Here is a 56,746-nt window from a genome sequence, read left to right as displayed (position 1 = left end):
GACCTCCGAACTCGCGACGGCGATGCCGAAAAGCGGCGGCGGCTACTACTTCATCTCGCGGGCGCTGGGCACGCTCCCGGGCGCCGTCGTCGGCCTTTCGCTGTGGTTCGGGCTGGTGTTCGCGACGGCCTTTTACCTCGTCGGCTTCGGCTACTACGCCGTCGACACGCTCGCCGAACTCGGCATCGCCGTCGGGGAGGGGCTGGTTATCCCCATCGCCTTGTTGTTCGGCGCGGGGTTTACCGTCCTGAACGTGACGGGGACCGAGAACGCCGCGAAGCTCCAGAACGGGATCGTCGCCCTGCTGCTGTCGATTCTTGTCGCCTTTCTCGGCTACGGCGGCCTCGATGCGGTCGGACTCATCGGCGAGTCGGCGGCGCCCGAGCAGTTTGCCCCATTCGGGACGCTGCCGATCCTGACGACCGCCGCACTCGTCTTCACGTCCTACCTCGGCTTCGCACAGGTGGCGACCGTCGCCGGCGAGATGAAAGATCCCGGCCGGAACCTGCCGCTGGCGATGGTCGGCTCGGTGCTCGCGGTCGGCGTGCTCTACGTCGTGACGATCTTCGTCGCGACGAGCGCGTTCGGCAGCGAGGCCCTCGCCGGCTTCGGTGAAACCGCGATGGTCGAGGTCGGCCGTCACTATCTTGGCGCCGCCGGTGCGTTCGCCATCGTCTTCGGCGGCCTGCTCGCGACGATGTCCAGCGCAAACGCTTCGATCCTCAGCACGTCCCGGGCGATCTACGCCGTCTCGAGGGACGCCCTGCTCCCGAAACGGGCGAGTCGGATCAACCTCCGCTACGGCACGCCACACGTCGCGCTCGGGTTGGCCGGCGGCCCGATCCTCGTTCTCACCGCGACGGGCAGCGTCGAACTCCTCGCCGAAGTCGCCTCGTTCCTGCATCTCATCATGTACGGGCTGATCTGCGTCGCGCTGATCGCCTTGCGGCGGGACGAGCCGGAGTGGTACGACCCCGATTTTCGGGTCCCCGGCTACCCCCTCGTCCCGGCGCTCGGGGCAATCTGCAGTTTCGCGCTCATTGGCTTCATGGAACTCGCGTCACAGATCGTCGGCATCGCCATCATGCTCACCACCGCCGGGTGGTACGTCTATTACGCTCGGGACGTGAACCTACGAGGTGAGTTATGACCCGCGTTCTCGTTCCGCTGGCGATCCTCGAGGGTGAATCGGTCTCCCCCGGGTTGACGACGCTGCTCGAGCCGGTCGACGTGACCGTACTCGGCTATCACGAACTCCCCGAACAGACGCCACCCGACCAGGCCCGCCTGCAGTACGAAGAACGGGCGACCGAGGCCCTCGAGGACCTCGTCGAGATGTTCCGGGTCGGCGGCAGCGAGGCCGACCACCGGCTGGTGTTCACCCACGACCGGGAACAGACGATCGATCGCGTGGCCGCGGAGACGGCGGCCGACGCCTACACGATTCCCGGCGCGAGCGGGCAGATCGAGCGGGTCCTCGTCACGCTGACAGGTGACGTTGCCGTCGACCGAATCTGCTCGTTCGTCGGCGAACTGATCGGGCCGCGCGAGATCGGCGTCACGCTGTTTCTGGCGACCGACGACGAGGCGGGTGGGCGGGAGTTGCTCGAGACGGCCGCCGACACCCTCTCCGCCCGCGAGATCGACGTCAGGACCGAACTCGCGGTCGATACGCTGCCGTTCGAGGCGCTGCTCGAGGCCGGGATCGGCCACGATGCTATCGTGGTCGGCGAACAGGCTCCCTCGCTTCGCTCGCTCGTCCTCGGCGAGGAGGCCGAGCGGATCGCCGTCGAGTCGGTCGCGCCGGTGCTCGTGGTTCGGCGACTCGAGTCACCCGTGGACGACGGTAACCGGGCGGAGTGACGCTGGCGGGTCCCGTGTGCCGGCCGGCTACGGGTTCGTCGAATAGTATAACCAGCCGGCGACGAGTGAGCACAAATAATGAGTACTTCGCCGAAGGGAGACGGGTCGAAGCGAGTCGACGAACTACGGCGGCGACTCGGGCTGGGAATCTTGGGCGTGGTCGCGCTCATCCTCACGTACGCCGTCATCTACTGGTGGGCGATGGCGGCCTTCGAAGGGAGCCCGGTTCCGTTCTACAAGGCGCTACAGGTCGTCATCGAATCGGTCACGACCGCCGGCTTCGGCGGTCACGCCCCCTGGGAGGCGTGGCAGTTGAACGTCTTCGTTCTGCTGATGAACTTGACCGGCGTGATCGTCGTCTTCGTCTCGATTCCGCTCATCGTGGTTCCGCTGTTGCGGGAAGCCCTAGACACGACGCCGCCGACCGAGAGTTCGCTTCGCGACCACGTCGTCATCGCTGGCCACTCGCCGATGGACGACGTGCTGCGGGCGGAACTCGAGGAGACGGGCATCCCGTACCTGTTCGTCGAATCGGACCCCGATGAGGTGACCTGGCTCGTCGAACAGGGAATCGACGCGATACACGGCAACGCAGAGCGGGTAGACACGCTGAGAAACGCCAACCTTGAACACGCGACAGCGCTGGTGGCCGACCTGGACGACGAGACGAATCCCACTGTGATCCTGTCGGCCGACCGCGTCGCTCCGGACGTCCGGATCGTCAGCGTCGTCCAGAACCGCGATTCGGAAGCGCACCATCGGTACGCGGGCGCCGACGACATCGTCGTCTCGAAACAGAGCCTCGGCGAGAGCCTCGCGATGCGGGCGATGGAAACGGTTTCGGAGCGGTTCGAGAAGACCGTCGGGAACCAACCGGATTTCGAGATCCGGGAGTATCTCGTCGAGGGCGAGAGCGAACTGGTCGGGCAGACGATCGCGGAGGCTGACATTTTCGACCGGCCCGAGATCACCATCATCGGCGGCTGGTTCGGTGCCCGCTTCGTCGTCTCGCCGCCACCGGAGACCGAGATTCAGGAGAACTCGATCCTGGTCGTCTCCGGCGGCTACGATCACCTCGAGAACCACGGCGTCCGCCGGCTCCCGTCCCACCGACGCCATCCGGACCGCGTCGTCGTCTGTGGCTACGGTGACGTGGGACAGGCGACGGTCCGGATGCTCGAAAGCGAAGGGATAGACGTCACCGTCGTCGACTTCCGCGAAGCAGAGGGTGTCGACGTCGTCGGCGACGCGACGAGTCGAGACGTTCTCCGTGAGTCTGACGTCGAGAACGCCCGGTCGCTCGTACTGGCGCTGGACAGCGATCCCACCTCGATCAACGCCGCGATTCAGGCCAAACAACTCGCACCGAGCGTCGAGATCATCGCCCGGGCGAACGAACCGGAGAACCGCTGGAAGCTCTACAACGCCGGCGCGGATTACGTCCTCTCGTTACCGAACGTGACCGGCGAGATCCTCGCCTCGAGGCTCGTCGAGGACGAGGCGATCCTCACGTCTCACGACGAGTTTTCGTTCACCAGGACGGCGGCCCCCGCCATCGAGGGGCAGACGCTCGAGGAGGCCGACATCCGGACTCGAACCGGGTGTACGATCGTCGGCGTCGAGCGAAACGGCGACATCCGGACGGACGTCGGTGCCGACTTCCAGATCGGGTCGGGCGATACGCTCATCGCGGTGGGTGCCGACGACGCGATCGAGTCGTTCCACGAGTTGGTACGACGCGCTTGACTCGTGTCTCACTGCCCTGAGCTGCCTGAATCCGTCTCATCGTCCGCCTCGAGATACTCCCCTCGAATCACGAGCACCGGATCGACGGTCCGTTTTGCCAGCCGTTCGGCCCGGTCCCGAAACACGTAATGACGGACCGAGGGGCGACTCTCGCCGACGACCAGCAGGTCGTGATCGTCGGCCGCCTCGAGGATCTCCGTCGTCGGTGAGCCGTCGACGACGACCCTGCTATCGATTCGATCGGCGGCGACCCCTTCGTCGACCAGCGCGGTGCGTGCCGTCTCGAGCAGTTCCGCGCCCGCCTCCCGGCGAGATTCGTCCGCGGCGACGTGAAAGAGCGTCACCTCGAGGCTCGTGCCGTCGAGCACGGTCCGGAGCAGTCGAGCGATGTGGTCGACGTTGACGTCGCTCCTGATCGCGACGAGGACCGACTCGAGCACGGGTGCCGGATTGAGCAACAGGACGGCGTCACAGGATTCGTCCACCGCGACGCGTTCGAACGTCTTCAGGCGGTCGTGGGTGAAGGCGAGTCGCGTCGTCACGTCACAGTTGACGGCCTCGAACACCGTTCGGAGCTCCTCGAGTTCGGCTCGCGCGCGGTCGCCGTACTGATCTCGCGCCTGCTCCGTGGCGGTCTGGTCGGGAACCTTGCGGTAGCCGAGCAGGACGACCGGAATCGAGGCGAACGCGTCGACGATCGTCGACGGAACGGACTCTCCTTCGAGGACGTCGACCGGAACCAGGACGCGATGATCGCGGGGTGAAGACATGACTGACAGGTGGGGCGTGCTACCACGGTGGGCCACATATAGCCCCGCCAGCGGAACGGGGTACCGCTCGAAACGTCTGATCGCCGACCCCGACACCGGGAACCCGCAGGATTTTAGCGGTGGCAGAACACTCACCGCACATGACCGAGGCGACGGGTATCGTCGGGGAGTTCTTCTCGCTCAAGGAGGACACCGACGCCGATGTGCTGGCGATGCAGTGTGGCGACTTCTACGAGTTCTTCGGCGACGACGCCGAACTCGTCAGCGACGAACTCGATCTGAAAGTCTCGCAGAAATCCTCTCACGGCTCGTCCTACCCTATGGCCGGCGTCCCGTTGAAGGATCTCACACCCTATCTCAAGGCCCTCGTCGAACGCGGCTATCGGGTCGCCGTCGCCGACCAGTACGAGACCGAGTCGGGCCACGCCCGCGAGGTCGTCCGCGTCGTGACGCCGGGGACGCTGCTCGAGACCAGCGATGCGGACGCGCAGTATCTCGCGGCTATCGTCGACGGCTCGAGTGCGGCTGGCGACGGCTACGGACTCGCGTTCGCCGACGTAACGACGGGTCGATTCCTCGTGGCCGACGCCGAGGACGCCGACGACGCGCTGACGGAACTGTACCGGTTCGATCCCGTCGAGGTGTTGCCCGGGCCCGATGTGCGGTCGGACGACGAGCTAGTGAACATGGTCCGCGAGCGCGTCGACGCGGCGCTGACGCTCCACGACACGGAGTCGTTCGCGCCCAAGCGGGCGGCCCACGCCGTCCGTGAGCAGTTCGGTGCGGAGACGGTCGACCGGCTTTCGGTTGGCGACCCTACGCTTGCGGCCGCCGGCGCGATCCTCGCCTACGTCGAGGAGACCGGAACCGGCGTGCTCGCTTCGATGACCCGCATTCAGGCCCACCACGGCGACGACCACGTCACGCTGGACGCGACCACCCAGCGAAACCTCGAGCTAACCGAAACCATGCAGGGTGACCGGGACGGGTCGCTGTTCGACACGATCGACCACACCGAGACCAGCGCCGGCGGTCGGCTGCTGAAAGAGTGGCTCCAGCGGCCGCGCCGATCGCTCGAAACGCTCGAGCGTCGCCAGAAGTCGGTCGCGGCGCTGTCCTCGGCTGCGCTGGCCCGCGACGAACTACAGGATGCGCTCGGCGACGCCTACGATCTGGCGCGGCTGGCCTCGAAGGCGAGCCACGGCAGCGCGGACGCCCGAGACCTGCTTGCGGCGGGCGAAACGCTGGCCGTCCTTCCGTCGCTGGCCGACACCATCGATTCCGCGCCCGACCTCGCCGACTCGCCGCTCCCCGAAATCGTGGACCGACCGGACCGCGAGGCTGCCGAAGCACTTCGGGAAACGCTCGAGGAGACCATCGCCGACGATCCGCCGTCGACGGTGACCCAGGGCGGGCTCCTCCAGCGGGGCTACGACGACGAACTCGACGAGGTGATCGACCGCCACGAGGAGGTCGAGGGGTGGCTCGACGGCCTCGCCGATCGCGAGAAGCGCCAGCACGGACTGAGCCACGTCACCGTCGACCGGAACAAGACCGACGGCTACTACATCCAGGTCGGAAAGTCGGCGGCCGACGGCGTCCCGGACCACTACGAGGAGATCAAGACGCTGAAGAACTCGAAACGGTTCACGACCGACGAGTTGGAGGAAAAAGAGCGGGAAATCCTGCGCTTAGAGGAACGGCGCGGCGACCTCGAGTACGAACTCTTCGAGGAACTACGCGAGGACGTGGCCACCCACGCGGAGTTGCTGCAGGACGTCGGTCGGACGCTGGCGACCGTCGATGCGCTCTCGAGTCTGGCGAGCCACGCGGCCGAAAATCGGTGGGTACAGCCCGACTTACACCGCGAGGATCGCCTCGAGATCGAGCAGGGCCGTCACCCGGTCGTCGAGCAGACGACGGAGTTCGTGCCCAACGACGTGCGAATGGATGAGAAACGAGGCTTTCTGGTCGTCACCGGCCCCAACATGTCCGGGAAGTCGACCTACATGCGACAGGTCGCCTGCATCGTCCTGCTCGCACAGGTCGGAAGTTTCGTCCCCGCCAAGAACGCGGAGATCGGACTCGTGGACGGGATCTTCACCCGCGTCGGCGCGCTCGACGAACTCGCACAGGGCCGTTCGACGTTTATGGTCGAGATGAGCGAACTCTCGAACATCCTGCATACGGCGACCGAGGAGTCTCTGGTCATTCTGGACGAAGTGGGCCGCGGGACGGCGACTTACGACGGCATCTCGATTGCCTGGGCCGCCACGGAGTATCTGCACAACGAGGTCAAGGCGAAGACCCTCTTCGCCACCCACTATCACGAACTGACCGGATTGGCCGAGAACCTTCCTCGGGTCGCCAACGTCCACGTCGCGGCCGACGAACGCGACGGCGACGTCACCTTCCTTCGGACGGTACGCGACGGGCCAACCAACCGCTCGTACGGGATTCACGTCGCCGACCTCGCGGGCGTTCCGGATCCCGTCGTCGACCGTTCGCGGGACGTGCTGGACCGACTCCGCGAGGAGAAGGCCATCGAGGCGAAAGGCGGATCCTCGAGCGACCCCGTCCAGACGGTGTTCGACCTCGGCGACGGCGAGTTTCGGGGTCCGGCCAACGCCGACGGTGGGAAACCGGAAGACGGGAGCGAGTCCCTCGACCCCGAAACCGAGCGCGTGCTCGAGGACCTCGAGACTCTCGACGTCAACACGACGCCGCCGATCGAACTGGTGTCGAAAGTCCAGGCGTTGCAGGAGCGACTTGAGGACGACTAGTCGCCAGTGCTCGCGGTGGTTATTGCGATACGAGATCACCCGACTGGAGGGCCACATATCGGTACAACTATGTCTCGATGGGTTACGAGTTACCACGATGCACGAACCGGATTTCGACGTCGCGGGAAAGACCGCGATCGTCACGGGAGCGAGTCAGGGAATCGGCCAGGCGATCGCGGAGACGCTCGCCGCGAGCGGTGCGAACGTGGCGATCTGTTCGCGATCGATGGACCGCGTCGGTCCCGTCGCCGAGGGGATCAACGAGGCTGAAGACGCGGGTGACGCGCTCGCCGTCGAGTGTAACGTCCGCGAGCGCGACCAGGTCCAGAATCTGGTCGACGAAACCGTCGACGAGTTCGGCGATATCGACGTGCTGGTCAACAACGCCGGCGGCGAGTTCGTCGCGAACTTCGAGGATATCTCGGCTAACGGCTGGGAGACCATCATCGACCTCAATCTGAACAGCACCGTCCACTGCACCCAACTCGCCGGCGAGGTCATGCGCGAGGGGTCGGGTGGGGTCATCATCAACCTCTCGAGCGTGAATGGCCAGCACTCGGCGCCCGGCGAGAGCCACTACGGCGCGTCGAAAGCGGCGATCATCCGCCTGACGGAGACGCTGGCGACGGAGTGGGCCGACGACGGCATCCGCGTCAACTGTATCGCCCCGGGCCTGATCCAGACGCCCGGCGTCGCCGAGACGCTCGGCATCGACAGCGAGGCGATGCCACCGCGCGAGAAGACCGACCGACGCATCGGTCACCCCGAGGAAATCGCCGACGTCGCCCAGTTCCTCTCGAGTCCCGCCGCCTCGTTCATGAACGGCGAGACGGTGACGGTGAAGGGCGTCCCACGGGCCGGCAACTCGATGTCGCAGGATCTGGGGCTCGAGTAAGTTGACGGACTGCGATCATCGGGGAACGACGGATATGCCGAGCGTTTCGAAGTCGCCGTCGTAGGCGAGGACGTGGTCGATGTTTCGCTCTCGCATCGTGACGGCGATCATCTGGTCCGTAAACGAGATTTCGTGGTCGTCGTACGTCCGTAACGCATCGCCAACTGCGTCGAACTGCGATTCGCTTTCGTAGATCAGTTCGATCGTCTCCGAGTCGGTGATCCGGCCGTAGGCTTCGCGAGCGAGCGCCGGCGTCGCTTTCGACTGGAGCAACGTCACCAGTTCGTCGACGACGTACGTATGTGTATAGAGCGGTCGATACGGGACGATACCCTCGACGACGTCCTGAAAGAACGCTCGCGTCTGCTCGTGCTCGGCCGCCCCCGGATGAAAGTACGCGAACAGGCCGCTCGTATCGAGAAACAGCGCCGTTGGACCATCGTTGTCCGGCGCGAACCGAGGATCGCCCATCTACTCGTCACCGTAGAGATAGTCGTCGGTTTTCGTCGCCGTCACCGCCTCTCCATCATCTCTAGGCGGATCGTACGAGAAGAACGGATCGTCGGGATCTGGCTGTTCCCGCTCCGTGACGTATTCCGTCGCTGCCGCCCTGAGAGCCTCTTTCAGCGTCTTTCCTTCCCGTTCCGCGATCGATCGAAATCGTTCGTACTCGTCCGCGGAAAGCGCTGTCTGGACGACCGTCTCGTCGTTCGTTCCCATGTCCATGACCACCTTCATGGCCATGTACGAGATCAGGCGTCATAATTTCTGGGCCTCGAGTGAGACGTTCGGTCACGTCGTTCGTTCAGCGGTCATGACCAATCGCATAGCCTCGACGCGTCGGACGACAACAATAGCATCTCCGGTTCCCACAAGACGGACACGGATACTCTTCGATATCGATTACCGAACTGACCGGTCTCGACTCGACCCACTCTCGAGAGCAGGTACGTTTTTGCGCTCACCGAGAAATACTCCCGATATGGATCTTACCGAGGCACTCTCCGGAATCACCACGCCCCTCGTGACGCCGTTCGAGGACGACTCGAGCGACGTCGACGAAGCGGCGTTCACCGACCTGATCGACCACCTCCTCGAGGGCGGTATCGACGGGGTCTTCCCCTGCGGAACGACGGGCGAGTTCGCCAGTCTCTCGCGCGAGGAACACGCCCGCGTCGTCGAACTCGCGGTCGAACGCGTCGACGGCGAGGTGCCGGTGCTCGCGGGTGCAGCAGCGACGAGCGTCCACGACGCGGTCGCCCACGCGGAAACGGCAGCCGAACTCGGCGCCGACGCCGCGGTCATCACGCCGCCGTACTTCCACACGGCGAACGCTCCTGAAGGCAACCAGCGGTTCATCGAGCAGGTGGCCGACCAGTCGCCGCTCCCCCTTTTGCTCTACAACATCCCGGTCTGTACCGGCCAACGGATGGAACCGGAGACGCTCGCGGCCGTCGCGACCCACGAGAACGTGATCGGGCTGAAGGACTCGAGCGGCGACCTCGAGTACTTTCTCTCGGTCCTTCGGAACACCCCCGACGAGTTCCTCATGCTGCAGGGGTACGACGCCCTGCTCGTCCCCGCGCTGCGAATGGGGGCCGACGGCGGCGTGAACGCGCTTTCGAACGTCGCTCCCGAGCAGTACACCGAGTTGCACGCGACGTACGCCGACTCGCGCGGCGAGGAACTGCAGGACGCCATCGTCCCGCTGTTCGACGCGTGTGCGAGCTACGGCTTCGCCCCGGCGACGAAGACCGCACTCGAGTACCGCGGCGTGATCCCCACGGATGCGGTTCGGCCGCCGCTGGTCGAAGTACCCGACGAGGGTCGAGAGGCGATCGGCGAGGCCGTCGACGGGCTGATCGAGTCAGGGAACTAATAGGTCACCGGATCGAACGACGGGATGATGACCGTCATCGAAGGTGATGCGGACGGCGGAATGACCCGCGATTCCGACCCCGCTCGCGCTCCCGATCCTGCCTCCGTCGACAATCTCGAGCCCGAAACCGGCGTCGACTGGCCTGCCGCACTCGCCCTCTACGTCGCGGCCGTCGCGGCTGCGACCGTCGGCGTGATCGGGGTGGCAGCCGGTGGCTCGAGCGACGTGATCCTCGGACTCGTTCCGACCGCGTTCACGGGCGGCGTCCTCTGCGGAGCGATCGTCGCTCGAGCGACCCCGAGACTCGCGCTTCGACTCGGCGCCTGGCGCTGGCGCACCGTCGCGCTCTGTCTTCCGGCGGTGGCCGCCACGAGCTGTGTCGTCGGCCTCGCTGCGTTCGGCCACATCCCTGGGGACTGGCACCTCCCGTTCGCCGCCGCCGCGCTGCTCGGAATCGGACTGACGGGACGACTCCTCGCCTTGGTCGCTCGCGATACGTACATCGGCGCGGCCATCGATCGCGAGCGGGCGGCGACCGCAGGCTGGACGTGGTACCACTCGGGGACCCACGTCGGGATGCTCGGACTCGGACTGGGACTGCTGGCGGTCGCGGCGTTCTTCACCGTTTACCGAGGACAACCCCCGATCCGAACGCTCTTCCTCGCGTTGCTTAGCGTCGCGTTCGGCTGGGATCCGACCGTCTCGATTCCGAAACCCGGCGGTGACGCGATCACGCTCTCCCCGCTTCCGGGCATGAAGTACGAGCGGGGCGAACTCCGCGCCTACGAGGCGGGTCTGGTCTTCGAACCGAAGCTGATCCCGTCCTACCGGCGGTTCGTCCACTGGGACCGAATTACCGATGTCAGGCTGACCGAAAAGAAACTGGTGCTCGAGCGCCGCTTCCGACCCGACATCCGCTGTGATCGGTCGAACATCGACGACCTCGAGGGCGTTCTGCGGGCGCTCGAGGCGCGGGACTGTGCTCCCAGCCAACCCACAGTTTAACCACGCTCGAGCGAGAGCGAACGCCATGAACCGAGTGTGCGGAATCGGTCTCGAGCGAGGACAGCGACTGAGACCGGCCACGGACACCGCCACTCACCCAGCGCTCGAGCCATGACAGAGACACCACCGGACACCGACATCCGCCAGTTAGACGAGAACACCGTCGCCCGCATCGCCGCCGGCGAGGTCGTCGAACGCCCCGCCAGCGCGGTGAAGGAGCTCCTCGAGAACAGCTTAGACGCCGACGCGGACACCGTCGACGTCACCGTCGAGGAGGGCGGCACCGAACTGATCCGGGTCGCCGACGACGGCCACGGAATGCGCGAGGCCGACGTCCGTGCGGCCGTCCGCGAGCACACGACGAGCAAGATCGACGGCCTCGAGGATTTAGAGTCCGGCGTCGCCACCCTTGGCTTCCGGGGCGAGGCGCTGCACACGATCGGTTCGGTCTCGCGAGTGACGATCCAATCACGCCCGCGAGACGGAGACGCGGCCGGCGGCGCCGGCACGAAACTCGTCTACGAGGGCGGCGAGGTGACGGCCGTCGAGCCGACCGGTTGCCCGGCAGGAACGATCGTCGAGGTCACGGACCTCTTCTACAACACCCCCGCACGCCGGAAGTTCCTGAAGACCATGGCGACGGAGTTCGCCCACGTCAACCGTATCGTCACGCGCTACGCCCTCGCCAACCCGGACGTCGCTGTCTCCCTGACCCACGACGGTCGCGAGGTGTTCGCGACGACGGGCCAGGGCGACCTGCAGGCCGCCGTGATGGCCGTCTACGGCCGCGAGGTCGCGAGCGCGATGATTCCCCTCGAGGCCGAGAGTGACGACCTCCCGCCCGGTCCGCTCGAGTCCGTCAGCGGGCTCGTCTCCCATCCCGAAACCAACCGCTCGAGTCGGGAGTATCTCGCCACCTACGTCAACGGCCGGGCGGTCACCGCCGACGCGATCCGCGAGGGGATCATGGGCGCCTACGGCACCCAACTCGGCGGCGACCGCTACCCGTTCGTCACCCTCTTCCTCGAGGTGCCCGGCGACGCCGTCGACGTGAACGTCCACCCGCGAAAGCGGGAGGTCCGCTTCGACGACGACGAAGCGGTCCGCCGGCAGGTCGACGCCGCGGTGGAGTCGGCGCTGCTCGAACACGGACTGCTCCGGTCGCACGCCCCGCGAGGCCGATCCGCCCCCGCGGAGGCTCGAGTCGATCCCGGCTCGGCGGAGACGACCCAGCGGACGGCGAGCGAGACCGGGGCCACTCCGAAGACCGATGGCGAATCCGGGTCGTCCGCGGACGGCGTAGCTGGCGAGGAGGTGTCGACCACTGCTCCAGCAGCCGACGGTTCGGCTGCCGACGGCGCGACGGACGCCACGTCTGCCGAATCGGCGGCCGCTGGCCCTGGATCCTCCGTCTCGTCTTCCGCTGGGGATTCTGCAGGCGCAGGTTCGATGTCTCCGTCGAGTTCGTCGCCCGCTGCTGGCGACTCGAGTGCCGAATCGACCTCCCGCTCGTCGACGTCCGATGTGAGCAGTGCACCATCAGAACCCGACTCGGTAGAGAGCGAGCCGGGTGCAACGGAGAGTGGGCCGGGTGCAACGGAGAGCGGGTCCGAAGCGGCGGTCGATTCGACCGATGCCGTGTCCACCGAGACGTCAACGACAACCCCTACCTCGAGTCCGGACCCCGATCCTTCGCGCAAGTTCGCCGCCGCGACCGAACAGCGCACGCTCACGGGCGAGCCCGCGACCGGCGACGAAACCGCGTTCGACTCGCTGCCCGCGCTGCGCGTCCTCGGCCAGCTCGACGACACCTATCTCGTCTGCGAGACGGGAGACGGACTCGCCCTGATCGACCAGCACGCCGCCGACGAGCGGGTGAACTACGAACGCCTGCAGCGGGCGTTCGCGGACGACCCCGCGGCGCAGGCGCTCGCGTCGCCCGTCGAACTCGAGTTGACCGCCGTCGAGGCCGAGGCATTCGAGAACTACCGCGAGGCCCTCTCGCGGCTGGGGTTCTACGCGGATCGGACCGACGACCGGACGGTGGCCGTGACGACCGTTCCGGCGGTGTTAGAGGAGACGCTCGAGCCCGAGCGCATCCGGGACGTGCTGGCGTCGTTCCTCGAGGGCGACCGCGAGTCGGGCGCGGAGACGGTCGACGCGCTGGCCGACGAGTTCCTCGGCGATCTGGCCTGCTATCCGTCGATCACGGGGAACACCTCGTTGACGGAGGGCTCGGTGGTCGACTTGCTCGCGGCGTTAGACGATTGCGAGAATCCGTACGCCTGCCCGCACGGACGGCCGGTGATCGTGCAGTTCGACGCCCGCGAGATCGAGGACCGGTTCGAGCGGGATTATCCGGGCCATCAGGGGTGAGACGCCTTCGATCGGCGTCGGTGTCGACCTCGAGCGACCGACAGTGCGGTTCGGTCAGTTCGGTCGGTCCTGATTCTGCTCTCGATCGCGGTCGATCAGACTGAACTCCATCCAGAACCCGATCAGGACGAGTATCAACAGGAGAAAAAGCCCGCCCATCAGGGCGAACTCCCATCCGATCGGTGCTTCCGCTTCGACGAGGCCACCAGCCCAGCCGGCGATGAGCACGGCGAACCCGGTGGCAGCGATGAGGAGGATGAGGAGTCGGTCGCCGAGTTGGCTCATAAACGCCCGTTGGCACCCACTCAGCCTAACGTGCCAGCCTGCAACAGACGACAACGACTCCCGGTAGCGGTTTTACGGTCATCCGCGGAGTGGTTCGAGTCCGATGGCACGTCCCTCGACGGCCGGTAGGGACGGTTCGTAAGCGCTCCGCAGGATCTTGCCGACGGCGCTGCGAACGCCCCCGAACAGCGCACCGATCGGCATCGCCACCGGTAGGAGACTCGAGGACGAACCCTCACCCATGCCCACTGTACGCGAACTCGACGGCGCGAACGCGGGCGGACAGTTCGTCCGGACCGCGCTCACGCTGTCCGTGCTCGCGAACGAGCCCGTTCGCATCGACAACGTTCGCGGCGACCGATCGACGCCCGGCCTCCGCCACCAGCATCTGGCAGTTCTCGAGACGATGGCCGAACTCTGCGAGGCCGACGTGTCGGGCGCCGAACTCGGCGCGGAGACGGTCGCGTTCGATCCCGGTCTCGAGTCGACCGACGGAGCGACCGACTGGCACGGTCGAGGGCCGGGCCGTCTCTCGGGCGGCGAGTACGAGGTCGATATCGGTACGGCGGGGAGCGCAACGCTGCTGTTCGACAGTTTGCTGCCGCTCGCGACGGTGCTCGACTCCCAGCTCTCGGTGACGGTCACGGGCGGCACCGACGTGCCGTTCTCGCCGCCGCTGGACTACTCGCGTTACGTCAAACTCCCGCTTCTCCGCCGACTCGGACTCACCGCAGCCTACGAGGTCGACCGTCGCGGGTTTTATCCCGACGGCGGCGGGCGGGTGACCCTACAGCTCGCCCCTTCGAGCCTCGATCCGGTCGACCTCACCGAACGCGGGGACCTCGAGGGCGTTCGGCTCTACTCCACCGAGTCGGCGTCGCTCGCCGATCGCGACGTGGCGTTTCGGCAGGCCGAAGGCGCCCTCGAGCGGCTGTCGCTCGACGAATTCGGACTCGAGGTCCTCGAGCGCCGGGAAACGACGGTCGCGAGCCCGTCTCCCGGCACGGCAATCGTGCTCCGACTCGATCACGGGAGCGGCGTCGCCGGCTTTGCCGCCCTCGGTGAACGAGGGAAGCCAGCCGAGCGAGTTGGCGAGGACGCTGCAGATTGTTTGAACCGGTTCCTCGGGGAATCAGGTCCTCGGACGGCCCCAGTCGACCGCCACCTGGCCGACCAGCTGCTCGTCTCCCTCGCGCTCGAGGGCGGCCGCGTTCGGGTGCCCGCGGTGACCGACCACGTCGCTTCGAGTTGCGAGTTGCTCGCCGCGTTCGGCGCGACGGTCGATATCGTGTGCGATGACGACGAACGCGCAGAGACCGACGGATCGGCCCTCATCTCCGTCGACTCGACGACCGATCTATAACGCTCGGCGACGGCCCGCCGCCGGCGTAACAGGCGTCCAACAGAACGCCACAACTTATGACAGCGCCGTTCGTTGGTCCGCGCATGGTCGACGAACACAGACGTGGTCCGGTCTGGGGGGCCGAGCCGTGAGCGATATCGTTACGTTCGGTGAGACGATGCTCCGACTGTCGCCGCCCGACGGCGAGCGACTCGAGAGCGCGACCGAGTTCGAGGTTCACGCGGGCGGTGCGGAGAGCAACGTCGCCATCGCGGCGGACCGACTGGGCGCGACGGCGACCTGGCTGTCGAAGGTCCCGGAGACGCCGCTCGGACGGCGCGTCGTCGGGGAGATCCGGCGACACGGGATCGAGACCGACGTCGTCTGGAGTCACCGCGGCCGGCAGGGAACGTACTACCTCGAGCAGGCTGGTGACCCCCGCGGGACGAACGTAATCTACGACCGCGAGAACACCGCCATCTCGACGGCGGAGGCTCGAGAGTTCGACATCGAGCAGATCCAGAACGCTCGCGTCTTCTTTACGACGGGAATCACGCCTGCGCTCTCCTCGACGCTGCGCGAGACGACGGCGAACATGCTCAAGGCGGCTCGACAGGGTGGGACGACGACCGCCTTCGACTTCAACTACCGGAACAAGCTCTGGTCGCCCGACGAGGCTCGCGAGACGCTGACGCGATTGTTCCCGGGAATCGACGTTCTCGTGATCGCCGCTCGCGACGCCCGGACCGTCCTCGGCTTCGAGGGCGATCCGCGCCAACTCGCGCACAAACTCGGCTCGCAGTACGACTTCACCACCGTCATCGTCACTCGCGGCTCGGAAGGGGCGATCGGCTGGCATGACAGCGTGGTCCACGATCAGGAGGCCTACGAGACCGACACCGTCTCCCCCATCGGCACCGGCGACGCCTTCACCGGCGCGTTCATCGCCCGCCGCCTCCACGGCGAGGACGTCCCCACGGCCCTCGAGTACGCCGCGGCGACGGCAGCGATCAAGCGCACGATCCCCGGCGACGTGGCGCTGCTCTCCAAGGACGAGGTCGACGCCGTCGTCAAGGACGGCGGAACGGCGCTGTCGCGGTAACGGCCGGCTCGGTCGGCCGTCGTCGACGCGTCGCTCGTCGCCGTGTTCGCTGCTTTCGCGACTCGAATAGCCCGATAACGTCATCTGGGTCCTCGACGTGCCGTTTCACGCGGCTCGCACGCCGGTTGTAGCCGTGTTGTAAAGCTGTATCATCTCACCGTACGATCTCTGGAACCAACACTCGGATCGGGCGATACCGGTGCTGAGACACGTGCTATCTTCTATCCAGGAATCTTTATTATTAAACGTGACCTATACTGTGTCGATCATTCATGAGATCCTTCGACGATATGAACCGCCTGTTCCGCGAGATGGACCGCAGCTTCGACCAACTTCGCTCGACGTGGATGCGTGAGTTTCAGGCACCCGGATTCGGTCCCGAACTCGACACCGCCGAACGGCCCACACTCGAGTCCGCCGACGAGCCCGTAGTCGACGGCGAGTGGGGTGTCGAATCGACCTTCGGGACCGACGCCGCGGCGACGCTCGAGGAAACGGACGAGGGCTACGTCTACGTGATGGACCTCCCGGGCTTCGAAAAGGACGACATCGACCTGACCTTCGACGACGGTGTGCTGTCGATTCAGGCCCACACCGACGTCGAAGCGGGCTCCGACGCCTATCGATCCGTTCGCTCTCGCCGTGTCGGCCGGCGGGTCCCTATTCCCAAGACGATCATCGCCGACGAGATCACTGCGAGCTACCACAACGGTGTCCTCGAGGTGGCTCTCCCCGTCGAAGGCGACCACGAAGACGACGGACACCACATCGAGATCGAGTGATTCGCGAGGGGATCCCGATACTCACCTGACCGAATCATCTCGTTCCGGGCCTTTGTCATGCTTTGTGGCCCGTATCCCGTTTTTGAGTACGAGTAGTCAGCTATCGTCGACCACGACTTCCGTTCGACGCTCAACCGAACGTTTCAGTTACCAGACCTACGCTATCGAGAACTATTTCGGCTTTGACACGGTCTTCGTCCGTTTAGCGTCACTGTTTCGAGGATGACTCGAGATACGTATCAGAACCCGTACAACCAATCACCGGCTGGCCGCGTACTTTTCCCTATCGGCGTGGTAGCAGTACACGTGACTCGAGTCGTTCGGCAGGCGACCGTCGACGACGTCTGGGCCGTCCACGAGACGGCCCGCGAGAGCTGGCACGCCGCCTACGACGAGATCATCGGCTCGGAGACGGTCGACGACGTCGTCGACGACTGGTACGCGATCGGCGACCTCGAGTCGTCGATTACCGACGCGACCGACCGCGACGACGCCGCCTTCATCGTCGTCGAACCGACGCCAGCCGACTGCGAGTCGGAGACCGACTCCGACTTCGAGCGCGACTGCCTGGGCTTTGCCCACGTCGTCCCGTGGCCGGAGAACGCCGACGTCGGCTATCTGGTCCGGCTCTACGTCCGTCCCGAGCGCTGGGGCTCCGGTGCGGGAACCCGACTCCTCGAGCGACTCGAGGCCGACCTCGAGTCGTCGTTCGACCGAATTCGCCTTTCCGTGCTCGCGGACAACGATGTCGGCGTCTCGTTCTGCGAGTCTCGAGGGTTCGAGCGGGTCGGGACCCGCGAGACCGGTCTGGCGGCGGGGTTAGAGGAGTACGTCTACGAGAAGGGGATCTGAAACTGTCAACTCGAGAGGAGAGCCACTTGTGTTTTTGTTCGATCACTCGTAGTTCGGTGTATGGACTGGACCGTCCGCCAGGCGACGCCGGATGCGACACCGATCGTCCACGAAATCGCTCGCGAGAGCTGGCACGCGGCGTACGACGACTTCCTCGGTCCGGAGACGGCCGACGAGATCGTCGACGACTGGTACGCGGTCGACGACCTCGAGGCGTCGATCGCCGCGGCTACCGAGCGCGACGACGTGACGTTCCTGCTCGCCGTCGAAGGGGCGTCCGAGCGGTCGACTCCGGACGAGATCGGCGGCTTCGCCCACGCAGGGGTTCGTCCGGACGACGGTGCGGTCGCCACCCTGATCCGACTGTACGCGCGGCCGGACGTGTGGGGCAGCGGGGCCGGATCAGCACTGCTCGAGCGGGTCGAAGCCGACCTGCGGCCGTCGTGTGCCCGACTCCGGCTGACCGTCTTCGCGGCGAACGAGGTCGGCGTCTCGTTCTACGAGTCGACCGGCTTCGACAGGATCGAAACGCGGCCGACGGATCTCGGGGACGGACTCGAGGAGTGCGTCTACGAAAAATCGCTTTGAAGTGGTGGTCTCTCGGTCAGTGTTCTAGCGTCTTCTCCGCTTCGTCGTCGTCGACGACTTCGATCCCGCGGTTGTTGACCGCCGTCGGGTCGAGACCGACCTCCTGCAGGAAGGTCTTGTACTCGCGTTCGGCCTGCTCGGCGTCTTTCTGCTTGTCGCTGGCGCGGTCGCAGAGTTCGATCAGGTTCTCCGGCACGTCGTTCTGGTAGACGATCCAGTGGTTGATCAGGTCCGAGAGACGGCGGATCGGACTGGTGAAGTGGCCGTAGATCTCGAAGTTCAGGGCGTGGTGGCCGCCGAACGGATCGTTCATGTACTTCGCGCGGGGCATCACCTTCATCACGGCCCACTGGATCTTGTCGAGTTGGCGACCCGGGGCGTCCTCGAGCGTCGCGTTGACCGCCTTTCGTGGATCGTCCCAGGTGCTGCCCGGGATCGAGACGCCGTCCAAGTCCTGAATCTCCTGCAGGGCCTTCGACCACTCGTCGGGACTGGGCTGTGGGTGGACGCGGTACATCGCTTCGACGCCGCGATTCCACATCAGTTCGTGCGTGACGGCCTTGTTGGCCTTCAGCATGCACTCTTCGATGATGGTGTGGGCGCGGTCGCGGGCGGGATTGAGGACGAGCGAGCCGTCCTCCTTGCGGATCTCGTGCATCCGATCGGCGACCTCGTGGACCAGTTTGTTCTCCTCGTGGAGGGGGGCGTCGGGATCCTCGAGTCGGTTCTCGGCCTGCGAGTAGGTCAGCCGTTCGTCGGACTCGATGACGGACTTGTAGATCTCGATATTGTCGTAGGAGAGGGTCTCCTTGTCGAGGTGCATCTCGACGGTGTGGGCCAGTCGGTCCTCGTTGGGGACCAGCGAGCAGACGGTCTCGGCGAGGACGGGCGGCAGCATGTGGATCGTGTAGCCCGGCAGGTAGACCGTGTTCCCGCGCTCGACGGCCTCGTCCCACATCGCCGTCTCGGGGTTGACGTAGTGGGTCACGTCGGCGATGTGGACCCAGAGGACGTACTCGTCGTCTCGCTCCTCGATCGAGATGGCGTCGTCGAAGTCCTGGGCGTCGATGGGGTCCGTCGTCCACGTCGTCAGCTCTCGGAGGTCTTTACGTTCCTCGACCTCGTCGGCGATTTCGGAGTGGACGTCAACGGTTCGCTCCTCGGCTTCCTCGAGCACCGCCGAGGGAAACTCGTCGCGGATCTCGAGTTTCTCGAAGAGTTCCTCGCGTTTGTTCTCCAGATGGCGTGCCAGGTCGTCGCTAATCTCGATGGGGCCCTGCCCTTCGGCCGTGCCGGCTTCGGCCTGTGCGTCGTCACTCATACGGTGGGGTACGGACGAAAGGGTGAAAGTCGTGTCGGGATGGGAACGGTCTTGCGTGACCGACTCGACCGGCGTTCGTGGCCGAGAAACGCCGAAGAGGCGATCGTTCGGTCGCCCTGACGAACGATTGTCGCCCTGACGAACGACTGCGACCGGCCGCGAGTCAGCCAGAACGGGTATGGGGATTCGGGCGAAAGACGGGGACGAATCCGACGACATGTCCTGGCAGTATCCTCCCCATCTCCTCCCGTATATCGGCGTGCTGTTTCTGGCGATGGCCATCTCCGGTGCGTTGGCCGTCTACACCGTGGTGGCACGGTCGGACACGATGGACGAACCGAGCGTCCGGGCGTTCGTCGGTCTGAACGCCGGCTGTGCGCTCTGGTCCGGAGCGTACGCGCTGCAGTTGCTGAGCGTCGAGCTGTCGACGAAACGGCTCTGGTTGAGCGTCGCCTTCGTTAGCTCTATTCTCGTGGTGGTCTCGGTGTTCGCCTTTGCCGTCGCGTACTCGGATCACGAACGGTGGCTCACCCGGCGGACCCTTCTCGCGATAACGTTCGTCCCCGCAGTGGGGTTCGTCCTGCACGCGACTCAGTACCGAAACCTGTACGAACGTCCAATCGGCACCACCGTCGTCGACGGCTTTGTTGTTCTGGATCGAACGCTGGAACCGGCGGCGATCGTCACCCTGCTGTTCATGTACGGACTCGTCATCGTCGCCGCGGGGTTCTTGCTCAAAACGGTGTACGAATCACAACGCGTCTACCGCCTGCAGTCCGTCGCCGTCCTGATCGCGATTCTCGTTCCGTTCGGTCCCAATATCGCGTGGGCGCTCGGTCTGGGTCCGGCAGGGAACCTCGATCTGACGCCCGTCGCGTTCACCGTCTCCGGAGTCGTGTTGGCCGTCGCGATCTATCGCCACCACCTGCTGGATATCGCTCCCGTCGCCCGCACCGCCGTCGTCGAAGACATGCGCGACGGCTTTCTCGTGATCGACGAGGCCGGCCGTATTCGAGACGCCAACGCAGCCGCTCGACGGAGCGTTGCCGGCGACGCACCACCCTCCATCGTCGGCCGGGACGTGACTGTGCTCGTCCCCGATATCGCACCGGTCGTCCGCGACGGGGCGTCGACGGACCAGGTCGAAATCGTCGTCGACGGCGACGACGGCCGCCGATTCTTCGACGTCCAGGTCCAGCGACTCTCGAGCGCGGACGAGATTCGGTTAGTCCTCCTCCGCGATGTCACCCGACAACACGCCGTCGAACAGCGGTATCAGTCCTTCATCGAGAACGCCTCCGACCTCATCACGATGGTCGACGACCGCGGGATCATCCGCTACCAGAGTCCCTCCTGTACGACCGTGCTGGGGTTCGAACCCTCGGAACTGGTCGGCCGGTCGGCGTTCGAGTTGGTGCATCCGGACGACCGAGCGCAACTCGTCGAGCAGTTTCGGAACGGACTCGATGCGAATATCTCCGTTGATCGGGCGGAGTATCGGCTCCGAACCGCCGACGGCAACTGGCGAGACGTCGAGACGATCGGGAGCAACCTGCTCGAGGATCCGTTCGTGGAGGGGGTCGTGTTGAACACGCGGGATATCACTGACCGCAAGCAACGCGAACGCGAGATCCGTCGCTCGAACGAGCAACTCGAGCGGTTCGCGGACGTCGTCAGCCACGACCTGCGTAATCCGCTGAACGTCGCTCAGGGCTACCTCGAACTGGCCAGCGACGACGTCGATTGCGCGCATCACGACGATATCGCACTCGCTCACGACCGAATGGAATCGATTATCGAGGACGTCCTTCGTCTGGCTCGAGAGGGGCGACCGATCGACGACACCGAGCCGGTCGACCTCGTCCGCGTCGTCGACCGCGCGTGGGCGACCGTCGACACCGGCGAAGCGACCCGTTCGGTCGCGAGCGAGCGGCCGATCGTCGCCGACGAAGACCGACTGGTTCGGCTGCTCGAGAACCTGTTTCGGAATAGCGTGGAGCACAGCTCCACGAGCCCTGCTTCAAGGGTTCAACAGGACAGTGTGGAGCACAGCTCCACGAGCCCTGCTTCAAGGGTTCAACAGGACAGTGTGGAGCACAGCTCCACGAGCCCTGCTTCAAGGGTTCAGCAGGACAGTGTGGAGCATAGCTCCACAAGCTCTGACTCGCAGGCTCGTCAGAACAGTGTAGAGCACAGCCCCACGACCAGTCGGTCGCAGGCCGACGACAGCGCAGAGCACGGTTCCGAGACCGTCCACGTGCGGATCGGAACCACTCCTGACGGGTTCTTCGTCGAAGACGACGGGCCGGGCATTCCGGCCGACGACCGCGAGCGCGTCCTCGAGTACGGCGAGACGTCGTCGCCGTCCGGAACCGGGTTCGGGCTCGCGATCGTCGACGAGATCGTCGACGGCCACGGCTGGACGCTTCGGATTACGGAGAGCGTTGACGGGGGCGCTCGGTTCGAGTTCGACACTGCGGACACGTCTCGAACAGCTACAGGGACTCGGGATCCGTCCGCCGTCGATGACGCGTGAGGAGCGTCTCCTCGAGAGCCGTCGACCTGCTCGACTGCGGGCGGGATAGCGGAGTCGCTTCGCTGGAAGTGTCCGTCCCGGAGCGATTCAATACCCCTCCTCGAGCGTTCCGTATCGCTCCTCGACGGTCTCGAGATAGCTCGAGAGAAAGCGCTCCCGTGTCGTTTCGCCCGCTTCGAGTTCGATCAGCAACGCCTCGAGTTCGTCCCGCGGATAGTGACAGAGGTCGTCGTGACAGGATTTACAGAGGTGTTCGAACGACTTGTCGTCGCGGTCCCAGCGATCGCCGTGTTTGTCGTATTCGCGCGCCTTCGACCGGGGGACCTGTTCGCCACAGGCGAGACACGTCACCGCCTCCGTGTGGGTCCGGGAGGGCCACATATGTCTCCCAATATCGTGCTATTACTTAGCAATTCTCACACGACCTCCACGAGCGGACTGTCCGGGTGGTCGATCAATCTCCCGAAGCGGAAGTTCTCCAGCGGTCGGTTCTCGATCGATTTGGTAAGTCGTTCTCGTCGCACGTTTCGGCCGGTCGGGTACGGTAGGTTGGGTACAGTGAATCACGGTCGGCCCGTACCGTTCGGCCGATCGCCGTCGGTCGTGCGAGCGTCGCCGTCGCCACCGTCGGACGCCGGTTTCCGCTCGGGTCCTTCCTCGAGCGCGGCGTCCGTGTCGGGCATCTCGAACGGTCCGTCCGGATCGATCACCGTTCGTGCCGGAATCGGTTCTTTCGGCGGCGGACGACGCGCGATCAGTCGCTGAAAGCGGGTGAGGTCCCGCGGTTGGTCAGTCTCAACCTCCTCGTACTCGATGACGACCCGATCCCCGTCGGCGAAGATCCGGACGTAGTTTAGCCGGAACGAGGGGACGTAGATCCCTGGCAGCCGCGAGAATCGCGTCTCGACGTGCTGGAGTTTCTTCAGCCAGGTGCCCGTGTTGACGACGACCCGGTCGCCCCACTGCGTGAGCGATGCCCGATGCGTGTGGCCGTAGACGTAGACGCAGACGTCGGGGTTCGCCTCGAGCGTTTCCCGGGCCGCGTGCAGGAACGGCTCGTCGCCCTGTCCGACTTGAACGCCCGAGAGCGCGACGCCGAAGCGCTCGAGCGTGTGTTCGAGATCGCGTCTGAAAAACCACAGCGGGACCGCGAGCAACAGGAGGACGGCGATGATGACGAGGTTGATCGTGACGATGATCTCGAGAACGGTGCCGGCGATGCCGAGCGCGTGGACGAGAGGATTGTCGGTGAACAGCCGTGCCGGGAGGATTCCCGTGACCTCGAGGATGGTTCCGAACAGGTAGAGCAGCGTGATGTTGAAGAACAACAGCAGCGGGACGACGATCGCCCGCAGGTACGGGCTCATCTCCCGGTAGAAGTAGTTCGAGAGGAGCCAGCGCGGGATCTCCTCCATTGGGGTGACCGACTGGATGTCGCGCAGCCAGTCGCCGCTGGCTCGGTTCGAGTACCGACCGGCCGTATCGACGATCCGCTGGACGACGAAGTAGCCGACCGGAAGCGCGTCGGGGTTGCCCCAGTCGGGCAGCCGGTTGTTCGCGTCGTGTTGTTGGCCGTGTTCGATCCAGATTTTCGGGGTCTCGTCGACCCCATCGACGTCGACCTCGCGAGTGATCGCGATTTCGGGCTCGAGCGCGACGTTGAACGCCGCGAGTCGCTCGGCGTGTTCGGGGTAGCAGGCCAGATCGTAGTCGTGGTTGCCCGGAATGAGCGTGATATCGATCACCTCGCCGGTCGCCCGAAGTTGGTCGAACACCCGCGGATGGTCCTCGATCACGCGCTCGAGTTTCGCCGGCCCCGTCACTTCGGCGTACTCCCACAGCCCGAAGGCGTCGCCGTTGATGATCAGTTCGACGTCGCCGCCGCGAGCTTCGAGATCCGCGAGAAACTCGAGGAGTTCGGCCTCGAAATCGAGCGTCGTGAGCTGCTCGTCGCCGCCCATATGGAGGTCGCTGATAAAGACGTACTCGGTGGCCATCGATCGTGCTCTGGCGAGCTACCAGCCGCGGAGGGATAGTGGTTTGCCCGCTCCCACCGATCGACAGAAATCGCTCGATCGTCGGGAGCCGTCTCGCCCGCTCCGATTCCGTCTACTCCCCGTCCGAGTCGCCGATCTCCCCTTGATAGTACCGAGTCCAGACCATCTGGGCCGGAATAATCAGTATCGGGACGAAGTACGCCGCCGAGAGGTTTACGGTGGCGACGACGATCGAGAGAACGAAGACGGCCGGCGAGATCAGCCCTCGAATCGTGATCAGGCGGGCGGCGGCGTCGCTAATTTCGCCGGCCGTAAAGTCGGCTCGAGCAGCGTACGTCCAGACCGCGGTGAGGAGCACGCCGACGAGGACGAAGTTGAGCGCGTACAGTGTCCAGGCGAACTGCGTCCCGTAGACGCCCATCAGCTCCGTCGGATACGGGAGAAACGAGATCGAGAGCAGAAACAGCAGGTTCAGCCACAGCAGGATCCGATCGTGGGCCTCGATGTACCGAAAGAGGTTGTGGTGGATGATCCAGTAGAGGCCGACGACGACGAAACTCAGGAGGTAGCTGACCAACAGCGTCTCCTGGTCGGCCACCGCGGCCGGTAGCTCCGAGGCGGAGACGTCCGGCACTTCGAACTGTAACACCAGCAACGTGAGCACGATGGCAAACACGCCGTCGCTCAGCGCCTCCATTCGATCCGTGTCCGGGCCCCCGAGCGTCCGTACCATACGTGGATGTCTACTCGAGGCGACGAATATGCTGTCCCGCTTCGCTCGTAGTGAGGGGTCGATCGCGGCGGAGTCTCAGACGCGAGGGCTCGGGTTCGCTGCCGATCGACAGTCGGTTGGCGGTTGACAGCCGGTCGGTGGTCGCAGCCCGCTCGAAATCACTCAAATCTTCATTCGGCACGTGACCCAGAAGTTGGGGCGCGTGACGCAGAATCTAACCTATTAAATGCACACGGGCGGAAGGGCGAGTATGCAGGTTAAGTCCCGACACCACCTCCGGAGTGACGCCGTCTCGGACGTAGAGACCACGCTCGAGGAGCAACTCGGCGTCTCGCCCGACGGTGACGCCTACGAACGCGTCGAGTTCGAGGAGACCGACTGGGAGGTCGTCCTCATCGACGGCGAACCGCAGGTCGCCTACTTCGACGACGAGCCGTTTCTGACGGTTCGAGGGGCCAACGCTTACGAGCCCGCGAAGCAGCTGGTGACGGTCGATTCCGGCGCCATCTCGTTCGTCAGCGACGGCGCGGACGTAATGCGGCCGGGGATTACGGAGGCCACGGACGACATCGAACCCGACGATCTGGTCGTCATCGCCGAGGAGTCCCACGGGAAGGTACTGGCCGTCGGTCGGGCTCGAGTCGCGGGCTCGGATATGGTCGGCAGCGAGGGGAAGGTCATCGACTCGCTGCACCACGTCGGCGACGATCTCTACGAGTTCAGCGGCTAGCCATCGGTCACGGATTTCTTCGCGGAGTCGTCGGTTCATCGACGCTCGAAGCCGCGTCAGGTACGACGTATTCTGACTTCGAACGTGTTAATTCTGTTTCTATACCGAGTTCAGTGCTGAACAGTCTGCTCACGCTGGCGGCAGTGATCTCCACGTCCTCCCCAGCCGATTCACTCGTTCGCTGGCTCACGGTCGTCGACCGTTCGCCTTTCCGCGGCGCAAAGCGCCGCACCCCGCTCACTCGCTCATCCCTCGCACGAATTGTGTGTCACGTCTCGCTCGCCGCTCGCCGCGACACAGCGCGCGCCGCCGCACGTGGCGAAGTCGGCAGGTCACGAACCGTTCGGTAATACGGGATCGATACCCCGACTCAAGCAATCGTTCACTCCTCGGCTTCGGCCAGCGAATCCGCCTCGAAGACATCGCTGTAGCGCTCGAGGGTGTCCTCGTAGCCGGTCATCGCGAGGTCGTAGGTCTCGCGCAGGTCCGCGATCGGGGTCTCGGTTGCGTCGACTCGCAGGTCGTTGTACGGCGGCTCCCACTCGTGGGATTCCGTCGAATCGACGACCACAGCGGCGCTCTGAACCGCCAGCCCCTCGCGTTTGTCGCCGCCCTCGAGGTCGCCCGCGGCGAGCGCGTCGATCAACCGCTTCGCGAGCGGCTCGGTTTCGGCGTCCGCCACGACGGCACCGGGTCCGGTCGACCGATCCGTCGTCTCGTAGACGGCGTTGGCTTCGTAGCTCGCCGCCGTCGCCTCGAGGACGTCCTCCCCGGTCAGCATGTTCCCAGCGACCGTGAAGTGATCGCGCTCTTCGTGGCCGAACCAGTCGACGCACTCTTCGCCGGAGAAGGCGAAGGTGCCCTCGCTATCGACGCCGTGGAGCTGGCGCTGTGGCGCGCCGTCGTCGGCGTTGAGTAGGGCCTCGAGCGCATCGTCGACCGCGAGGCCGTCCTCGAGGTACTCGAGTCCGCGTTCGCCCAGCTCGACGTTGACGAGGCTCTGGGTCGCGATCGCGCCGTGTTCGCTGACGAACGGACAGAGGGTGCCGACGCCGGGCAACCGCGTCGTGACGGCGACGCCAAATCGCTGGTGTGAGTCGCCGTCGTCGGTCTCGTACGTCTCGCGGACGCAGATGCTGAAGGTCATCGGTCGACGGTTGGTCTCAACGGACGAAAAATCTCCCGTCCGTTGAGCAGTGCACGACCGACTGCTACGAACCCGTGTCTGCCGGTCGCTTCGGTCCGGCACTCGCTGATTTGCCGTTCACTCGAGACCACGTCTGACGTAAGAACTATACTGGCGGCGGCGGTGGGTTACGCCAATGGGACTTATGAGCAAAATTCTCGGCGGCGGCGGTTCCCGAGCGGCCGAGGATTACGTCGAACTGAATCTCGACGATGTATCGGCGGACTCGGCCGACGCAGCGATGCAGGTACACATCGCCGAAGTCAGCGGCCAGGCCGACGCCATCGACATCAAGGATACCGTCTACGACGGCGACATCGTTATCGCGGACATCACGCGTCTGCGAACCAACGACAGCACGGTCGAACACATCGTCGACGAACTCCGGCAGGTCGCCCAGGAGGTCGACGGCGACATCGTCCGGAAGGGTGACGATCAGATGATCATCACGCCGACCGGCGTCCGAATCAGCCGCGAAAAGCTGGGCCAGCGGGCCTGAACGGCGGCCGTTCGATTCTACGGACGCCTCGACTCGAGCGCTGCGGCAGGGTCTGCCAGCACGTGTCGCAGAAAATCTTCTCCCTGAGCGGTCGGAACGACCCCTTCGAGTCTCACCGCTGGCGATACGAGATCAGCACTCGTGACACGAGGCTGAGATGGGGCAAAAACACCCGGATTATGTTGCTGGATACGGTGACGAACGACAAAAACCGTGATTCCTGAGCTCGGATACCGCACCGGCTGATATCGCCTCGAGCGGCGGATAAAGGCCGTGCATACAACGGGTACTGAAACTGTCACGAGTGGCTGGGGGTCGCTGCCGTCGTCACGGAGTCGCGGTACGGTTTACCCGGAGGCGTAGTTGAAAGGGGATAACGCGTTTACTGCCCGGTACAGCATGAGTAACCGACCATCTCACGGCGCATCTGCTGGCTACAAACACCGCTCGATTCGGGCCACTCAGCGGCCCTCGACCACCGTTCGAAACCATTCTGTCTTTACTGATATGAATTCGGTCGATCGAGGCTGGAGGCGCGATCGGTCGTGAGCGAATCACCGCGCGTCGTTTCGCCGTCGTGGCTCGAGGCCCACCGCGAGTCGGTGACGGTCGTCGACGTCCGCGAGGAACGCGATTACGAGGAGCTGGGCCACGTCCCAGGGGCGGTCAACGTTCCGGCCGACGCGTTCCGCGACCCGAGCAGCGTCGCGGCGGGAATGCTCCCCGGTGCGGAAACCGTTGCCGAACTGATGAGCGAGGCTGGAATCAGTCCGACCGACCCCATCGTGGCTCTCGACGACGAGCGCGGCGTAAACGCGGCTCGGCTCCTGCTCACTGTCAGCGTCTACGGCCACGAGGGACGGTGCTACCTGCTCGAGGGCGGCCTCGGGTCGTGGCTCGCCGAGACCGACACCGAACTGGAGTCGGCCGTTCCCGTCTGCGAGCCCGCGACGTACGACGCCGAACTGCAGGACAGCGCTCCGCTCGTCGACCGCGCTGGCGTCGAGACGGCGGTCGAAGGAGACGCGGTCGTCCTCGACACCCGAACCCCCGCGGAGTACGACCAGTCACACATCCCGGGTGCCGTCCAACTGGGGTGGGAGGATCTGCTCGAGGACGACTCCGGTCGGCTGAAGCCCGAGGCGGAACTCGAGACACTGCTCGCCGACCGGGGAATCGAGCCGGACGATCGGGTCATCCTCTACTGCAACACTGCGCGACGGCTCAGTCACACCTACGTCGTGCTCCGCCACCTCGGCTACGAGGACGTCGCGTTCTACGAGGGGAGCCTGACCGACTGGGTGCGCGCGGAAGCGCCCGAGTGGGATCCCGTCGCGCTCAAGGCGCAGGTCCGCGCGTACGCCGACGCGGGCGGGTTCGACGCGATGGTCGAAGAATTGGGCGAGGAGGTGCTCAATCGCCTGAAACTGATCGGCCTCTACCACCAGAAGCAGGCGGGGTACTTCATGCTCCGGACGCGGGCTCCTGGCGGGATCCTTTCGGCCGAGCAGGCTCGCGTGATCGGCGAGGTGGCCGACGAGTTCGCTCGCGCCCCCGAGGAGTACGGCGGTCCCGATCAGAACCCCGTCTTCGGCGACGGCTATCTCGACGTGACGACCCGGCAAGATATCCAGATGCACTGGATTCGGATATCGGATGTCGACGAGATCTGGCGTCGCTACGAGGCCGTCGGCCTCGAGACGATGCAGGCCTGTGGCAACTCGGTGCGGAACGTCGTCGGCTGTCCCGCGGCGGGCATCGACCCGAACGAAACCGTCGACATCCGCCCGACCGTCGAACGGGTCAGCGAGCGGTTCCTCGGGGATCACCGCTACGCCAACCTCCCGCGAAAGTTCAAGATCAGCGTCGCCGGCTGCCACGAGAACTGCGCCCGCGCCCAGATTCAGGACCTCGGTTTCACCCCGGCAGTCAAGGACGGCCGCGACGGATTCGCCGTCCGGGCGGGCGGCGGCCTCTCGGACGGCCCCCGCGTCGCCACCGACCTCGAGTGCTTCGTCGAACCCGATCAGGTCGGCGACCTCGTCGAGGCGCTCGCGGATCTCTACATGGACCACGGCAGCTACCTCGACACCGCGGTCAACCGCCTGCGGTACCTCGTCGAGGAGTGGGGAACGGAGCGGTTCCGCGCGGAACTCGAGTCGTACGCCGACTTCGCGTTCGAACCCGCGGACGAGTCGCTGACGACGGAGTACCGGGGCGACCACGTCGGCGTCCACGACCAGGACGACGGCCGGAACTACGTCGGGCTGAACGTGCCGACGGGCCGGATGGGCGGTGACGAGTTCCACACCCTCGCACGACTGGCCGACGACCTCGCTGACGGCGAACTTCGCCTCACGCCGAATCAGAACGTCCTCGTGCCCCACCTCGCGGACGACGTACTCGAGACGTTCCTCGAGCACCCCGTCGTCGAACGGTACAGTCCCGACCCCGGCCCGTTCACCCGCGGTATCGTGACCTGTACGGGCCGGGAGTTCTGTACGTACGGCATCGTCGAGACGAAGAACCGGGCGATTCGCTGGGCGCGCGAACTCGACGACTGGGCCGAGAAGAGCGACGTTGCGGACGACCACGACGTGATCCGGGTTCACATCTCCGGCTGTTCGGCCTCGTGTGCCCAGCCGCAGGTCGCCGACTTCGGGCTTCGCGGCGAGGTGTACCGCGACGATTTCGACTCCGGACGCGCGGCCGATCTGGGACTCGGCGGCGATCTGGGCGAGGACGAGTTCGTCGACTGGCTCGTCGGCAAGCTCCCGATCGACGAGGTGCCGGCCGTGATCGAGCGGACGATGCTCGCCTACGATGCCGACCGCGACGGCGACGAGTCGTTCGCGGCATGGACGCGGCGCACGTCGAACGCGGATCTGCGCGAACTCGTCGCGGATCGACCGGCGAGAGACGCCCGCGAAATCGGGACGGAGGTGCGCTAAATGTCCGGATCGAACCAACCACGAATTCCCGCACGCAAGGGCGTCGGCGGCGACCCGCGCGAACGGAACGACGACGTCGCGGAAGCCCCCGGCAAGATCTGGTTCCGCGACTTAGACGAGGCCGTCATCGAGGCCGAGCGCTGTATCCAGTGTGCCTCGTGTGTCGCGGCCTGTCCCTCCGACTCGATCGGCATCGACGAGGAAGAACGGCGACCCACACTGGTCCGGATGTGCACAGGCTGTTCACGCTGCTGGGACTTCTGTCCTCGTAGCGGCCTACGGTACGAACGGCTCCTCGGACTGCAGGAAGACGAACGCACGCTCGAGGAGCCCCGAACCTACGCCGCTCGAGGCACCGACGAGACCGCCCGGGCCGGACAGGACGGCGGCGCCGTGACGGCGCTGCTGGCCGAGTTGCTCGAAGCCGGTGATCTCGATGGGGCTATCGTGGCCCGCGAGAGCAACGAGGACCCGCTACGCGGCGAGGCATTCCTCGCGACCTCGCGCGAGGACCTGCTCGAGGCGGGCGGCAGCATCTACAACCAGACGATGGGGCTGGGTCAGATCGATGACCTGCTCGCCGACGCCGAGCTTGCGGTTGACGATCCCGACCTCGCGCTGGTCGGCACGCCCTGTACGATTCAGGGGGCGACCGCGCTCGATCGTTACGGTCACGAGCCCGCAGCGCCGATCGCGCTCACGATCGCGCTGATGTGTACGCGCAGCTTCGAATACGAGCGGCTGGTCTCCCGGCTCGAGTCGTTCGACGTCGACCCAGCCGCCGTCGACAAACTCGACGTTACCGACGGCGTGTGCTACGCCTACGACGATACGGGTAAGATTCTGCTCGAGACCGACGTCGATGCCTTCGACGCCGCGGGGCTGCGCGGCTGCGACGAGTGTGCGGACTTCGTCGGCGGTGCGGCCGACATCAGCGCCGGGAACGTCGGCTCCGAGGTTGGTGAGACGAGCGAAGCGAGTCGATCCTCGTCGGACCGACGGTCCGACGTCGATGAGACGACGGTCGTCGTTCGAACCGAGACCGGGCGGGACGCCTGGGAACGGGCCGTCGACGGCCTCGAGTTCGCCGAAATCGACCGTCCGGAGGCGCTCGAGAACCTGGCCGGCTGGAACCGCCGTCGCGCGGAGGGGATCTTGCCGCGAGCGTACGATCCGGACGGCGCGATCGGGATCACGTACGAGCAACACCGCGAGGCGTACGACGGCACGGATCGCGAGCCGAAACCGCTGAATCCGGCTCGAGTTCACCAGTACGAGGAGTGGTGCTGACCCGGTGCGCGGCCGAAATTCGGTATCGACCGCCGGTTAGCTCCCCTGTCCGGACGTTGTTTTCACCCGGCGGGAATTCCGGTGTCGGGTTATTACGTGCGGAGTGTAACTCGTTCGCATGACTGGATTCCGAGCAACGGTCGTCGTCCAGGAGCCCGCGGACTGTCCGATCGCGGACGTTTCAGCGACCACCGACGATCCGATCACGAGCGTCACGCGCTCCCGAGCCGCGACCGACGGGTCGGTCGTCGAGGAGTTCGGCGTTGCGGCCGGCTCGTCCGTCGAGACGACAGAGGCGAGTTCGCGGACCGAACTGACGCCCGTCCAGGCCAACGACCGAGAGGAGATCTACCGATTCGAACGCGAGTCGACCGCCGACTGCGCGTGTGAGGTCATCGAACGCACCGGCACGCCGCTCTCGTCGGTCCGGGCCCAGAACGGGGCACTGCTGTTGACGTTCCGAACCCTCGAACTCGAGGAGATCGCCGACATCGTCGACAGCCTCCGCGCCCGGTTCGACGGCGTCCTCGTCGAGGAACTCACGCAGGACCACGAGGACGACTCCTCGGACCGGGTGATCGTCGATCGAGACCTGCTCACGACGCGCCAGCGAGAGATCCTCGAGACGGCCCACGAACTCGGCTATTTCGAGTACCCGAAGGGGGCGAACGCGACGGACGTCGCCGAGGAACTCGGTATCGCTCGGTCGACGTTTACCGAGCATCTGGCGGCCGCACAGACGAAGCTTCTCGACGCGCTCCTCGAGGAGTGACCGACGCTGATTTCCGGGACCGATTGGCTGGGGTCTACCGATCACGAGCCGTCTTGGTCTTGCGATTGGTGAGTCTTCGAGAGGGGCAGGTGTGTGGTCCCGAGAATCGGGTTCAACGGTTTCGGTACCTATTCCGAAGGAATAATCAACAAAAATAACGGTATCGGTTACGAACGTCGACTTTTCGATCGTCGACCCGCTACTGGCAATCTTCCGAACACTAATTAACGCACAAACAGTCGTCGAACGAGCCCGACAGCAGACAAACGACAATACTTTTCCATCAGGGTGCGGAATCTCCACTATGGCTGACGATCTCAAGAAAGGGCTGGAGGGAGTCCTTGTTGCAGAGTCCGGACTCAGCTCGATTGACGGTGACGAAGGTCGACTGATCTATCGAGGGTACCCGATCGAGGATCTCGCCCGCGGAGCGAGTTACGAGGAAGTCGTCTATCTCCTCTGGCACGGTCACCTCCCGAACGCGGACGAACTCGAGGAGTTCACCGCGGCGCTCGACGAGGAGCGCGACGTCTCCGAGGACGTCCTCGAGACGATGAAGCGACTCGCCGCCGCCGACGAGCAGCCGATGGCCGCACTCCGGACTGCGGTCTCGATGTTCTCGGCGTCCGAGCCCGAAGACGACGCCGAACCAGAGGATCTCGAGGCGACGCTCCGAAAGGGTCGTCGCATCACGGCCAAGATCCCGACCGCGCTCGCGGCGTTCGAGCGCTATCGGCTGGACGAGGAGCCGGTCGATCCCCACCCTGACCTGGGACTCGCCGCGAACTTCCTCTACATGTTGACCGGCGAGGAGCCGAGCGACACCCACGCCGAAACGTTCGATCAGGCGCTCATCTTGCACGCAGACCACGGCCTGAACGCCTCCACGTTCACGTCGATGGTGATCGGTTCGACGATGGCCGACATCTACAGCGCGGTGACCGGCGGTGTGAGCGCACTCTCCGGCCCGCTCCACGGCGGTGCGAATCAGGACGTCATGGAAGTCCTCTTCGAGATCGACGAGAGCGACCTCGACCACCGCGCGTGGGTCGAGCAAGCGAACGAGGAGGGGCGACGCATCCCCGGCTTCGGCCACCGCGTCTACAACGTCAAGGACCCGCGTGCCAAGATCCTCCAGGAGCGCAGCGAGGAACTCGCGGCCGAGGGCGACGACAAGTGGTACAACTACACCACGACCATCGAGCAGTACCTCTCCGAGGAACAGGGGCTCGCCGAGAAGGGGATCGCCCCGAACGTCGACTTCTACTCCGGCTCCGTCTACTACCAGCTCGGCATCCCGATCGACATGTACACGCCCATCTTCGCCATGAGCCGCGCCGGTGGCTGGGTCGGCCACGTCCTCGAGTACCAGGAGGATAACCGACTCATCCGCCCCCTCTCGCGGTACACCGGGCCGGAGGATCAGGAGTTCGTCCCGCTCGAGGACCGATAACGACGCGTCGCCGTTCGATTCGATTTTTGACGCTTGGTGTTCCGGTCACCAGCCGTCGTATCGCTCGTTGCTCGTCGACGGAGCGGTTAGCGCTCGGAGAGCTCCGAGACCAACAGCGAGACGCCGATCAGCGAAGCCAGCAGGACGACGAGGTTGAACGCGGCGCGCATTAGCGGCTGGTACTTCGGATCGACCCAGAGATCGATCGCGTCAGTGGCGCTGCCGTAGAACTGGATCAACGCGAAGACGGCGAGCAGCGAACAGACGCCGAGTGCACCCCAGGCGAGATATCGTTTGATTCGCTCTGAATCCGGATCGAGCACCGCATCGGTATCGGCTGTTGATTCGGGGCCCGGCGTGCGTGCAGCCGTCTGCTGGTCGGGCTGGTCGGTCACCTGTTCGGCGTCCGTCTCGAGCGGCGTCTCTGCGTTCGTTGATGTCTCAGTCATTGGAACCTCCGTGCGAGTGCAATCGTCGCGAGCAGCGCGGCGACGGCGATTGCCGCGCCGAAGCCGGGCGTTCCGTCGTTGTCCTGGTCGCGATCGTCGTTGTCCCGGTCGTCGTGACCGTCGTCTGCGACGTCCGCGTCGTCCGCTCCGACGCCGGAGCCGCCGGTGAACTCGCTCACCTCGAGTCCGCCGTCGCCGTCCGTCTCGTCGACCGAGAGCGATCCGTCGCCGAGGTTGGCGACGGCGCGGTCCGTCTCGACGATAGTGCCGTCTCGCCAGAGCACCGCGTCGAGGTAGTAGTCGTACTCCGTTGGGACCTCGAGATCGACCGTGGGCGATGCGGTCTCGCCGGGGCCGACCGTCGATAGATCGACGGTCGCCGAGTCGGCAACGACCTCGGAACCGGACTGGCGGGCTTTCACCTCGAGTTCGAGGTCGTCCTCGGCGTCGTCACCGGTGTTGGTGAGGTAGCTCGCGACCTCGAGCGTGGCCCGATCGTCGGTCGTCGACTCGATGGCGTACTCGATCGCGGGCACGTCCGCGAAGCTCCCGCCGCCGAAGCGGTGGAACTCGACGTCGGTGTCGGCGTAGGCGGGCGTCAACGCGTCGACGCCCTCGATCGAGTGGCTGGCCGACTCGAGTCGCGCGCCGTCGCGGTAGACGAACGTCTCGATCTCGTAGCTACTCTCCCGCGGGACGGCGACCGAATCCGTGACGACGGTTTCTGCCCTGTCACTCGAGTCCCCGCCGAGCGTATCCACCTCGCGTTCGGTCGTGTTCTCGACGAGTCCGCTGTTCGTGTCGGTCACGCGATGAACCACGGTGACGTTCTCGACCGGATCACCCCGGTGCTCGAGGTGGCTGTCGACGGCGAGCGTGGCGGTTCCGCCGGTCACGTGCTCGGAACTGATCGTGATCTCAGTTAGCGATACGTCACCGTCGGTTTCCACGTCGGTAGCCGTCTCGGAGCCGTCCGGATCGGACACCGCGCCGGTAAGCGCGAGCGTCGAGAGCGCTCCGATCACGACCACGAGCGCGGCGATAGCCAACACGTACTCGCGGTTCATGACAGCAGCTTTCGATCAATTGTATAAGTGCTTTGTGTGGTCAGTGAGCGAACAATATCGGATTCGATGAACGTGGTACTCCATTCGTTCGGACGACAGTTCCGGGTTCGGCGATAGCTTTCGAGCGCGGAGCCGAGCGGCACGAACAAGGGCAAAGAGCCCGTACGTCCGGTCGTGCAGGTCTTCGTCTACGGAACGCTGACCGAACCGGCGCGGGTCGAGTCGCTCCTCGGCGACGGCCACGGGACGTACGAGAGCCTCGGCCCGGCTACTCTCGAGGGGTTCCACCGTGTCGACGGCGCGTACCCGACGCTGTTCCCGGGTGGCACCGTCGACGGGGAGTTGCTCGCGGTCGACGACCGCGCGCTCGAGCGACTCGATCGGTACGAGGGCGTCGACCGCGGGTTGTACGTTCGGGTTACGGTACCCAGAGCGGACGGCGGGTCGACCCAACTCTACGTCGGCGACCCGGACAAACTCGGCGTCGCGGCCGACGCCGTGTGGACTGACGACCGTCCGTTCGGCGATGCCGTTCGACGCTATATTGTGCGAGAAGATACCGTGGTACTAAATCACGAATGACGGTCGGCAGACGAACGTCTGACACTGTCGCTTTCACCGCTCTGTCTGGCGATTTCACTTTCACTGCGGAGCCATGAGCTTTATATGCACTGCGTTCTCTTCTTTACTCGCACGTCACACGCCGTGCATTCCCTGTATTCCCTGTCGTGTTGCCAGTACGGCAACACATTCGTGTCGGGATCGACGCGAGGCTGGTTCGACCGGCCGACCGATCCCCGACAGTCTTACAACACACGCCGAGTAGTCGAGCGTATGCTCGAACTTTCCGATATTCTCGACGCACACGAGCGGGTCCGCGAAACGTCCAGACACACGCCGCTCGAGCACTCACACACCTATTCGTCGATGACTGGTGCCGACGTTCGGCTGAAATTGGAGAACTTCCAGCGGACCGGCGCGTTCAAGATCCGCGGAGCGACCAACCGGATCGCGACGCTCTCGGAAGAACAGAAAGACGCCGGCGTCGTCACCGCGAGCGCGGGCAACCACGCACAGGGGGTTGCGCTCGCGGCCACGCGGTCGGGCGTCGACGCGAAGATCGTCATGCCCGAACACGCGCCGATCTCGAAGGTTAAGGCGACGAAGAACTACGGCGCGGAGATCGTCCTCTCGGGTCGAGACTACAACGAGGCCGCCGAGCGCGCACACGAGATCGAACGCGAGGAAGGTCGTACCTACGTCCACGCCTTCGACGACGAGGACATCATGGCCGGACAGGGCACCATCGGGCTCGAGATCTTAGAGGATTGCCCCGACGTCGAGACCGTCGTCGTCCCCATCGGCGGCGGCGGCCTCATCAGCGGCATCGCGACCGCGATCAAGGAACAGAAACCCGACACGCGCGTGATCGGCGTCCAGGCCGACGGGGCCTCGAGCGCCGCCGCCTCGCTCGAGAAGGGCGAACGAATCGCGCTCGACGGCGTCGACACCATCGCGGACGGGATCGCGACCCGCAGCGTCGGCGAGCGGACGTTCCCGCACATTCAGCAGTACGTCGACGAGGTCGTCACCGTCTCGGACCCCGAGATCGCCGTGGCGCTGGTCTACCTGCTCGAGCGCTCGAAGACCCTCGTCGAGGGCGCGGGTGCGGTGCCGCTGGCTGCCGTCCTTTTCGAGGCGTTCGACTACGACGAGGACGAGATCATCGTCCCCGCGCTCTGTGGGGGGAACATCGACCTCAACACGCTGACCAACGTCGTCGTCCGCGGGCTCGTCGAGACCGGCCGCTACCTGAAGATCCGAACCGTGCTAAAGGATCGCCCCGGCGCGCTCGAGGACCTCCTCGAGATCTTCACCGCCCACCGCGCGAACATCTACGCGATCCACCACGACCGCACCTCCCGGGACGTCGAAATGAGCGATACGGAAGTCGAGATCGAACTCGAGATGCGCGGTCCCGACCACGTCGACGCTTTCCTCGCCGCGCTGCGAGACGCGGGGTACGAGGTCGACATTTTGGCTTAGATCGTGTCACTCGAAGGGAACCAGCGCAGCCTCCAGTATCACGCGGTCGGAAGCGTAAACGAGAACGTCGTTCCGTCCTCGGGCGTCGACTCCACCCAAATCTCGCCGCCGTGGCGTTCGACGATGCGCCGGCAGAGCGCGAGACCGATACCTGTCCCGTTGTGTTCCTCGTAGCTGTGCAGCCGCTGGAACACCTCGAAAATCCGATCGGTATCGTCCGGATCGATCCCGACGCCCTCGTCACGAACGGAGACGATCCAGTCACACCCAGATCGATCCGCGGCGATTTCGACCCGCGGCGGCTCGTCACCGCTGTACTCGATGGCGTTTTGCAGGAGGTTCTGGAAGAGTTGACGCAACTGGCTCGCGTCGCCGTCGACACGCGGGAGTTCGTCGGTCGCGATCTCGGCGTCGGTCTCCTCGATCCGCATCTGTAGGTCCTCGCGGACGTCTTCGAGCACGGCGTCCAACTCGACTGGCTCGAACGGATCGCCCTGCGTGTCGACCCGCGAGTACTCGAGGAGCGCGTCGATCATCTCGCGCATCCGCTCGGCTCCGTCGATCGCGAACTCGAGGAACTCTTCGCCGTCGTCGTCGAAGGCGTCGCCGTATCGCTGCTCGAGCAACTGGAGATAGCTCGTGACCATCCGTAGCGGCTCCTGCAAATCGTGGGAGGCCGCGTACGCGAACTGCTCGAGTCGGTCGTTCGACTCCTCGAGCTGTCGCTGATACGCTCGGCGGTCGGTGATGTCGGTCAGCGTCACCACCGCCCGACTCACGTTCCCGCGCTCGTCTCGGACCGGTTTGCCGTGCTCCATGATGATTCGCTGTTCGCCGTCGAATGCCTCGATCTCGTAGACGTTTGGTTCCCTGACCTCCTCGCCCTGAAGCACTTGATACATCGTCCAGTCTTCGGGGCCGACGGGCTCACCCGAGTCAGCCCACGTCCCCGAGAACTTGTCGTACTCCTCAACGGACTCCGAATCGAAGACATCACCGCCCCAGATCTTCTTCGCCGTTTCGTTCGCCCTGCGCAGCGAGCCGTCCGCGTTCGCAACCACGGCACCGACGGGTAAGACCTGAAACAGCGTCTCGAGCTGTCGGGATTGCTTCTCGAGTTCGAGTTCCGCTCGTTTTCGTTCGGTGATATCGGTGAGTGCACCCGGGAATCTGACGGCGTTTCCAGTCTCGTCACACTCGACGTGGCCCCTGGCAACGACCCACCGGAGTTCGTTCTCTGCGTTCCAGACGCGATACTCCGCCTCGTATTCGCCGCAGGTTTCGACGGCCTCCTCGACCGCTGTCATGACGCGCTCTCGGTCGGCTTCGTGGATCGACGAGGCGAACTCCTCGAGCGGAATGCCGTCGCGAGCGCGCTCCGGATCGACGTCGAACGTTCGAGCGAAGGACGCACCGGTGACGAACTGATCCTCGACGATATCCCACTCCCAGGTACCGACCGTGCCGGCCTCGGTCGCCGCCTCGAGCTGTGTCTTCGCATCCGTCAGGTACTGCTCGCGCGCTTTTTGCTCGGTGATGTCTTGGGCCATCGTCATCCCGGCGAAGATGTCGCCCTGTTCGTCGGCGATCGGCACCGCGTGGATAACCCACTCCCGGCCGGCGTACTCGAGTTCCACCGAGGCTTCCTCGCCCGCAAGTGCCGACTGAAACACCGGCTCGAGATCGGCGACGGCGTCGTCGGGCCAGACCTCCTGAAACCGCTTCCCGTCGAGGTCCTCGGGGTCGACGGGGATCCGATCGAATCCCTTCCCGGCCGCCAGCGTGTACTCGAGATCGTGATCGAACAACGTGACGAGCCCGTTCGGGAAGTACTCCGCGAGCGTCCGGTACCGTCGCTCGGACTCCTCGAGCGCCTGTTCGCGCTCCTTGCGATCGGTGATATCTCGAACGATCCCCACTGCTCGAACCGGTGTTCCCCCGTCGTCGAACGAGAACTCACCCTGGGCTGTGATCCACCGTTTTTCGTCGTCGGCTCGAACGATTCGACACTCGAACTCCCACGTTCCGGTCTCCGTTGCGGCCTCGAACCGTTCTCTCACCTGCTCACGGTCGTCCGGATGGACGTGGTCGAGGAAGCGTTCCAATCCCCAGTCTTCGACCGGGGGCTCGTACCCGAAGACCCGGTCGTGCTGTGGCGACCTGATCGGCGACTGTTCGGACTGCAGATCGAGTTCCCACGTGCCCATGCCGCCGGCCTCGAGGGCGAGCCGGAGTCGCTCCTCGCTCTCCTGTAAGTCCCGCAGCAATTCGGTGCGGTCGGACTCGCGCTCTTTGCGCTCGGTCACATCCTGAAAGTAGACCGACACGCCGGTTTCGGAAGGGTAGATATTCGCCTCAACCCAGAAATCGAGCGTGTTGTAGTAGAGTTCGTAGCTGGTCGCCTCCTGTTCGTCCATCGCCGTCTGGAACGCCTCCCAGACCTCGTCGATCTCCGCGGCGGACGGAAACACGTCCCAGAGACAGTTGCCGAGCAGCTCCGGTTCGGCGCGTTGGAGGAGTTCTTCGGCGCGTTCGTTGACGTGCGTGAAGCGAAACTCCTCGTCGAGCGCGTAGAAGGCGTCGCTCACCCGACCGAGGATCTCCTCGAGTTCGCGTTCGGCCTGCTGTCGCTCGGTCACGTCTTCGAACACGAAAACGCCGCCGTCGATATCGTCGGTTTCGTCCCGCTGTGGCGCGCCGTCGACCGACAGCCACACGCGCTCACCGGAGGGACGGCGAAGCCCGATAATCCGGTCGGTAATTTCCTCACCCCGATCGATAACGCAATCGAACGGCGTCTCGTCCGTCTCGAGCGGGTCTCCGGCGTCGTCGACGAGGTCCCAAGACGAGCCATCGGCAGAGCGTCCGGCGAGGTCGTCGAGCGGCCGTCCGAGAAGTTCCGCGGCACGTTCGTTTGCAAACGTCAGTTCACCCTCGGCGTTTACGACCACAATCCCGTCGCCAACCGCGGTTATCAGTGCCCGACACCGCCGGTGGGTCTCGGTATCGTCCCCCTCCCAGAACGTCCAGTTGCGTTCCCCGACTCGCTCACTCATACAGCCGAAAAAGCCATCGAGTCGCATAAGCCCCGCGCCGGTTGTCGGCGTCACTGCGAATCGCTGCACACCTGACTGGACGACTGCGGTGTGGTCTGTGTGTCATTCGTTTCTACTGTCACTATCGCCTCTATCTGGCACCGATTTCGCCGTCCTTTAAGCCTCCCCGCCCAGAGTAGTAGCGTATGAAACGTATCATCAAAACCGACGACGCACCCGCTGCGGTCGGCGCGTACAGTCAGGCGACCAGCAACGGCTCGCTGCTGTTCACTGCCGGCCAGATCCCGCTGACGACCGAGGGGGAACTGCTCGCGGACGAGTCCATCGAGGCCCAGACCGAGCAGGCCCTCTACAACCTCGACGGCGTCCTCGACGAAGCCGGGGCGACGTCGGCGGACGTCCTCAAGGTCACCGTCTTCCTCGACGATATCGACGACTTCGAGGCGATGAACGAGACCTACGCCGACTACTTCGACGACGAGCCACCGGCCCGCAGCGCTGTCGAAGTCGCCGCGCTGCCCAAGGGCGTCGGCGTCGAAATCGAAGCCGTGGCGAGCCTCGAGTAGGTGACTCGAGGCGTGTTCGGACTCGATCGCCGCGTCGTCTCCGCCCTGCTCTGGGGTGCCGTCGGCTTCATGACCTTCCTGGTGCTCGTGCAGGGCTACGCCCTGTTCGTCGAGCCGCTGGTCTCGATCGCGCAGGCCGCGTTCGTGGCCGCGATCGTCGGGACCGGGACAGCGATCGGTGCGTACCTGCTCGAGCACCGTGTCGCCGCGTGGTCGGCTCGTCGCGTGACGGGTGCAACCGAGCCACACGGCGGCGACGGTAAAAGTAAGAGTTAAACGACGGACCCCGTTAGGTTGACTCGAGCCAGGATGGCCGAACGGTAAGGCGCACGCCTGGAAAGCGTGTTCCCTTTGGGATTCAGGGTTCAAATCCCTGTCCTGGCGTTTTTCGCGTTTCACACCGGCGAGCGGCGCGTAGCGACGCGAGCTAATCGAACGCGAAAAACGTCAACGGCGGGATTTGAATCAGGCCGAGGTTCTGCGAGCAACGCGAGCAGGTTCTCGGACGTGGTTCAAATCCCAGTCCTGGCGTTTTTCTGAAGATAACACTACAAGTGTTGCGTAAACACACCACTACCTTCTAAACACAAAACGTTTCAGCGTCGGTGCTACCGAACACTGTTTCCGCCGTGGTACTGCGGAGCCGAACCGACTACCGCCTGAGTTCTGCCGGCGAGTCGGTCGTGATCCACCGGTCCTCGTTCTCCGGGTTTCGAATCTCTAACAGGCCGTCTTTGCAGAGCAGCATCTCGTATCGATCGGTCATCGTACTCTCGTCGAGAACTCCGACGGAACCGAGTATGGTAACACGCCACCTACCGCTTCGTCCGTCGCAGGTATGCCCTCGATACCGCTCGAGTAGCCGTCGAATACCGATCGACCGACTACCGGACAATCATATATCCACTGCGGACGACTACGCTAGTATGTGCGGTCGCTACACACTGATGATCGAGCGGGCGGCTCTCGAGGACCGATTCGACGCCCGATTCGCGGACTCGAGCGAGGAGTTTACGCCGCGGTACAACATGTCCCCGGGCCAGCGGCTTCCGGTGATCACGAACGACGCGCCCGAGACGATCCAGACTTTCGAGTGGGGGCTGGTGCCGTCGTGGGCCGACGACGATAAAAACGGACTCATCAACGCGCGTGCGGAGACGGTCGACGAGAAGCCGAGTTTTCGGGCGGCGTACGAACGACGCCGGTGCATCGTTCCCGCGGACGGCTTCTACGAGTGGGTTGACACCGAGAACGGAAAACAGCCATACAGAGTCGCCTTCGATGACGACCGCGTTTTCGCGATGGCCGGGCTCTGGGAGCGCTGGGAGCCCGACGACGCGACGACGCAAGCGGGTCTCGACGCCTTCGGCGGCGGCGTCGCGGACGACGGGAGCGAGGACGGCCCGCTCGAGACGTTCACCGTCGTCACGACGGAGCCGAACGACCTCGTCTCGGAGCTTCACCATCGAATGGCGGTCATCCTCGAGCCCGGTCGCGAACGCGAGTGGCTGACGAGTGACGATCCGAAATCGCTTCTCGAGCCCTATTCGGCCGAGGAACTCCGCGCGTATCCGGTCTCGCGTGCGGTCAACGATCCGTCGACGGACGAGGCGTCGCTGGTCGAACCGGTTGAGTCCTAGGTATCGAGTTCTCGAGCGGAAGCAGCGCCTCTTCGATTCGCGACCGATGCTCAACAGTGTATAAATGTGGCAGAGACGGTCGTCGTCTCGAGCGACAAGCTGATTGGTAACGCATGTCAAATGCGGGCGCACGACCCGTCGCTATCCGGTGGTTTCTCCGCCTCACGTTCGGCGGTCGCTGACCATCACGAATGGCGAAAAACACCACTCTTATATAGAAGGACAAACAATGAATCAGCTGACTATGAGCCAGCGAATGCAGCAAGGGCAGCCGATGATCGTGATGAGCGAGGATTCCCAGCGCGTAAAGGACAAGGACGCGCAGGATTACAACATCAGCGCGGCCCGTGCGGTCGCCGAGGCCGTTCGCTCGACGCTCGGTCCGAAAGGGATGGACAAGATGCTCGTCGACTCGATGGGATCGGTAACGATCACCAACGACGGCGTCACCATCCTCCAGGAGATGGACATCGACAACCCGACGGCCGAGATGATCATCGAGGTCGCCGAGACGCAGGAAGACGAGGCTGGCGACGGCACCACGACGGCCGTCGCGATCGCGGGCGAACTCCTCAAGAACGCCGAGGATCTTCTCGAGCAGGACATTCACCCGACGGCCATCATCAAGGGCTTCCACATGGCCGCAGAGCAGGCTCGTGACGAGATCGACGACATCGCGACCGAGATCGACACGAACGACGAGGAACTCCTCCGGAAGACCGCCGAAACCTCGATGACCGGCAAGGGCACCGAGGTCAACAAGGAGCACCTCGCGCAGCTGATCGTCGACGCCGTCCGTCAGGTCACCGTCGAAACCGAAGAGGGCGACAACGTCGTCGACCTCGAGTTCCTCAACATCGAGACCCAGACCGGCCGCGCAGTCGGCGAATCGGACCTCCTCGTCGGTGGCATCATCGACAAGGACCCCGTCCACGACAACATGCCCACCGAGGCGACGGACGCCAACATCCTACTGCTGAACGAGCCGATCGAGGTCGAGGAGACCGACGTCGACACCGAGGTCTCCGTCACCGACCCCGACCAGCTCCAGAAGTTCCTCGACCGCGAGGAGAAACAGCTCAAGGACAAGGTCCAGCGCATCGTCGACACCGGCGCCGACGTCGTCTTCTGCCAGAAGGGCATCGACGACCTCGCCCAGCACTACCTCGCCAAGGAAGGCATCCTCGCTGTCCGCCGCGCCAAGAAGTCCGACCTCGAGTTCCTCTCGGAGGTCGTCAACGCGAACGTCGTCTCCGACCTCGAGAGCGTCACCGAGGACGATCTCGGCTTCGGCGACGTCACCCGCGACGACGATGACGAGCTGTTCTACGTCACCGGCGACGACGCACACGGCGTCACGCTCCTGCTTCGCGGCTCGACCGACCACGTCGTCGACGAACTCGAGCGCGGCGTCAACGACGCGCTCGACGTCGTCGCACAGACCGTCTCCGACGGCCGCGTGCTCGCCGGCGGCGGTGCAACCGAAGTCGAACTCGCCTCGCGACTGCGCGACTACGCTGACTCCGTCTCCGGCCGCGAACAGCTCGCCGTCGAGGCCTTCGCCGACTCGCTCGAGCTCGTTCCACGCGTGCTCGCCGAGAACGCGGGTCTCGACTCCATCGACACGCTCGTCGACCTGCGTGCGGCTCACGACGATGGCGACGTCACGGCCGGACTGAACGTCTTCTCGGGAGACGTCGAGGACACCTTCGAGGCAGGTGTCGTCGAACCGGCCCACGCCAAGGAGCAGGCCGTCACCTCCGCTTCCGAAGCAGCCAACCTCGTGCTCAAAATCGACGACATCATCTCCGCTGGTGACCTGTCGACCGACAAGGGCGGCGACGAGGAAGGCGCACCCGGCGGCGGCATGGGCGGCATGGGCGGCGGTATGGGCGGCATGATGTAGAACTAAATTTTGCTCTGCGGGCCGGCGAAGCCGGCCCTCGGCAAAATTTAGTGCAAAAGCACTCCTCGCTCCCGATGGTCGCTCGTCGGCCCGAGCGCTCCGCGCTCGGTGAACGGCGTCACTCGGGTTCTTCGAACCGCTCGCTTGCCGATAACAGGATAGGGTGTTTAGCCATCAGTCGTCTGCCTTACTTGCGGTACCGTAGTATGTGATTTTCGGGCGACTGTTCACCCACAGTTCACCTGCCACACAGTACTTTCTCTTGGCAACCCGGCGACCTATTGCGCTGGATCGTGTACGGGGCGTATGAGCTCACAAACGACTCTCGGCTGGTCGCTGTTCTCCTCCGGCGTCGTCACGTTGTTTCTGATCGTTCTCCCCGGCGATTCGCTGTGGTGGGGGCTGTTGCTCCTCGTGCTCGGGCTCGCGTTGCTGTACTATCGGTAGCCGATTCGGCGCACGCCTCGGACTCGAGGCTCGCCGATCACCTCCTCACTATCCGGAACCGAGACGAGTTTATATTTCGAACCGAAACACGTCCACCAGTGAGTTCCCACGACGACGAGACCCCATTCGACGTCTACCGCGAGGACGTCGACCGCCCGCTCTCGAGGCTCTTCCGCGAGTACGCACCCGGCCGATTAGGCTGGTTTTCGGCCGGCATGCTCGCGAACTTCGTCGCTCGAATGGCGAGTCTCGTGCCGCCGCTGTTGCTCGGTGTGGCGATCGACGCGATCTTCACGCAGGAGGCTGGTGCGTTCGAACTCCCGCTGGTGCCCAACGCGTGGCTGCCGACCGAACCGATGGCGCAGTTCTGGTTTACCATCACCGCGATCGCCGTCTCGTTTCTCGTCGTCGCCCTCTTTACCTGGATCTACGGCGTCACCGCCAACCTGTTCGCCCACGACGTGATGCACGCGGTGCGCGTCGACTGTTTCCAGAAGATGCAACGGCTGGACACGGCCTTCTTCGACGAGAAACAGACCGGCGAGGTCATGGCCGTTCTCAACAACGACACGCAGAACCTCGAGATGTTCCTCGACAACGCGCTGATGAACTCGGCGCGGCTGCTCGTGATGGTCGGGGGAATTACGGCCGTGCTCTTCTATCTCAACTGGCAACTGGCGTTCGTGACGCTCTTTGCCGTACCGGCGATGGTCCTCTTTACCCTCTGGTTCATGCGCGTCGTCGAACCGCGGTACGTCCGGCAGCGCTCGGCCGTCGGTCGGATGAACACCCGCCTCGAGAACGCCATCTCGGGTGTCGGGCTCACCAAGACGACCTCGAGCGAGTCCTACGAGACCGAACGCGTCCGCGATTCCTCGCGGAACCTCTTCGAGCGGACGATGGCCGTCCTGAAACTGAGCTACCTCTACCGGCCGGGGATGGAACTGCTCGCGGGTCTCGCCTTCGCTGCCACCTTCCTCGTCGGCGGACTCTGGCTCGCGACCGACACCGCCCCGGGGCCGCTCACCGGTACCCTCTCGGTCGGCGACTTCGTCGTCTTCCTGATGCTCACCCAGCGGATCGTCGACCCGCTCGCGGAGGTCTCGAACATCGTCGACCAGTACCAGAACGCCAAGGCCTCGAGCGAGCGCGTCTTCGGACTGATGGACATCCCCGTCCACGTCGACGATCCGAAGGATCCCGTCGACATCGTGCCGGTCGAGGGTCGCGTCACCTACGACGACGTAACGTTTAGCTACGACGACACCGCGGCCCGCCGAAACTCGGCGGCCACCGAGACGGCGTTCGAGGAGACCGTCCTCGAGAACATCTCCTTCGAGGCCGCCCCGGGCGAGACGGTCGCGTTCGTCGGACCGACCGGCGCCGGAAAATCGACGGTTCTCAAGTTACTGCTCCGACTGTACGACGCCCAGGAGGGAACGGTCCGAATCGACGGCCACGACGTCCGAGAGGTCGCGCTCGCGGATCTCCGATCGGCCGTCGGCTACGTTAGCCAGGACACGTTCCTCTTCGACGGCACTATCGCGGACAACATCCGCTACGGACACTTCGAGGCCGACGACGAAACGGTCCGCGAGGCCGCCGAAGCGGCCCAGGCTCACGAGTTCATCGTCGACTTGCCCGAGGGGTACGACACCCGCGTCGGCGAACGCGGCGTCAAGCTCTCGGGCGGCCAGCGCCAGCGGATCGCGCTCGCTCGAGCGGTGCTCGCGGACCCGGAGATCCTCATTCTGGACGAGGCGACCAGCGCCGTCGACACGAAGACGGAGCTCCAGATCCAGCGGTCGATCGATCGCCTCACCGAGGATCGCACGACGCTGACGATCGCCCACCGACTCTCGACGGTCAAAGACGCGGAGACGATCCTCGTCCTCGAGGACGGCGAAATCGTCGAGCGAGGCACGCACGAGGACCTCCTGGCGGCACAGGATCGGTACGCAACGCTGTGGGCGGCACAGGCCGGCGATCGAGAGACGGCGGCCGAGACGCTCATCGACGGCGACGACTGATCGTCGCCCTCGTCAGCTCGTCAGGTGTATCTTCTCACAGCGATCGTTATTGCCGGCACGACACCGCAGAAAACAGCCCGTTACCGGATGCGAACGCGCTCAGGTATCGTCGATGTCGAGTTCGAACTGCTCGTTCTCGGAGACGGCGTTCAGGACGACGCTCGTGTTCGAGGCCTTGATATCGGGGTCGGTGAGCAGCGCCTTGATCTGGTCGTTCATGCCGTCGGTGTCTTTGAACTTGCCGATGGCGATCACATCGTAGTCGCCGGTAACCTCGTAGACGCTGGTCATCTGGCGGTGATCTCGCAGGGTGTCGGTGACGTCGGGCAGCGCGTTTCCTTCGACCTGAAGCTGGATGACGGCCGTAACGTCGTAGCCGACCGCATCGTAGTCGACCCGCGGCGTGTAGCCTTCGATAACTCCCTCTTCCTCGAGATCAGAGAGGTGGTTCGAAACGGTAGTGACGGAGACGTCGAGCTCCTCGGCGAGACTTCGGAGACTCGCCCGGCCGTCGCCGAGAAGTGCATTCACTAGTTTTGCATCGAGATTTTCGTACGTCATCACATCCACCCTCTCACTGTAGCCTTTAGAACTTTACGAATATGCAGTTTCCTGCGAAGGAGAGAAGATTTGCTTGGAGCAGTAGGGTTTTAGTAGCAGAGTTACTTGGGTAGAACGACCAGAAGATGACAAGCGGAAACATCACTGAAACCGAACAGGCCGTATTAGACGAGATCGAAGCGGAAGGCGTCGACTTCCTCCGTCTCCAATTTACTGACATTCTCGGCACCGTGAAGAACGTCTCCGTCCCGGCACGCCAGGCAGAGAAGGCGTTTGCCGACGGCATCTACTTCGACGGCTCCTCGATCGAGGGCTTCGTTCGTATCCAGGAATCGGACATGCGTCTGGTTCCGGACCCCGATACGTTCGCCATCCTCCCATGGCGCCAGAAGGAAGAGAGCGCCGCGGCCCGAATGATCTGTGACGTGTACAACACGTCGACTGGCGAACCGTTCGAGGGCGACCCACGGCGCGTGCTCAAGAACGCGCTGGACCGCGCCGACGAGATGGGCTACGAGGTCAACGCCGCGCCGGAACCGGAGTTCTTCCTCTTCGAGGAGGACGAGGACGGCCGCGCAACGACCAAAACCGGCGATCAGGGCGGCTATTTCGACCTCGCCCCGAAAGACCTCGCCAGCGACGTTCGCCGCGACATCATCTACGGCCTCGAGAGCATGGGCTTCGAGATCGAAGCCAGCCACCACGAGGTCGCGCAGGGACAACACGAGATCAACTTCGAGTACGACGACGCGCTGACGACGGCGGACAACGTCGGTACCTTCCGCACCGTCGTCCGTGCAATCGCCGCACAGCACGACCAGCACGCGACGTTCATGCCGAAGCCGATCCCGCGAATCAACGGCTCGGGAATGCACACACACCTCTCGCTGTTCACCGAGGACGGCGAGAACGCCTTCCACGACGAGGACGACGAGTTCAATCTCAGCGACACCGCTCACTCGTTCCTCGCCGGCGTCCTCGAGCACGCGCCCGCAATTACGGCTATCGCGAACCCCACGGTCAACAGCTACAAACGACTCGTCCCCGGCTACGAAGCCCCCGTCTACGTCGCCTGGTCCGACCGCAACCGCTCGGCCCTGATCCGCAAACCGGCGGCCCGCGTCCCGGCCGCTTCGCGTGTCGAACTGCGCTCGCCGGACCCATCGTGTAACCCCTACCTCGCAATCGCCGTCATGATCCACGCCGGTCTCGACGGCATCGAACAAGGTCTCGAAGCGCCCGACCCGGTTCGAGAGAACATCTACGAGTTCGACGAAGAGAAGCGTGAGGAGTACGGCATCGATACCCTCCCAGCGAACCTCGGCGAGGCAGTCGACGCACTCGAGGAAGACGAAGCGATCTACAACGCACTGGGCGAACACATCGCATCGAAGTTCGTCGAAGCCAAGCGTCAGGAGTTCGAAGAGTACCTCGTCGACGTCTCCGACTGGGAACTCGACCGCTACCTCGAGACGTTCTAAGCGTACGGCCGACGGCGTTCGACGCCGTTGTACACTCACTGGTGGTCTCTCTTTCCGCTTTTCCGTTCGGTGTTCTGGAGCAGCTGCGGTCGTCTCGATTGTCGTCTGATTCTATCGCTCGACTCTGTTGTACATCTCGTATCCGAACTCGAGATCATCGATCGACCGTCAACTGGTGAGCTCCGTCTGTATCCTCGAGACGGTAGTTCGGCTGGACAGCCGTGGCAGCCCGACGACGAGCAGGCCGCCCGCGAGACCGACGGCCAGCCAGACGAGAAGGCTCTCGACGACGAGCAACACGAGTGCAACGAGTGCGAGTGCGGCGATGCCGACCGTCGCGTGAATCCCGACCTGCAGCGTCAGCGGCCACGGCTCTCGCGACGGCGTCGCGTACTGCCAGGCGAGCAGACACCCGAGACAGCCGCCGAACAGCGCCATCGTATCCGGTCGGCCGCTGGTCCAGAAGGCCGCGAGCACCGCGGCGATCGTCACCGTCGCACTCGCTGCCGCGTGGTCGCCATGTCGGGCGCGCACTCGATGCCGAACTGTCAGCACGAACAGTAGGTAGCAGATGCCAGCGACCGTCCCGACGAGGACGTCGATCGGAAAGTGGACGCCGGCTCCGACTCGAGCGAATCCGACGAGGACGACCATCGCGGCGGCCCCGAAAAGTCGCTGTCGTTGCGTTCCGACGTCGGACTCGAGGGCGAACATCGTCCAGATAACCGTGGCAGCGACCGCATGGCCGCTCGGAAAACTCGTCGTGGAGACCTCGACGGCTGGGGCGTAGAGCAGTGCGATCACCGTCGGCAAGGATTCGGGGGCGATGGCGGGACCGACGTCCGGTCGCGGCGTCTCGAAGATTCCCTTCAGTCCGAGCATGACAGCGTAACCGCCGATGACGATTCCCAGCCACGAGGCGAACCGATGCCGATCCCGAAACCGACGTCCGGTCGCGGCGTCTCGAAGATTCCCTTCAGTCCGAGCATGACAGCGTAACCGCCGATGACGATTCCCAGCCACGAGGCGAACCGATGCCGATCCCGAAACCAGTAGGCCAGCACGACCGCCGGCGCGACGAACCAGGCGCTCCCGAGATGAGAGAGGAAGGCGAACAGAAACGCCGTCCACTCAGGGAACGTATCTCGAACGAATTCGACCTGCGCCGACTCGAACCACATCGGTACTGTCATTTCACAAACTGGATGTTATACGTGTCGATTTGTAATGTAGCCAACAAGTTCGACAGCGGAAAACGGGAGATCGCCGATCGACGGACAACGGTCAACGGTCGACGTGGCTTGATCTATCGAAGAAGGAACCGGTATCCGTCGATCTGGTCGCGTTAGGCTTCCGCCTGTTCGATCCACTCCTCGGCGTCGCTGGTCGAGACCTCGGCAGCCTCGGAAACGGATTCAGCGTCGGCGCGCACGAGGTCGTCGATCGTCGCGATACCGGCATCCGAGAGCTGTTCGCGGGTTTCGGCGTCGATACCTTCGATGGACTCGAGCGTGTGCGTCGCATCGGTGCCGATCTTCGTCTGGGACTCGACCTGCTGGCTCCGGAGCTGCTGGGTGACGTCCTCGGCCTGCTCCTCGAGTTGCTGCTGGAACTGCTCGACCTGTTCGGCCTGCCGCTCGAGCAGGTCCGCGACGTCGCCGGTCTGGCGCTCGAGCTGGTCCTCGAGTTCGTCCTGGAGCTGCTGGGTCTGCTCGAGTTGCTCGTGGAGCTGTCCCGAAAGTTCGCTTACGTTCTCGACGGTCTGGTCTTCGATCGAATGGGACATCTCGAGGAGCTGTTCGGTTTGTTCGTCGAGCGCCTCGACGAACTCGCTGGAGAGCTCAGTGGCGGAATCGACGTCACGTTCGAGTTCCTGCTCGATGGCGTCGTAGAACTCGGCGTGGGTCGTTTTCAGCTGTGCGAACGTCTCGTCGATGGTTCGGTGGGCGTCCGAGGGCTCGTCGCTGGGGAACAGTGCAGCCGTCGTGTTGACGTAGCCGTGGGTGGCCGCTTGAGCGAGCTCGAGCTGCTGGCGCTGGAGCGACTTCTGGCCCTTGAGGCCGGTGAGCGCCATTGTGTCGACGGTGCGTTGGGTTGCCAGTCCCTGCTTGAACAGCTGCTGGCTCTGTTTGACTGCGGTTCGCTGCACGTCGAACATCGCTCGAATCGGGGATTGTGATTGACTCATGTTCTCGAGTGGAGATGAGGTCCGATCGGGGATAAGTGGCGGGCTTGCATACCCTCGAATGTATCTGAATGGTATTAGATGGGTACCGGGCTGTCGTGGACTCCGCTCTCTGTTGACGCGAGTTACTTGATACTGACTGCCAGGACGACCCTAATCCGGTTTGTGAGCAGAATCGTGGATTGATCGCCTATCGCTGATAGCCGAACCGACGAGTTCGAAGGGTGCTGACCGACGATTGACGACGGCGCGCCGATGAGCCGAGAGGTGACAGTGGTCGATGACGCCCGAATCGAAAGCGAGGCGAGCGTCTGGCCAGGCATTGTCCTCCAGGGAGACATCGACTCCGTTCGCGTCGAACGGAATACCTAGAAGTGAACCACGATCCAGTCGCCTCGTGGACCAACCAGTCAACGGATGAAAAACCAGCGCGCTCGCTACTCGCCGACCGGAATGCGGGCGCTATCATTGGCGTCGATTCGGATCGGGTCATCTTGCCAGTCGATATCGAGCCGGCGACGTGAGAGGTACGGTGAGAGCGTCGACATCGAGACGAGCCCGCAGTAGGTCTCTCCTTCGACGACGGGCAGGTGTTTCACGCCGTCCGCTCGCATCGTTTCGGCGGCGGTCGTGATCGATTCGCTCGGTGAGATAGTGGTCACCGGTGCGGACATAACCGCCTCGACTGGGTGCGGCTCGAGCGTTTCGGCCACGAACGCGACGATATCCGATTCGGTGACGATGCCTGCGACGGCTTCGTCCTCGAGAACGATCAGTGCCGAGACGTCGGGATCACGCAATTGCTGTGCGGCCTCGCTCAGGGGCGTCTCCGGCCGGAGCGTTCGAGCGGAACGAGTCAGGACGCGTTCGACTAGTATTTCGATCATTGCTTGACTACTGGTACCGAATCACACTATATAGTCGCTGTGGATATATGCACCATATATCCTAATATGGGCCACAAACGGCCTATTAACTCATAGACTATATATCGAACGTCCAGTTATTGTACCGAGTATAACGTGCGTGCGTATCCTGAGGGACGTGCTGACGAACAGACTGGGAGTACTGCCATGCTGACCCGTGGGACCGTCGCGGACTGAAACTCGTGAGGTTGAGTTGGGGCCTCAGCTACCAGATCGGCCGCTGTACCGCCTCGCCGTCGAACGCAGCGACCCACCGCAGTCGGGACAGTTCGCGCGATAGGAAATCGGGTGGACTTCGGTTGAACAATCCCTGCACTCGTAGTGGTTTTTGTATCGTCTCATTCGCTATTCGCCAGAAAATACGACGCTGTAGTGTGTATTAAATATTTCTCTGGACAAAAGACGACCCTGGCGTTTCGGTAACCGATCGACGCACGATACGATGTGGGGTTGTACGTCACCGAACGGCGCCGGACTCGAGTAGCGCTTCGATTTTCTCCTCGTCGTACCCCGCCTCGGCGAGATACTCGCGAGTATGTTCACCCTGCCTCGGAACGGTCTCGTCGGTTGCTCCGGAGCTAGTGGCGTGGCGTGCGGGGTAGCCGATCCGGGGCGGCGCGCCGTCCGACCGCTCCAGAAGCCCCCGATTCTGAAACTGGGGATGATCGACCATCTCGGCGGGCGAGTAAACGCCCGCGAACGCCGCGTCGACGTCCTCGAGCCGGGTCTCCCACTCGTCTCGCGTGCGTTCGCGAAAGAGGTCGCGGAGTTCGTCCTCGAGCGCGGCCAGCACGTCCGGATCCTCGGATCCGTGTTCGTCGACGAGATCGGTCCGGTCGACGGCGTCGCAGAAGGCGTTCCAGAACTGCGGCTCGAGGGCGGCCAGCGTCACCCATTTCCCGTCTGCGGTCTCGTAGCTATCGTACCACGGGACGCCGCCAGTCAGCGACGTCTCGCCGGGTCGCGGCTCGGCGGGGTCACCCGTGAGAGCCTGGTAGGCGACCGGTTGGGCAAGCGACGCCACGACGTCGGCCATCGCGATGTCGATGTGCTCACCGTCGCTGTTTCCGAGTTCGCGGGCGAGCACCGCCTCGACGACGGCGAACGCGGTGAACAGACCGCCGGCCATGTCGCCGATGGGGTAGCCGGGCATCTGCGGTTTTTCGTCCGGCGACTCTCGAGTCATGTCGAGTAAGCCGGCCAGCGCGACGTAGTTGAGGTCGTGGCCGGCGCGGTCCGCCCAGGGACCCTCCTGTCCGTACCCCGTGAGCGAGCAGTAGATCAGTTCGTCGTTGTACTCGGTGAGCGTCTCGTAGTCGACCCCCAGTCGGTCGACGACGCCGGGGCGAAAGCCCTCGAGGACGACGTCGGCGTCCTCGACGAGCCGGTAGAACGCGTTTCGGCCGTCCTCGCTTTTCAGGTCGATCGCGACGCTACGCTTGCCCCGGTTGACCATATCGAAGATCGCGCCGAAGCCGCGAGCCGTCTCCGGACCCATGAATCGGGCGTAGTCGCCCGCGCCAGTATCCTCTATCTTCACGACTTCGGCACCCGAGTCGGCCAGGAGCTGCGTCGCGTACGGACCGGGCAACAGCCGCGAGAGATCGAGCACGCGAACGCCGTCGAGTCTCATAGCCGAGTTCTCGATGTACCGATACTTTACCGTATGGGCTGGGTTCGGTCACCGACTGGCGGTGTGCGTGTCGCTCTCTCCCAAAGAATTACCTCCGTCGGCGGAATACGCAGCGATCTATGGACTTCGGACTGCAGGAGAAAACCGCCGTCGTCACCGGCGGCGCCGGACGGATCGGGAGCGCCGACTGCCGACTGCTCGCGAACGAAGGGGCGGACGTCGTCGTCCTCGACGTCGACGCCGACGGTGCGAGCGAGGTCGCCGCCGAGATCGACGAGACGGCCGATGCAGGCGAGGCGATGGCCCTCGAGTGCGATCTGACCGATACGGACGACGTCCGGGACTCAATGGCCGAGGTGCGCGACGAGTTCGGCGGAGTCGACGTGCTGGTCAACAACGCCGCGATGGTCGATGCCCGCTCGCGCGTCGGCGACTACGACGACGACATCTGGAACCGCGACGTCGAGATTAACCTGACCGGCACGTACAATATCAGCAAGGAAGTCTTCCCGGAGATGTGCGAACGCGGCTGGGGCCGCGTCGTCAACATGTCCTCGATGGCCGGCTGGTACGGCGGCTTCGGACAACTCTCCTACTCGGCGACGAAGGCCGCGATGATCGGGCTGGGGCGGACGATGGCGCTCGAGGGCGCCCAGTCGGGCGTCACGTCGAACGTCATCGCGCCGAACATCGTTGTCGGCGCGTGGGCCGATATGGATCCCGACGAACTCCGCGAGAACGTCGACGAGTACTACGCGCGAATCGCTGAAGCAACCCCGATGCGCCACCTCGGGACCGAGGAGGACGTCGCCAACATGGTCACCTATCTCTGCTCGGAGCAGGCGTCCTACGTGACCGGGCAGGTGATCGGCGTCACGGGCGGTGTCGATCTCTTTAGCTTCTGAGCGGAGTATCTGAACCGGACTCCCCACCTCGGGGAGAGCGAAACTGTTTCATCGTTGTGAAAAGTGTCCGTTGACGATGAACGAGGTTCTGTCCAGGCTCAAACGCCCGTTGCTTTATGTAATGGGGCCGGCGTACATCGTCGCGGGCATTTTGCACTTCGTCGTGCCGGAGTTGTATGTCCAGATTGTCCCTCCGCTCGTTCCGGCAGCACTCGCGCTCGTCTATCTGACGGGACTCGCCGAAATAGCCGTCGGCATCGGGCTATTGATTCCTCAAACCCGGCAGTACGCAGCGTGGGCGACGGTTGCGCTACTCATTGCAATCTTTCCGGCAAACGTCTACATGGCGACCCACGGGGTCGTCATCGAGGGGATGCCAGGCGGTGGCGACCCCTCCAGCTTTGTCCGGTGGGGACGACTCCCGCTTCAAGGCGTGTTGATCCTCTGGGCACTCTGGTATACCCGACCACTGACTGGAACAAATTCCCGTTAACACTGCCGAACAGAGTTCCCGGTATTGGAGCGTTGCCACACTGATCTCCCGTTCCGTTTGAACAACCGCCGGTTTCGACTCGTCAGTACGAACGCAATGAACGCCCACGAGACTCCTACAACCGCCGACCAGCCGATCAGTCCATGACTCCCATCGACTTCGCGATCGTGTTGAGCTGAATCTCGTCGGTTCCTTCGACGATCCGCAGGATCCGCGCCTGGTGGAGCAGATCCATGTAGGGGTTCTCCTCGGCCAACCCGTTTGCGCCGTTTACCTGCACCGCGGCGTCGGCGATCTCCCACATGACGTTCGTCGCGAACCACTTCAGCACGGAGGAGTCCATCACCGTCCGCTCGTCCTGGGCCATCTTCCAGGCCAGTTTCAGCCCCGCCGCGTCCGCGGCGTACGTCTTCGCCTTCCCGCGCGCGAGTTTCGCCGAGACCTGCTGGAAATCCCCGATCGACCGACCGAACGCCTCGCGCTCGGTGACGTACTCGGTGGCCTCCTCGAGCAGAAACTCGCTGTAGCCGACGGCCTCAGCGCCCAACTCGAGCCGTCCAAGCGAGAGAAAGTCCATCGCGGCGTAAAACGCGCCGTCGACCTCACCGAGCACACGACTTTCAGGAATCCGCACGTCGTCCAGTACGATCTCGGCCTGCGAGCCGACGGAGCCGACGGCGTTGTTGAACGAGCCGAGTTCGTACTCGTCGCGTTCCACGATGAAACAGGTGATCCCGCCGTAGCGACCCACCTCCTCCTGCGGTGTGGTTCGCGCGAAGAGTTGGACGAAGTCCGCGTACGGGGCGTTGGTGATCCACTGTTTTTGACCGTTCAACACCCACTCGTCTCCGTCTTTTCGGGCCCTCGTTTCCATGTTCGGCGAGTCCGATCCCGCGCCGGGTTCGGTCTGGGCGAACGCGGTCGACTGCTCCGCCCGGACGGTGGGCTCGAGGTATCGCTCCACTTGCTCGCCCTCGGCCTGCAACAGGAGGGGTTTCGGCCCCTCTGGCCCGGCGAGGACGTAACGAACTATCCCCGGGCCGTGGGAGGCGAGGTGCTTTTTCGCCCGGTACCAGGTGACCGGCGAGACGTCCTCGCCGCCGACGTCCTCGGGCAGGTTCATCACGTAGAACCCGGCCCCCGCGGAGCGACGGCGGATCTCGTCGCGGGCCTCGAGCAACTCGTCGGTCCACCGACCGTCCTCGCGATGGCCCTTTCGCGGGTTCGTATAGACGTCCCCCAACTCGTCGACGATCGGCTCGACTTCCTGAGCGACGAACTCGTCGAGGCTGTCGAGGATCAGTCCCGTCTCGTCGTCGACGGCGAAGCTCACACCACTACTGCCGTTCGTTGACATACCACAACGACCGCGCGATCGGACTTAATGTTCAGCCTCTTCCCCGTCGTCTGCCTCGAGCACGATATCGAACCGATCCCGCAGCCGTTTCTTGTCGAACTTACCCGTCGAAGTCTTCGGAATCTCCTCGATCAACTCGTAGGCGTCGGGGAGCCACCAGTCCGGGAAGGTTTCCGCGAGGTGGCCCTCGAGGTCGTCCGCGGCGAGGTCGGTCCCCGACGTCGGAACGACGATGGCGAGGGGCCGTTCCTGCCAGCGTTCG

53 protein-coding genes and 1 tRNA gene (2 of these 54 running past the window's edge) are annotated in these 56,746 nt (G+C 64.4%); 32 read left to right on the top strand and 22 right to left on the bottom strand.

What is annotated here, in order from left to right; translation table 11 throughout:
- From ACSFDB_RS08275 to ACSFDB_RS08265, 3 genes are all read left to right on the top strand, one after another.
- Positions 1 to 1,150, top strand: the 3' portion of a protein-coding gene (locus tag ACSFDB_RS08275) for an APC family permease (RefSeq protein ID WP_440770528.1). 272 nt of this gene lie to the left of the window's left edge; 1,150 of the gene's 1,422 nt are visible here — the last part of the coding sequence; its start codon lies beyond the left edge, outside the window; its stop codon occupies positions 1,148 to 1,150.
- Positions 1,147 to 1,863 carry a universal stress protein gene (locus ACSFDB_RS08270; protein ID WP_440770527.1) on the top strand — a complete coding sequence of 239 codons (717 nt, stop codon included), beginning with the start codon at positions 1,147 to 1,149 and terminating at the stop codon, positions 1,861 to 1,863. Before ACSFDB_RS08275 ends, ACSFDB_RS08270 begins: the two co-directional genes overlap by 4 nt.
- A gap of 78 nt (positions 1,864 to 1,941) precedes the next feature.
- Positions 1,942 to 3,609 (top strand): potassium channel family protein, encoded by a 1,668-nt coding sequence (locus ACSFDB_RS08265; protein WP_440770526.1) that lies wholly within the window; start codon positions 1,942 to 1,944, stop codon positions 3,607 to 3,609.
- 8 nt (positions 3,610 to 3,617) lie between these two features.
- Here the strand turns inward: ACSFDB_RS08265 and ACSFDB_RS08260 are convergent, their stop codons facing one another.
- Positions 3,618 to 4,379 (bottom strand): universal stress protein, encoded by a 762-nt coding sequence (locus tag ACSFDB_RS08260; RefSeq protein ID WP_440770525.1) that lies wholly within the window; start codon positions 4,377 to 4,379, stop codon positions 3,618 to 3,620.
- A gap of 140 nt (positions 4,380 to 4,519) precedes the next feature.
- On the opposite strand from ACSFDB_RS08260, the gene mutS reads away from it, so the two are divergent.
- The gene (gene mutS / locus ACSFDB_RS08255) at positions 4,520 to 7,162 is read left to right on the top strand and encodes a DNA mismatch repair protein MutS (protein WP_440770524.1); all 2,643 of its coding nucleotides are present in this window, start codon (positions 4,520 to 4,522) and stop codon (positions 7,160 to 7,162) included.
- 97 nt (positions 7,163 to 7,259) lie between these two features.
- Positions 7,260 to 8,057: an SDR family NAD(P)-dependent oxidoreductase gene (locus ACSFDB_RS08250; protein WP_440770523.1), complete on the top strand. Its 798-nt coding sequence runs from the start codon at positions 7,260 to 7,262 to the stop codon at positions 8,055 to 8,057.
- A 15-nt stretch (positions 8,058 to 8,072) separates the two neighbouring features.
- Here ACSFDB_RS08250 and ACSFDB_RS08245 read toward each other — a convergent pair whose 3' ends face one another.
- Together ACSFDB_RS08245 and ACSFDB_RS08240 are read right to left on the bottom strand one after the other, a co-directional pair.
- Entirely contained in the window at positions 8,073 to 8,528 is a 456-nt protein-coding gene (locus ACSFDB_RS08245; protein ID WP_440770522.1) for a type II toxin-antitoxin system VapC family toxin, read from the bottom strand.
- Positions 8,529 to 8,777: a ribbon-helix-helix protein, CopG family gene (locus ACSFDB_RS08240; protein ID WP_440770521.1), complete on the bottom strand. Its 249-nt coding sequence runs from the start codon at positions 8,775 to 8,777 to the stop codon at positions 8,529 to 8,531.
- Between the two features lie 262 nt (positions 8,778 to 9,039).
- On the opposite strand from ACSFDB_RS08240, the gene ACSFDB_RS08235 reads away from it, so the two are divergent.
- The 3 genes from ACSFDB_RS08235 to mutL all read left to right on the top strand — a co-directional run bounded on the left by ACSFDB_RS08235 (position 9,040) and on the right by mutL (position 13,317).
- Positions 9,040 to 9,936 carry a dihydrodipicolinate synthase family protein gene (locus ACSFDB_RS08235; RefSeq protein WP_440770520.1) on the top strand — a complete coding sequence of 299 codons (897 nt, stop codon included), beginning with the start codon at positions 9,040 to 9,042 and terminating at the stop codon, positions 9,934 to 9,936.
- Between the two features lie 27 nt (positions 9,937 to 9,963).
- Complete coding sequence (locus ACSFDB_RS08230) at positions 9,964 to 10,941, top strand: hypothetical protein (protein WP_440770519.1); 978 nt, start codon at positions 9,964 to 9,966, stop codon at positions 10,939 to 10,941.
- Between the two features lie 111 nt (positions 10,942 to 11,052).
- Positions 11,053 to 13,317, top strand: coding sequence for a DNA mismatch repair endonuclease MutL (mutL, locus tag ACSFDB_RS08225; protein ID WP_440770518.1), 2,265 nt, complete (start codon positions 11,053 to 11,055; stop codon positions 13,315 to 13,317).
- A 54-nt stretch (positions 13,318 to 13,371) separates the two neighbouring features.
- Here the strand turns inward: mutL and ACSFDB_RS08220 are convergent, their stop codons facing one another.
- Both ACSFDB_RS08220 and ACSFDB_RS08215 read right to left on the bottom strand, forming a co-directional pair.
- On the bottom strand, positions 13,372 to 13,602 hold the full coding sequence (locus ACSFDB_RS08220; protein ID WP_440770517.1) for a hypothetical protein: 231 nt from the start codon (positions 13,600 to 13,602) through the stop codon (positions 13,372 to 13,374).
- A 78-nt stretch (positions 13,603 to 13,680) separates the two neighbouring features.
- Positions 13,681 to 13,845: a hypothetical protein gene (locus ACSFDB_RS08215; RefSeq protein WP_440770516.1), complete on the bottom strand. Its 165-nt coding sequence runs from the start codon at positions 13,843 to 13,845 to the stop codon at positions 13,681 to 13,683.
- Here ACSFDB_RS08215 and rtcA point away from each other — a divergent pair.
- The 5 genes from rtcA to ACSFDB_RS08190 all read left to right on the top strand — a co-directional run bounded on the left by rtcA (position 13,844) and on the right by ACSFDB_RS08190 (position 18,268).
- A complete protein-coding gene (rtcA, locus tag ACSFDB_RS08210) occupies positions 13,844 to 14,965 on the top strand; it encodes an RNA 3'-terminal phosphate cyclase (protein WP_440770515.1) in 1,122 nt (373 codons plus the stop codon). The genes ACSFDB_RS08215 and rtcA overlap by 2 nt on opposite strands.
- A 127-nt stretch (positions 14,966 to 15,092) precedes the next feature.
- Positions 15,093 to 16,046: a bifunctional 2-dehydro-3-deoxygluconokinase/2-dehydro-3-deoxygalactonokinase gene (kdgK1, locus tag ACSFDB_RS08205; RefSeq protein ID WP_440770514.1), complete on the top strand. Its 954-nt coding sequence runs from the start codon at positions 15,093 to 15,095 to the stop codon at positions 16,044 to 16,046.
- A gap of 272 nt (positions 16,047 to 16,318) precedes the next feature.
- Positions 16,319 to 16,828, top strand: a complete 510-nt coding sequence (locus ACSFDB_RS08200; RefSeq protein ID WP_440770513.1) for an Hsp20/alpha crystallin family protein — start codon at positions 16,319 to 16,321, stop codon at positions 16,826 to 16,828.
- Positions 16,829 to 17,134: 306 nt separating this feature from the next.
- On the top strand, positions 17,135 to 17,680 hold the full coding sequence (locus ACSFDB_RS08195; RefSeq protein ID WP_440770512.1) for a GNAT family N-acetyltransferase: 546 nt from the start codon (positions 17,135 to 17,137) through the stop codon (positions 17,678 to 17,680).
- A 60-nt stretch (positions 17,681 to 17,740) separates the two neighbouring features.
- Positions 17,741 to 18,268, top strand: coding sequence for a GNAT family N-acetyltransferase (locus ACSFDB_RS08190; RefSeq protein ID WP_440770511.1), 528 nt, complete (start codon positions 17,741 to 17,743; stop codon positions 18,266 to 18,268).
- Between the two features lie 16 nt (positions 18,269 to 18,284).
- On the opposite strand, the gene ACSFDB_RS08185 is transcribed toward ACSFDB_RS08190, so the two are convergent.
- Positions 18,285 to 19,589, bottom strand: coding sequence for an RNB domain-containing ribonuclease (locus tag ACSFDB_RS08185; protein ID WP_440770510.1), 1,305 nt, complete (start codon positions 19,587 to 19,589; stop codon positions 18,285 to 18,287).
- A 178-nt stretch (positions 19,590 to 19,767) separates the two neighbouring features.
- Between ACSFDB_RS08185 and ACSFDB_RS08180 the strand changes: the two genes are divergently transcribed.
- Positions 19,768 to 22,125 (top strand): histidine kinase N-terminal 7TM domain-containing protein, encoded by a 2,358-nt coding sequence (locus ACSFDB_RS08180; protein WP_440770509.1) that lies wholly within the window; start codon positions 19,768 to 19,770, stop codon positions 22,123 to 22,125.
- Positions 22,126 to 22,212: 87 nt separating this feature from the next.
- On the opposite strand, the gene ACSFDB_RS08175 is transcribed toward ACSFDB_RS08180, so the two are convergent.
- From ACSFDB_RS08175 to ACSFDB_RS08165, 3 genes are all read right to left on the bottom strand, one after another.
- Positions 22,213 to 22,506, bottom strand: coding sequence for a DUF7562 family protein (locus ACSFDB_RS08175; RefSeq protein WP_440770508.1), 294 nt, complete (start codon positions 22,504 to 22,506; stop codon positions 22,213 to 22,215).
- 182 nt (positions 22,507 to 22,688) lie between these two features.
- Positions 22,689 to 24,122: a metallophosphoesterase gene (locus ACSFDB_RS08170; protein WP_440770507.1), complete on the bottom strand. Its 1,434-nt coding sequence runs from the start codon at positions 24,120 to 24,122 to the stop codon at positions 22,689 to 22,691.
- 112 nt (positions 24,123 to 24,234) lie between these two features.
- Positions 24,235 to 24,855, bottom strand: a complete 621-nt coding sequence (locus tag ACSFDB_RS08165) for a TMEM175 family protein (protein WP_440770506.1) — start codon at positions 24,853 to 24,855, stop codon at positions 24,235 to 24,237.
- A gap of 250 nt (positions 24,856 to 25,105) precedes the next feature.
- Between ACSFDB_RS08165 and ACSFDB_RS08160 the strand changes: the two genes are divergently transcribed.
- Positions 25,106 to 25,585 carry an RNA-binding protein gene (locus ACSFDB_RS08160; protein WP_440770505.1) on the top strand — a complete coding sequence of 160 codons (480 nt, stop codon included), beginning with the start codon at positions 25,106 to 25,108 and terminating at the stop codon, positions 25,583 to 25,585.
- A 382-nt stretch (positions 25,586 to 25,967) separates the two neighbouring features.
- Here the strand turns inward: ACSFDB_RS08160 and ACSFDB_RS08155 are convergent, their stop codons facing one another.
- Positions 25,968 to 26,732 (bottom strand): DUF1028 domain-containing protein, encoded by a 765-nt coding sequence (locus ACSFDB_RS08155; RefSeq protein WP_440770504.1) that lies wholly within the window; start codon positions 26,730 to 26,732, stop codon positions 25,968 to 25,970.
- A 175-nt stretch (positions 26,733 to 26,907) separates the two neighbouring features.
- Here ACSFDB_RS08155 and ACSFDB_RS08150 point away from each other — a divergent pair, with 175 nt between their 5' ends.
- The 5 genes from ACSFDB_RS08150 (at position 26,908) to citZ (ending at position 33,736) form a co-directional block, all read left to right on the top strand.
- Positions 26,908 to 27,270: a cell division protein SepF gene (locus ACSFDB_RS08150; RefSeq protein ID WP_440770503.1), complete on the top strand. Its 363-nt coding sequence runs from the start codon at positions 26,908 to 26,910 to the stop codon at positions 27,268 to 27,270.
- 545 nt (positions 27,271 to 27,815) lie between these two features.
- On the top strand, positions 27,816 to 30,221 hold the full coding sequence (locus ACSFDB_RS08145) for a rhodanese-like domain-containing protein (RefSeq protein WP_440770502.1): 2,406 nt from the start codon (positions 27,816 to 27,818) through the stop codon (positions 30,219 to 30,221).
- On the top strand, positions 30,222 to 31,511 hold the full coding sequence (locus ACSFDB_RS08140) for a Coenzyme F420 hydrogenase/dehydrogenase, beta subunit C-terminal domain (protein ID WP_440770501.1): 1,290 nt from the start codon (positions 30,222 to 30,224) through the stop codon (positions 31,509 to 31,511).
- Between the two features lie 118 nt (positions 31,512 to 31,629).
- Entirely contained in the window at positions 31,630 to 32,283 is a 654-nt protein-coding gene (locus tag ACSFDB_RS08135; RefSeq protein ID WP_440770500.1) for a helix-turn-helix domain-containing protein, read from the top strand.
- Between the two features lie 304 nt (positions 32,284 to 32,587).
- Positions 32,588 to 33,736, top strand: coding sequence for a citrate synthase (gene citZ, locus ACSFDB_RS08130; protein ID WP_440770499.1), 1,149 nt, complete (start codon positions 32,588 to 32,590; stop codon positions 33,734 to 33,736).
- 86 nt (positions 33,737 to 33,822) lie between these two features.
- On the opposite strand, the gene ACSFDB_RS08125 is transcribed toward citZ, so the two are convergent.
- Both ACSFDB_RS08125 and ACSFDB_RS08120 read right to left on the bottom strand, forming a co-directional pair.
- Positions 33,823 to 34,185 carry a DUF8060 family membrane protein gene (locus ACSFDB_RS08125; RefSeq protein WP_440770498.1) on the bottom strand — a complete coding sequence of 121 codons (363 nt, stop codon included), beginning with the start codon at positions 34,183 to 34,185 and terminating at the stop codon, positions 33,823 to 33,825.
- Positions 34,182 to 35,252 (bottom strand): DUF7490 domain-containing protein, encoded by a 1,071-nt coding sequence (locus tag ACSFDB_RS08120; RefSeq protein ID WP_440770497.1) that lies wholly within the window; start codon positions 35,250 to 35,252, stop codon positions 34,182 to 34,184. The genes ACSFDB_RS08125 and ACSFDB_RS08120 overlap by 4 nt, the downstream gene beginning before the upstream one ends.
- 174 nt (positions 35,253 to 35,426) lie before the next feature.
- Between ACSFDB_RS08120 and ACSFDB_RS08115 the strand changes: the two genes are divergently transcribed.
- A complete protein-coding gene (locus ACSFDB_RS08115; protein ID WP_440770496.1) occupies positions 35,427 to 35,834 on the top strand; it encodes a gamma-glutamylcyclotransferase family protein in 408 nt (135 codons plus the stop codon).
- A 252-nt stretch (positions 35,835 to 36,086) separates the two neighbouring features.
- Complete coding sequence (gene ilvA / locus ACSFDB_RS08110; protein WP_440770495.1) at positions 36,087 to 37,298, top strand: threonine ammonia-lyase; 1,212 nt, start codon at positions 36,087 to 36,089, stop codon at positions 37,296 to 37,298.
- Between the two features lie 38 nt (positions 37,299 to 37,336).
- On the opposite strand, the gene ACSFDB_RS08105 is transcribed toward ilvA, so the two are convergent.
- The gene (locus ACSFDB_RS08105) at positions 37,337 to 40,354 is read right to left on the bottom strand and encodes a PAS domain-containing sensor histidine kinase (protein WP_440770494.1); all 3,018 of its coding nucleotides are present in this window, start codon (positions 40,352 to 40,354) and stop codon (positions 37,337 to 37,339) included.
- A 185-nt stretch (positions 40,355 to 40,539) separates the two neighbouring features.
- Here ACSFDB_RS08105 and ACSFDB_RS08100 point away from each other — a divergent pair, with 185 nt between their 5' ends.
- From ACSFDB_RS08100 to ACSFDB_RS08070, 7 genes are all read left to right on the top strand, one after another.
- Positions 40,540 to 40,920 (top strand): Rid family detoxifying hydrolase, encoded by a 381-nt coding sequence (locus tag ACSFDB_RS08100; RefSeq protein WP_090303053.1) that lies wholly within the window; start codon positions 40,540 to 40,542, stop codon positions 40,918 to 40,920.
- Complete coding sequence (locus ACSFDB_RS08095; RefSeq protein WP_502260885.1) at positions 40,921 to 41,196, top strand: DUF7981 family protein; 276 nt, start codon at positions 40,921 to 40,923, stop codon at positions 41,194 to 41,196.
- A 27-nt stretch (positions 41,197 to 41,223) separates the two neighbouring features.
- Positions 41,224 to 41,304, top strand: a tRNA-Ser gene (locus ACSFDB_RS08090).
- 542 nt (positions 41,305 to 41,846) lie between these two features.
- Entirely contained in the window at positions 41,847 to 42,560 is a 714-nt protein-coding gene (locus ACSFDB_RS08085) for an SOS response-associated peptidase (protein ID WP_440770493.1), read from the top strand.
- A 244-nt stretch (positions 42,561 to 42,804) separates the two neighbouring features.
- Positions 42,805 to 44,466 (top strand): thermosome subunit beta, encoded by a 1,662-nt coding sequence (thsB, locus tag ACSFDB_RS08080; protein ID WP_440770492.1) that lies wholly within the window; start codon positions 42,805 to 42,807, stop codon positions 44,464 to 44,466.
- A gap of 306 nt (positions 44,467 to 44,772) precedes the next feature.
- Complete coding sequence (locus ACSFDB_RS08075; RefSeq protein ID WP_440770491.1) at positions 44,773 to 44,913, top strand: hypothetical protein; 141 nt, start codon at positions 44,773 to 44,775, stop codon at positions 44,911 to 44,913.
- Positions 44,914 to 45,011: 98 nt separating this feature from the next.
- Positions 45,012 to 46,943, top strand: coding sequence for an ABC transporter ATP-binding protein (locus ACSFDB_RS08070; RefSeq protein WP_440770490.1), 1,932 nt, complete (start codon positions 45,012 to 45,014; stop codon positions 46,941 to 46,943).
- A gap of 99 nt (positions 46,944 to 47,042) precedes the next feature.
- Here the strand turns inward: ACSFDB_RS08070 and lrp are convergent, their stop codons facing one another.
- On the bottom strand, positions 47,043 to 47,504 hold the full coding sequence (lrp, locus tag ACSFDB_RS08065; RefSeq protein WP_440770489.1) for an HTH-type transcriptional regulator Lrp: 462 nt from the start codon (positions 47,502 to 47,504) through the stop codon (positions 47,043 to 47,045).
- A gap of 125 nt (positions 47,505 to 47,629) precedes the next feature.
- Here lrp and glnA point away from each other — a divergent pair, with 125 nt between their 5' ends.
- Entirely contained in the window at positions 47,630 to 48,985 is a 1,356-nt protein-coding gene (gene glnA / locus ACSFDB_RS08060) for a type I glutamate--ammonia ligase (protein WP_440770488.1), read from the top strand.
- A 168-nt stretch (positions 48,986 to 49,153) separates the two neighbouring features.
- Here the strand turns inward: glnA and ACSFDB_RS08055 are convergent, their stop codons facing one another.
- From ACSFDB_RS08055 to ACSFDB_RS08030, 6 genes are all read right to left on the bottom strand, one after another.
- Positions 49,154 to 49,867 carry a phosphatase PAP2 family protein gene (locus tag ACSFDB_RS08055; RefSeq protein ID WP_440770487.1) on the bottom strand — a complete coding sequence of 238 codons (714 nt, stop codon included), beginning with the start codon at positions 49,865 to 49,867 and terminating at the stop codon, positions 49,154 to 49,156.
- Entirely contained in the window at positions 49,855 to 50,166 is a 312-nt protein-coding gene (locus tag ACSFDB_RS08050; RefSeq protein ID WP_440770486.1) for a hypothetical protein, read from the bottom strand. The genes ACSFDB_RS08055 and ACSFDB_RS08050 overlap by 13 nt, the downstream gene beginning before the upstream one ends.
- 164 nt (positions 50,167 to 50,330) lie before the next feature.
- The gene (locus tag ACSFDB_RS08045; protein ID WP_440771093.1) at positions 50,331 to 51,143 is read right to left on the bottom strand and encodes a helix-hairpin-helix domain-containing protein; all 813 of its coding nucleotides are present in this window, start codon (positions 51,141 to 51,143) and stop codon (positions 50,331 to 50,333) included.
- 464 nt (positions 51,144 to 51,607) lie between these two features.
- Entirely contained in the window at positions 51,608 to 52,057 is a 450-nt protein-coding gene (locus ACSFDB_RS08040) for a CBS domain-containing protein (RefSeq protein ID WP_440770485.1), read from the bottom strand.
- A gap of 240 nt (positions 52,058 to 52,297) precedes the next feature.
- Positions 52,298 to 52,438, bottom strand: a complete 141-nt coding sequence (locus ACSFDB_RS08035) for a rubrerythrin-like domain-containing protein (protein WP_440770484.1) — start codon at positions 52,436 to 52,438, stop codon at positions 52,298 to 52,300.
- 115 nt (positions 52,439 to 52,553) lie between these two features.
- On the bottom strand, positions 52,554 to 53,729 hold the full coding sequence (locus ACSFDB_RS08030; RefSeq protein WP_440770483.1) for a CaiB/BaiF CoA transferase family protein: 1,176 nt from the start codon (positions 53,727 to 53,729) through the stop codon (positions 52,554 to 52,556).
- A gap of 119 nt (positions 53,730 to 53,848) precedes the next feature.
- Between ACSFDB_RS08030 and ACSFDB_RS08025 the strand changes: the two genes are divergently transcribed.
- A complete protein-coding gene (locus tag ACSFDB_RS08025) occupies positions 53,849 to 54,634 on the top strand; it encodes an SDR family NAD(P)-dependent oxidoreductase (protein ID WP_440770482.1) in 786 nt (261 codons plus the stop codon).
- A 76-nt stretch (positions 54,635 to 54,710) separates the two neighbouring features.
- A complete protein-coding gene (locus ACSFDB_RS08020; protein ID WP_440770481.1) occupies positions 54,711 to 55,127 on the top strand; it encodes a DoxX family protein in 417 nt (138 codons plus the stop codon).
- Positions 55,128 to 55,263: 136 nt separating this feature from the next.
- On the opposite strand, the gene ACSFDB_RS08015 is transcribed toward ACSFDB_RS08020, so the two are convergent.
- Both ACSFDB_RS08015 and ACSFDB_RS08010 read right to left on the bottom strand, forming a co-directional pair.
- Positions 55,264 to 56,484 carry an acyl-CoA dehydrogenase family protein gene (locus tag ACSFDB_RS08015; protein WP_440770480.1) on the bottom strand — a complete coding sequence of 407 codons (1,221 nt, stop codon included), beginning with the start codon at positions 56,482 to 56,484 and terminating at the stop codon, positions 55,264 to 55,266.
- Between the two features lie 24 nt (positions 56,485 to 56,508).
- Positions 56,509 to 56,746, bottom strand: partial view of a long-chain fatty acid--CoA ligase gene (locus ACSFDB_RS08010; protein WP_440770479.1) — the end only. Its footprint extends 1,406 nt past the window's final position; 238 of the gene's 1,644 nt are visible here — the last part of the coding sequence; the start codon falls outside the window, past its right edge; it ends in the stop codon at positions 56,509 to 56,511.

Origin of the sequence: Natronorubrum amylolyticum, assembly GCF_052040145.1 — an archaeon.
Classification (GTDB): Archaea; Halobacteriota; Halobacteria; order Halobacteriales; family Natrialbaceae; genus Natronorubrum.
This window is presented reverse-complemented; position numbering and strand designations above follow the sequence as displayed.

Coding starts and splice junctions, on each gene's coding strand:
- ACSFDB_RS08040 (WP_440770485.1), bottom strand. CDS start 52,057: ATGATCGAAATACTAGTCGAACGCGTCCTGACTCGTTCCGCTCGAACG.
- ACSFDB_RS08200 (WP_440770513.1), top strand. CDS start 16,319: ATGAGATCCTTCGACGATATGAACCGCCTGTTCCGCGAGATGGACCGC.
- ACSFDB_RS08015 (WP_440770480.1), bottom strand. CDS start 56,484: ATGTCAACGAACGGCAGTAGTGGTGTGAGCTTCGCCGTCGACGACGAG.
- mutL (WP_440770518.1), top strand. CDS start 11,053: ATGACAGAGACACCACCGGACACCGACATCCGCCAGTTAGACGAGAAC.
- ACSFDB_RS08215 (WP_440770516.1), bottom strand. CDS start 13,845: ATGGGTGAGGGTTCGTCCTCGAGTCTCCTACCGGTGGCGATGCCGATC.
- rtcA (WP_440770515.1), top strand. CDS start 13,844: ATGCCCACTGTACGCGAACTCGACGGCGCGAACGCGGGCGGACAGTTC.
- ACSFDB_RS08170 (WP_440770507.1), bottom strand. CDS start 24,122: ATGGCCACCGAGTACGTCTTTATCAGCGACCTCCATATGGGCGGCGAC.
- ACSFDB_RS08075 (WP_440770491.1), top strand. CDS start 44,773: ATGAGCTCACAAACGACTCTCGGCTGGTCGCTGTTCTCCTCCGGCGTC.
- ACSFDB_RS08180 (WP_440770509.1), top strand. CDS start 19,768: ATGGGGATTCGGGCGAAAGACGGGGACGAATCCGACGACATGTCCTGG.
- mutS (WP_440770524.1), top strand. CDS start 4,520: ATGACCGAGGCGACGGGTATCGTCGGGGAGTTCTTCTCGCTCAAGGAG.
- ACSFDB_RS08240 (WP_440770521.1), bottom strand. CDS start 8,777: ATGGGAACGAACGACGAGACGGTCGTCCAGACAGCGCTTTCCGCGGAC.
- ACSFDB_RS08100 (WP_090303053.1), top strand. CDS start 40,540: ATGAAACGTATCATCAAAACCGACGACGCACCCGCTGCGGTCGGCGCG.
- ACSFDB_RS08265 (WP_440770526.1), top strand. CDS start 1,942: ATGAGTACTTCGCCGAAGGGAGACGGGTCGAAGCGAGTCGACGAACTA.
- ACSFDB_RS08230 (WP_440770519.1), top strand. CDS start 9,964: ATGACCGTCATCGAAGGTGATGCGGACGGCGGAATGACCCGCGATTCC.
- ACSFDB_RS08260 (WP_440770525.1), bottom strand. CDS start 4,379: ATGTCTTCACCCCGCGATCATCGCGTCCTGGTTCCGGTCGACGTCCTC.
- ACSFDB_RS08085 (WP_440770493.1), top strand. CDS start 41,847: ATGTGCGGTCGCTACACACTGATGATCGAGCGGGCGGCTCTCGAGGAC.
- ACSFDB_RS08020 (WP_440770481.1), top strand. CDS start 54,711: ATGAACGAGGTTCTGTCCAGGCTCAAACGCCCGTTGCTTTATGTAATG.
- glnA (WP_440770488.1), top strand. CDS start 47,630: ATGACAAGCGGAAACATCACTGAAACCGAACAGGCCGTATTAGACGAG.
- ACSFDB_RS08175 (WP_440770508.1), bottom strand. CDS start 22,506: ATGTGGCCCTCCCGGACCCACACGGAGGCGGTGACGTGTCTCGCCTGT.
- ACSFDB_RS08160 (WP_440770505.1), top strand. CDS start 25,106: ATGCAGGTTAAGTCCCGACACCACCTCCGGAGTGACGCCGTCTCGGAC.
- ilvA (WP_440770495.1), top strand. CDS start 36,087: ATGCTCGAACTTTCCGATATTCTCGACGCACACGAGCGGGTCCGCGAA.
- ACSFDB_RS08220 (WP_440770517.1), bottom strand. CDS start 13,602: ATGAGCCAACTCGGCGACCGACTCCTCATCCTCCTCATCGCTGCCACC.
- ACSFDB_RS08235 (WP_440770520.1), top strand. CDS start 9,040: ATGGATCTTACCGAGGCACTCTCCGGAATCACCACGCCCCTCGTGACG.
- ACSFDB_RS08120 (WP_440770497.1), bottom strand. CDS start 35,252: ATGAACCGCGAGTACGTGTTGGCTATCGCCGCGCTCGTGGTCGTGATC.
- ACSFDB_RS08165 (WP_440770506.1), bottom strand. CDS start 24,855: ATGGTACGGACGCTCGGGGGCCCGGACACGGATCGAATGGAGGCGCTG.
- ACSFDB_RS08150 (WP_440770503.1), top strand. CDS start 26,908: ATGGGACTTATGAGCAAAATTCTCGGCGGCGGCGGTTCCCGAGCGGCC.
- ACSFDB_RS08050 (WP_440770486.1), bottom strand. CDS start 50,166: ATGTGGTTCGAGTCGGCGCAGGTCGAATTCGTTCGAGATACGTTCCCT.
- ACSFDB_RS08270 (WP_440770527.1), top strand. CDS start 1,147: ATGACCCGCGTTCTCGTTCCGCTGGCGATCCTCGAGGGTGAATCGGTC.
- ACSFDB_RS08025 (WP_440770482.1), top strand. CDS start 53,849: ATGGACTTCGGACTGCAGGAGAAAACCGCCGTCGTCACCGGCGGCGCC.
- thsB (WP_440770492.1), top strand. CDS start 42,805: ATGAGCCAGCGAATGCAGCAAGGGCAGCCGATGATCGTGATGAGCGAG.
- ACSFDB_RS08155 (WP_440770504.1), bottom strand. CDS start 26,732: ATGACCTTCAGCATCTGCGTCCGCGAGACGTACGAGACCGACGACGGC.
- ACSFDB_RS08035 (WP_440770484.1), bottom strand. CDS start 52,438: ATGAGACGATACAAAAACCACTACGAGTGCAGGGATTGTTCAACCGAA.
- ACSFDB_RS08190 (WP_440770511.1), top strand. CDS start 17,741: ATGGACTGGACCGTCCGCCAGGCGACGCCGGATGCGACACCGATCGTC.
- ACSFDB_RS08030 (WP_440770483.1), bottom strand. CDS start 53,729: ATGAGACTCGACGGCGTTCGCGTGCTCGATCTCTCGCGGCTGTTGCCC.
- ACSFDB_RS08250 (WP_440770523.1), top strand. CDS start 7,260: ATGCACGAACCGGATTTCGACGTCGCGGGAAAGACCGCGATCGTCACG.
- ACSFDB_RS08185 (WP_440770510.1), bottom strand. CDS start 19,589: ATGAGTGACGACGCACAGGCCGAAGCCGGCACGGCCGAAGGGCAGGGC.
- ACSFDB_RS08245 (WP_440770522.1), bottom strand. CDS start 8,528: ATGGGCGATCCTCGGTTCGCGCCGGACAACGATGGTCCAACGGCGCTG.
- citZ (WP_440770499.1), top strand. CDS start 32,588: ATGGCTGACGATCTCAAGAAAGGGCTGGAGGGAGTCCTTGTTGCAGAG.
- ACSFDB_RS08125 (WP_440770498.1), bottom strand. CDS start 34,185: ATGACTGAGACATCAACGAACGCAGAGACGCCGCTCGAGACGGACGCC.
- ACSFDB_RS08055 (WP_440770487.1), bottom strand. CDS start 49,867: ATGCTCGGACTGAAGGGAATCTTCGAGACGCCGCGACCGGACGTCGGT.
- ACSFDB_RS08135 (WP_440770500.1), top strand. CDS start 31,630: ATGACTGGATTCCGAGCAACGGTCGTCGTCCAGGAGCCCGCGGACTGT.
- ACSFDB_RS08140 (WP_440770501.1), top strand. CDS start 30,222: ATGTCCGGATCGAACCAACCACGAATTCCCGCACGCAAGGGCGTCGGC.
- lrp (WP_440770489.1), bottom strand. CDS start 47,504: ATGACGTACGAAAATCTCGATGCAAAACTAGTGAATGCACTTCTCGGC.
- ACSFDB_RS08045 (WP_440771093.1), bottom strand. CDS start 51,143: ATGTTCGACGTGCAGCGAACCGCAGTCAAACAGAGCCAGCAGCTGTTC.
- ACSFDB_RS08105 (WP_440770494.1), bottom strand. CDS start 40,354: ATGAGTGAGCGAGTCGGGGAACGCAACTGGACGTTCTGGGAGGGGGAC.